Raw genomic sequence first — 55,959 nt, forward strand, 5'->3', positions numbered from 1 at the left:
GAGTCGGAGAACCGCCGCCTGGTCGCCGAGGGTGGGGAGCCGGCCGCCGGCCGTCCCCAGCTCATGGGCATCACGAAGGCGTCGCTGGCCACGGACTCGTGGCTGTCGGCGGCCTCCTTCCAGGAGACGACCCGCGTCCTCACCGACGCGGCGATCAACTCGCGTAGCGACTCGCTCGTGGGCCTGAAGGAGAACGTGATCATCGGTAAGCTCATCCCGGCCGGTACCGGTATCTCCAAGTACCGCGCGGTCCGGGTCGAGCCGACCGAGGAGGCGAAGGCCAAGGTCTACTCGATGACCGGGTACCCCGAGACCGACTACGGCTTCGGACCGGCCAGCGGGCAGGCAGTGCCGCTCGACGACTTCGACTTCGGGTCGTACCGCTGAGCTGCTGATCTAGTCAGTTGAACCACCGCCGGAGGCGGGGACGCGTGATGCGTCCCCGCCTCCGGTGCTTTGTGTGGAGATCACGAGGGATGATGGACCCATGAGCTTTCCTCAGCAGCTGCCCGGCGGGCCGCTGATGGTCGGGCCCGGGCGGCATCCGCTCGACCCGGAGCCGGTGCGCTCCACCAAGGCGCCTACGGTGTTCGCGCTCGGGCTGATCGCGCTCTTCACCGGCCCGCTGGTCGGCGGCCTGGTGCCGGGCGTGATCGCGCTGCTGCTGGCCCGGGAGGCCGAGCGGGAGGCCTACGCGTCCGGCGGCTACCTGACCGGCGGCGTGTGGATCCGCCGCGGCGTGGCACTCGCCTGGCTCGGCATCACGTTTGCGATCTGCGCGCTGGTGGCGACCCTGGTCGTGGCGATCTTCAACTATGCGAACGCACCGCTGCAGGACTTCGGGCCGGGCATCGACTGACACGAGCGCGGCTCGCTGTGCCATGCTCGGCGGGCGCCCTCGATGCACGGGTGGCCCCGCGGCGACCGCGGGGACAGTGGGAGGAGAACAGAGGCGTGACCGAACAGCCGCAGGGCGGGGGCTACGACTCCGTGTGGCAGCGGCCCGGCTCCGAGCCGCAGGCGGACGGCTCCGCTCCGGCACCGGATGTGACGCCGCCTTCGGCGGGCTCGGAGCAGCAGTCGCCATCCGCGGGCGCGGCCCAGCAGCCGCCTTCGGCGGGCTCGGAGCAGCAGTCGCCATCCGCGGGCTCGGAGCAGCAGCCGCCATCGGCGGGCGTGGCCCAGCAGCCGCCATTCGCGGCCCAGGCGCAGCGGCCGCCATCCCCCGCAGCGGGAGAGCAGGCGCCGTTCGCCGCCTCGGGATGGCAGCCGCCGTCCGTGTCCCCCGTGGAGCAGCCGCCGTCCGTGTCCCCGGTGGAGCAGCCGCCGGCTACAGGGCAGGCGCAGCAGTATCAGGCCGGAGGCCGGCCGGCGGTTTACCCGCCCGCACCGGGGCCGGGGCAGCAGTACCCTGGCTATCCGCCCTATCCGGGATCTCCGCATCCCGGGTACGGCCAGTCGGCGTACCCCGGGTATCCGGTTCAGCAGGGGTACCCGGGACAGCCCGCGGCGTATCAGGGGTATCCGGGGCAGCACCCGGCCTACCCGGGTCAGCAGCCCTACCCGGGTCAGCAGCCGTATCCGGGTCAGCAGCCTTACTCGACTCAGCCGCCGCACTACCCGGGTGCGCCTCACTACTCGGGTCAGCAGGCTTACCCGGGTCAGCAGCCCTACCCCGGTCAGCAGCCCTACCCGAGTCAGTACCCCGGGTATGCCGGTCCTCCCGGGGCGTACCCCGGATATCAGGGTTTTCAGGGTGCGACGCCGCCGTATCCGGTTTATCAGGGCGCGCCGCCGCAGGGGTATCCGCCCGCTGCGGCCCCACCTCCGGCCTATGGCTATGCGGGGGCCGTGGCTGCGCCTGTGCCGGCCGGGCCGCCGCTCTCGCCGTACCCCCAGATGGGTGTGAATGGGTTTGGGGGTCCGCCGCCGCCGAAGGAGGGCTGGGGGCGTGCGGAGCGGGTGGAGCCGGTGGCGGAGACGCCGTTCGCGGTGGTGCATCTGGAGGTGCCGTCTGTGGTGTCCGGGCTGGCGATCGGTTCGCTGATCACCGGCATCGTGGCGCTGCTGGTGTCGTTCGCGGTGGTGTGTTTCGGGCTGCTGGGCGCGGAGAGTGGCTGGGGTGCGCTTGTCGCCGGCGCGTTCGCGTTGCTGTCGGTGATTGCGGGCGCGGGGTCGCTTGTGCAGGGCTTCGGCGCGCTGCGGCAGATCCGCCGGCCGGCCGAGGCGTCGTCGATCCGGTTCAGCGGGCGCGGGCTGGCGATCGCGGGTCTGTCCTGCGGTGGCGGTGGGGCTGCGGTGGCGCTGCTGGCCCTGCTGATCGTCGTGATCCTGGGCCTGTCGTAGGTACTTGCCCGGCAGGCCGCGGGCATGTAGGGAGTCAGTGAATGGCGTCCCTGGGGACCGGGTATGCTTGTCGTTGCAGAGTGGTTCGTCGCTGATGGTGCCAGCTTCAGGGTCTTGAGAGGTTTCAGAGATTCCTGCGGCAAGGTCCAAAGCCGGAGATTCGTTGGGAGTCAATGCAGTGGGGAGATAGTTCTCCTTGCCATCCGGTTTTGACCGACGCCCTCACGGTGGGTACTCTTTCCCTTCGTGCCCGGGTTCGCCCGGGCAACTTGTGCGTGCGCCGTTCCGACGATGCGCTCCACGACAACGGCAGACCAGCGCGAGTCTTCTCCGCGCGACCGTAACGCCGGGCGACACGCCCGACCGCGGGGGTCGGGAGGCCTACCTCAAGCAGGCTCCCCGACCGTAGGAACTGGCAAGACCGGCGCAGCCGGGCAGGTAAGACAGATGGTTCGGTCGCCACAGGGGCGGCCGCCACGGAACTTTTACGGGCCGAGAAATCAGGTCCGGATAGGACAGGGAGCGGAGTACCCGGTGCCCACGATCCAGCAGCTGGTCCGCAAGGGCCGCCAGGCGAAGACGAGTAAGACCAAGACGCCGGCGCTGAAGGGGAGTCCCCAGCGTCGCGGAGTCTGCACGCGCGTCTACACCACCACCCCGAAGAAGCCCAACTCGGCGCTGCGCAAGGTCGCTCGTGTGAAGCTCAGCAGCCAGATCGAGGTGACCGCGTACATCCCCGGTGTGGGTCACAACCTGCAGGAGCACTCGATCGTGCTCGTGCGTGGCGGTCGCGTGAAGGACCTGCCGGGCGTTCGCTACAAGATCATCCGCGGTTCGCTCGACACCCAGGGTGTGCGTAACCGCAAGCAGGCCCGCAGCCGTTACGGCGCGAAGAAGGAGAAGAGCTGACATGCCGCGTAAGGGCCCCGCTCCCCGTCGGCCGCTGACGCCGGACCCGGTTTACAACTCGCCGCTCGTCACGCAGCTTGTGAACAAGATCCTGGCGGATGGCAAGCGCGCGCTTGCCGAGCGCATCGTGTACGGCGCCCTTGAGGGCTGCCGTGAGAAGACCGGTACCGACCCGGTCGTCACGCTGAAGCGCGCCATGGACAACGTCAAGCCGACCCTCGAGGTCCGCAGCCGCCGTGTCGGTGGCGCGACCTACCAGGTGCCGGTGGAGGTCCGCCCGACCCGCGCCCTCACGCTGGGTCTGCGCTGGCTGACCACGTACTCCAAGGCCCGCCGCGAGAAGACCATGATCGAGCGGCTGCAGAACGAGCTGCTCGACGCCAGCAACGGCCTGGGTGCCGCTGTGAAGCGTCGTGAGGACACGCACAAGATGGCCGAGTCGAACAAGGCCTTCGCGCACTACCGCTGGTAACCCCAGCCGCCCGGCGCCGGTCTCGCACCGGTTGCCGGGCACACCGCTGGATCATCCGGCGCACTGTCATCCGGTGCTACCGGGTGATTCAGCAACCCGACGAGACGACGAAGTAGGGATTAAAGTGGCCGCCGCAGACGCGCTCGCCAACGTACGCAACATCGGCATCATGGCGCACATCGATGCCGGCAAGACCACGACTACTGAGCGGATCCTCTTCTACACCGGCATCACGTACAAGATCGGCGAGGTCCACGAGGGCGCCGCGGTCATGGACTGGATGGAGCAGGAGCAGGAGCGGGGCATCACCATCACCTCCGCCGCGACGAAGTGCGAGTGGAAGGGCCACACGATCCAGATCATCGACACGCCCGGCCACGTCGACTTCACGGTCGAGGTCGAGCGGTCGCTGCGGGTCCTGGACGGCGCGGTGGCGGTCTACGACGGCGTCGCCGGCGTGGAGCCGCAGACCGAGAACGTCTGGCGGCAGGCCGACAAGTACAACGTTCCGCGTATGTGCTTCGTCAACAAGCTGGACCGTACCGGCGCCGACTTCTTCCGCTGCGTGCAGATGATGAAGGACCGGCTGAACGCCACCACGCTTGTGCTGCAGATCCCGATCGGCAACGAGTCGGACTTCATCGGCGTCGTGGACCTGATCACCATGAAGGCTCTCACCTGGCGCGGTGAGACCCAGAAGGGTGATGACTACGCGATCGAGGAGATCCCGGCCGACCTGCAGGACGACGCCGAGCTCTGGCGTACGCAGCTCCTGGAGACGCTCGCCGAGAACGACGACGCCGTCATGGAGAAGTACCTGGAGGGCGAGGAGCTCTCGATCGAGGAGATCAAGGCCGGCATCCGCCGCGCCACGATTTCCGGCAAGGCGAACCCGGTGCTCACCGGTTCGGCGTTCAAGAACAAGGGCGTTCAGCCCATGCTCGACGCCGTGGTGGACTACCTCCCGTCGCCGCTGGACATCCCCGCGATCGAGGGCACCAAGACCGACGGCGAGACCCCGCTGCTGCGGAAGCCGTCCAACTCGGAGCCCTTCTCCGGCCTGGCCTTCAAGATCCAGACCGACAAGCACCTCGGCAAGCTCACGTACGTCCGGGTCTACTCCGGCACGCTCGACTCCGGTTCCCAGGTGGTCAACTCCACCAAGGACCGCAAGGAGCGGATCGGCAAGATCTACCAGATGCACGCGAACAAGCGTGAGGAGCGCCCGACGGCGCAGGCCGGCGACATCATCGCCGTCCAGGGTCTGAAGCAGACCACCACCGGTGACACCCTGTGCGACCCGGCGAACCCGGTCATCCTCGAGTCGATGACGTTCCCGGAGCCGGTCATCTCGGTGGCGATCGAGCCGAAGACCAAGTCGGACCAGGAGAAGCTGGGCACCGCGATCCAGCGTCTGGCCGAGGAGGACCCGACCTTCCGCGTCCGTAACGACGAGGAGACCGGTCAGACGGTCATCTCCGGCATGGGCGAGCTCCACCTGGACATCCTGGTGGACCGCATGCGCCGCGAGTTCAACGTCGAGGCCAACGTCGGCAAGCCGCAGGTCGCGTACCGCGAGACCGTCCGCCGCAAGGTGGAGAAGGTCGAGTACACGCACAAGAAGCAGACCGGTGGTTCGGGTCAGTACGCCCGCGTCATCGTCGCCCTTGAGCCGCTGCCGCTGACCAACGACGGCCCGACGTACGAGTTCGTCAACGCGGTCTCCGGCGGTCGCATCCCGAAGGAGTTCATCCCTTCGGTCGACGCCGGTGCGCAGGACGCCATGCAGTACGGCATCCTCGCGGGCTACCCGCTGGTCGGCGTGAAGTTCACGCTTGTCGACGGTCAGTACCACGAGGTCGACTCGTCCGAGATGGCGTTCAAGATCGCCGGCTCGATGGCGCTCAAGGAGGCGGCCCGCAAGGCCGACCCCGCGCTGCTCGAGCCGATGATGGCCGTGGAGGTCACCACTCCTGAGGAGAACATGGGTGACGTCATCGGCGACCTCAACTCCCGCCGCGGCATCATCCAGGCCATGGAGGAGCGGAGCGGCGCTCGCGTCGTCCGCGCCCAGGTGCCGCTGTCGGAGATGTTCGGCTACGTCGGCGACCTGCGGTCGAAGACCCAGGGCCGGGCGAGCTACAGCATGCAGTTCGATTCCTACGCTGAGGTTCCGAACAGCGTGGCGAAGGAAATCATCGCCAAGGCGACCGGGGAGTAGTTCCGCCCCAGGCCCGCCTCGGCGGGCTGCGTGAGACCTGGCCTGACGGCCGAAGCGGCCTCAAAGACCGCAGTGTCACGGGTCGGATGTGAATCCGGCCCGTGGCGCACAGTCGACAATGTCCGCGGCGTCCCAGCCGACATCGCGGATGACGAAACACAGTCCACAGGAGGACACCAGTGGCGAAGGCGAAGTTCGAGCGGACTAAGCCGCACGTCAACATCGGCACCATTGGTCACATTGACCACGGTAAGACGACGCTGACCGCGGCCATCACGAAGGTCCTGCACGACAAGTTCCCGGACCTGAACCCCTACACGCCGTTCGATGAGATCGACAAGGCGCCGGAGGAGAAGGCTCGTGGTATCACGATCTCCATCGCGCACGTCGAGTACCAGACCGACAAGCGGCACTACGCGCACGTCGACTGCCCCGGCCACGCGGACTACATCAAGAACATGATCACCGGTGCCGCGCAGATGGACGGCGCGATCCTGGTGGTTGCGGCGACCGACGGCCCGATGCCGCAGACCAAGGAGCACGTGCTCCTGGCCCGCCAGGTCGGCGTTCCGTACATCGTTGTGGCGCTGAACAAGAGCGACATGGTCGACGACGAGGAGCTCCTGGAGCTCGTCGAGCTCGAGGTTCGTGAGCTGCTCAGCACCTACGAGTTCCCGGGCGACGACCTTCCGGTCGTGCGCGTCTCGGCGCTCAAGGCGCTCGAGGGCGACGAGGAGTGGACCGGCAAGCTGCTGGAGCTGATGGACGCGGTCGACACCGCGATCCCGCAGCCCGAGCGCGAGACCGAGAAGCCGTTCCTCATGCCGATCGAGGACGTCTTCACGATCACCGGCCGCGGCACCGTGGTCACCGGTCGCGCGGAGCGCGGCATCCTCAAGCCGAACGAGGAGGTGGAGATCGTCGGCATCCGCGAGAAGTCGATGAAGACGATCTGCACCGGTATCGAGATGTTCCGCAAGGTGCTTGACGAGGCGCGCGCCGGCGAGAACGTCGGTCTGCTCCTCCGCGGCATCAAGCGCGAGGACGTCGAGCGCGGCATGGTCGTCATCAAGCCGGGCACCTCGACTCCGCACACGGAGTTCGAGGGCCAGGTGTACATCCTCTCGAAGGAGGAGGGTGGCCGGCACACGCCGTTCTTCCAGAACTACCGGCCGCAGTTCTACTTCCGTACCACGGACGTGACCGGCGTCGTGACCCTCCCCGAGGGCACCGAGATGGTCATGCCGGGCGACAGCACCTCCATGATGGTGAAGCTGATCCAGCCCATCGCCATGGACCAGGGTCTGAAGTTCGCGATCCGTGAGGGTGGCCGCACCGTCGGCGCCGGCACGGTCACGAAGATCGTCAACTAAGTAAACAGGTACCCCGATTAGCGTTGCCGTTGGGTAATACGGCATACTAGTCAGGTTGCGTCCGCGCGGGGCGGCTGGATGCGCTGTGTCTATACGGCACTGTGTCCAGCCGCCCTCGCCCGGCGTTCGGGGGAAGTTTGATCTTCCGCTGAGCGCCCCGATCCCGGCGGACAAGCTCTTCTGCTGAAGAGGTGCTCCTGAAATATCGGGGGCTGCCTCGTAAAGTCGAGGGCGCAGGGCATTCGCTCCGACGTTCTGGGGCGGAGCGTGAAGTTATAGCGCGACACGCCCGACCGCGGGGGTCGGACAGCACAGGGCCGAGGGTCCTGTGCCCCGGGTCAAATCCGGCCGAGTGAAGAACTTGGCCGAGTCTGATCCGGGGGCATGCCGAGGAGTTCAACTCGGCAGGTAGCGGCATCGAGAGAAGGAAACAGAAGCCACCATGGCGGGACAGAAGATCCGCATCCGGCTCAAGGCCTACGACCACGAGGTGGTCGATTCCTCGGCGCGGAAGATCGTCGAGACGGTGACGCGCACCGGGGCGCAGGTCGCGGGCCCGGTGCCGCTGCCCACGGAGATCAACCGTTTCTGCGTGATCCGTTCGCCGCACAAGTACAAGGACTCGCGCGAGCACTTCGAGATGCGTACGCACAAGCGTCTGATCGACATCATCGACCCGACCCCGAAGACGGTCGACTCGCTTATGCGCCTCGACCTGCCGGCCGGCGTCGACATCGAGATCAAGCTGTAGGGACTGCGAACTCATGGACAGGCAAGTGAAGGGCATCCTGGGCGCCAAGCTCGGCATGACCCAGGTCTGGGACAACAACAAGGTTGTCCCGGTGACCGTGGTGCAGGCCGGCCCGTGCGTCGTGACCCAGGTCCGCACCGCTGACACGGACGGCTACTCCGCGGTCCAGCTGGCGTTCGGTGCGATCGACCCCCGCAAGGCCAACAAGCCGCGGGCCGGTCACTTCGCCAAGGCCGACGTCGCTCCGCGCCGTCACATCGTCGAGCTGCGAACCTCCGACGCCGGCGAGTACTCGCTCGGTCAGGAAGTCACCGTGGACTCGTTCCCGGTTGGTTCCCCGGTCGACGTGACCGGCCGGACCAAGGGCAAGGGCTTTGCCGGTGTCATGAAGCGGCACGGCTTCCACGGTCTCCGCGCGAGCCACGGTGTCGAGCGTAAGCACCGCTCCCCGGGCTCGATCGGCGCCTGCGCGACCCCTGGTCGTGTCTTCAAGGGCGTCCGCATGGCGGGCCGGATGGGCAGCGAGCGATACACCGTGCAGAACCTGACCATTCAGGCGGTCGACGCGGAGAACAACCTGCTGCTCGTCCGTGGTGCCATTCCCGGCCCCAAGGGTGCGCTGATCCTGGTGCGTTCCGCCGCGAAGGCCCCGGTGAAGAAGGGTGCGGTCAAGTGAGCTCCGTTGACGTGCTGAACACCGAGGGCACCAAGGCCGGCTCCGTCGACCTGCCCGCGGACATCTTCGACGTGCAGGCCAACATCCCGCTGATGCACCAGGTCGTGGTGGCTCAGCTGGCGGCCGCCCGCCAGGGCACGCACAAGGTGAAGACCCGCGGTGAGGTCTCCGGCGGTGGCCGTAAGCCTTACAAGCAGAAGGGCACCGGCCGCGCCCGTCAGGGCTCGACCCGTGCGCCGCAGTTCGCCGGCGGTGGCGTCGTGCACGGCCCCGTGCCGCGCGACTACTCGCAGCGGACCCCCAAGAAGATGAAGGCCGCCGCGCTCCGTGGCGCCCTCTCGGACCGGGCCCGCGACGGTGCGCTGCACGTGGTCGAGGCGTTCGTCTCCGGCGAGGCGCCGTCGACGAAGGCCGCGCTGGCCACGCTGCGCAAGGTGACCGAGGAGACCAAGGTTCTGGTCGTGCTCACCAGCGAGGACGAGCTCAACTGGCTCTCGCTGCGCAACGAGCCGACCGTGCACCTTCTCGAGGTCGGGCAGCTCAACACGTACGACGTGCTGAACGCGCTCGCGGTGGTCTTCACCAAGGACGCCCTGGACGAGTTCACGGGCGGCCGCTCCAAGAGCGAGGAGGGTGACAAGTGACCACGATCTCGGATCCGCGCGACATCATCGTCGCGCCGGTGGTCTCTGAGAAGAGCTACAGCGTCCTCGACCAGAACTGGTACACGTTCCTGGTCCACCCGGACGCGAACAAGACCGCCATCAAGATCGCTATCCAGCAGATCTTCAACGTGCGCGTTCTGACCGTGAACACGTCTAACCGCGAGGGCAAGCGGAAGCGGACCAAGACCGGTTTCGGCCAGCGCAAGGCTACGAAGCGCGCCCTGGTGAAGCTGGCTGACGGGGACCGCATCGAGGCCTTCGGCGGCCCGGTCAGCTGAGGGGTGTAGGACATGCCTATTCGTAAGTACAAGCCGACGACGCCGGGCCGCCGTGGTGGCTCCGTCGCGGACTTCGCCGAGATCACGCGCTCCACCCCGGAGAAGTCGCTGCTCGTGCCGCTGCCCAAGAAGGGCGGCCGCAACGCGCACGGCCGGATCACCACCCGGCACCAGGGCGGTGGCCACAAGCGCCAGTACCGCCTGATCGACTTCAAGCGGGCGGACAAGGACGGCGTGCCGGCCAAGGTCGCGCACATCGAGTACGACCCGAACCGCACCGCGCGGATCGCGCTCCTGCACTACCTCGACGGCGAGAAGCGGTACATCCTCGCGCCGAAGGACCTGAAGCAGGGCGACAGGATCGAGGCTGGTGTCGGCGCCGACATCAAGCCGGGCAACAACCTCCCGCTGCGCAACATCCCGGTCGGCACCCAGGTGCACGCCGTGGAGCTGCGCCCGGGTGGCGGGGCCAAGCTGGCCCGCTCGGCCGGCGTGGGCATCCAGCTGCTGGGCCGTGAGGACCAGTACGCGACGCTGCGTATGCCGTCCGGTGAAATCCGGCGTGTCGACGTGCGCTGCCGCGCCACGGTCGGCGAGATCGGCAACGCCGACCAGTCGAACATCAACTGGGGCAAGGCCGGCCGTATGCGGTGGAAGGGCAAGCGCCCGACCGTCCGCGGTGTCGCCATGAACCCGGTTGACCACCCGCACGGTGGTGGTGAGGGCAAGACCTCCGGTGGTCGCCACCCGGTCAACCCGGCTGGTAAGCCCGAGGGCCGTACCCGTCGCAAGGGCCAGGCGAGCGACAAGCTGATCGTCCGCCGCCGCTACGCAACCCGCAAGCGCGGCTGATAGAGACAGCTGGACTGGAGAACTTACATGCCTCGCAGCCTGAAGAAGGGCCCGTTCGTCGACGACCACCTCCTCAAGAAGGTGGAAGTCCAGAACGACAAGGGCTCGAAGAACGTCATCAAGACCTGGTCGCGTCGCTCGACGATCATCCCCGAGATGCTCGGGCACACGATCGCCGTGCACGACGGGCGCAAGCACGTCCCGGTGTTTATCTCCGAGGCCATGGTCGGTCACAAGCTCGGTGAGTTCGCTCTGACCCGCACGTTCAAGGGTCACGAGAAGGACGATCGCAAGAGCCGCCGGCGCTGAGCAGAAGTCACGGATTAGAGGATCAAGGGGTTACAGCGATGCCAGGAAAAGGCGACGCTCCGGTGCTGCCGGGCGCGCGGGCGGTGGCGCGGCACGTCCGCGTCTCGCCGATGAAGGCGCGTCGGGTGGTCGACCTCGTTCGTGGTCTGCCCGCGAAGGAGGCACTCACCGTGCTGCAGTTCGCACCGCAGTCGGCGAGCGAGCCGGTCTACAAGGTGCTGGCCAGCGCGATCGCGAACGCTGAGAACAACGAGCGGCTGGATCCTGACGCGCTGCTGGTCAGCGAGGCGTTTGTGGACGAGGGCCCGACGCTCAAGCGGTTCCGGCCGCGCGCTCAGGGTCGGGCTTACCGCATCCGCAAGCGCACCTGCCACATCACGATTCACGTCGAGGCAGTGGCGCCGAAGGCGCGGCCCGCCAAGAAGGCCGCTGCCAAGAAGGCCGCTCCCGCGGCTGAGCAGCCCAAGAACGAGACGGAGGCGGCCGCGTAATGGGTCAGAAGGTTCACCCGCACGGGTTCCGACTCGGCATCTCGACCGACTGGAAGTCCCGCTGGTTCGCGGACAAGCTCTACAAGGACTACATCGGCGAGGATGTCAAGATCCGCCGCATGATGGCCAAGGGCCTTGAGCGTGCCGGCATCTCCAAGGTGGACATCGAGCGCACCCGTGACCGGGTTCGCGTCGACATCCACACCGCCCGCCCGGGCATCGTCATCGGCCGTAAGGGCGCGGAGGCGGACCGGATCCGTGGCGAGCTGGAGAAGCTCACCGGCAAGCAGGTGCAGCTGAACATCCTCGAGGTCAAGAACCCCGAGTCGGACGCGCAGCTGGTTGCCCAGGGCGTTGCCGAGCAGCTCTCGTCGCGTGTCAGCTTCCGCCGCGCCATGCGCAAGGCGATGCAGTCCGCGATGAAGAACCCGGTCTGCAAGGGCATCCGGGTGCAGGTCTCGGGTCGCCTCGGCGGCGCCGAGATGAGCCGCACGGAGTTCTACCGTGAGGGTCGCGTTCCGCTGCACACGCTGCGGGCCAACATCGAGTACGGCTTCTTCGAGGCCCGTACCACCTTCGGCCGTATCGGCGTGAAGGTCTGGATCTACAAGGGTGACGCCGTGCCGGGCCGCGAGGCCCCGCAGGACACGGCTCCGTCCCGTCCGCGCCGTGAGCGTGGCGACCGGCCCGAGCGGCCGCGTCGTGGTCGGTCCGGTTCGTCCGGCACCACCGCGGGTGGCACCGAGGCCGGTCGCGCGGCTGCCGCCGCGCAGGCCACCGAGTCTTCGTCGGCTCCGGCCGCGGAGACCGCCGCGCCGGCCGCTGAGAAGCAGGAGGGCTGACAGATGCTGATCCCGCGCAAGCCCCCGAAGGGCTTCCGCAAGCCGCACCACCCGGACCGTCACGGTTCGAGCAAGGGCGGCAACCGGGTGGTGTTCGGTGAGTTCGGCATCCAGGCTCTGGAGCCGGCCTACGTCACCAACCGTCAGATCGAGTCGGCTCGTATCGCGATGACCCGTCACATCAAGCGTGGCGGCAAGGTCTGGATCACGGTCTTCCCGGACCAGGCCCTGACCAAGAAGCCGGCTGAGACCCGCATGGGTTCCGGTAAGGGCTCGCCCGAGTGGTGGGTCGCGAACATCAAGCCGGGCCGCGTTCTGTTCGAGATGTCATTCCCGAACGAGGTGACCGCGCGCGAGGCGATGCGCCGCGCGATTCACAAGCTGCCGATGAAGTGCCGCATCGTGAAGCGCGAAGTGGGTGAGGCGTGATGGCAGCCGGTACCAAGGCCACCGAGTTCCGTGAGCTCTCCGAGGACGAGCTGATCGCGAAGCTCAAGGAGGCCAAGGCGGAGCTGTTCAACCTCCGCGTGCAGGGCGCCACGGGGCAGCTCGACAACAACCGGCGGCTGCCTGTCGTCCGCCGGGAGATCGCCCGGATTTACACGATTCTGCGTGAGCGGGAGCTCGGTCTCTCGTCCGCGCCGTCTGAGGTGACTGCCTGATGAGTGAGAACACCCCCGAGACCGCTGAGGTCCGTGGCCGCCGTAAGGTCCGTGAGGGCCTGGTCGTCAGCGACAAGATGGACAAGACCGTCGTTGTCGAGGTCGAGGACCGTGTGAAGCACGCGCTGTACGGCAAGGTCATCCGCCGTACCCGCAAGCTCAAGGTTCACGACGAGCAGAACGCCGCCGGCATCGGCGACCGCGTCTCCCTGATGGAGACCCGGCCGCTGTCCGCCACCAAGCGTTGGCGCATCGTCGAGATCCTCGAAAAGGCGAAGTAGCCCGACAGGTACCGGGGCTTCGGCCCCGGCACGTGTCGGTGCGGGAAATCAGCCCGCGCCTAGCGCGGATCAGGTTCCGCCAAGCTCCGCCCCGGGTGGGCGGAGAACTGGCAGACATAGGAGATAGACGTGATCCAGCAGGAGTCGCGACTTCGTGTCGCCGACAACACTGGTGCCAGGGAGATCCTGTGCATCCGGGTGCTCGGCGGCTCGGGTCGGCGCTACGCGAGCATCGGCGACGTCATCGTGGCCACGGTCAAGGACGCGATCCCGGGCGCCGGTGTCAAGAAGGGCGACGTCGTCAAGGCGGTCGTCGTCCGCACTGCCAAGGAGCGGCGCCGGCCCGACGGGTCGTACATCCGCTTCGACGAGAACGCCGCCGTGATCATCAAGGACGGCGGTGACCCCCGCGGTACCCGTATCTTCGGCCCGGTGGGTCGTGAACTGCGGGACAAGCGGTTCATGAAGATCATTTCGCTCGCCCCGGAGGTGTTGTAGACCGTGAAGGTCAAAAAGGGCGACACGGTCGAGGTCATCGCCGGGAAGGACAAGGGCGTTCGGGGCAAGGTCATTGCGGCCTACCCGCGCCTGGACAAGGTCCTGGTCGAAGGCGTGAACCGCGTCAAGAAGCACGAGCGCATCCAGACCACCCAGCGTGGTGCGAAGACCGGTGGCATCGTCACGCAGGAAGCCCCGGTTCACGTGTCCAACGTGATGGTGGTCGACTCCGACGGCAACCGGACCCGCGTGGGCTACCGGATCGACGAGAACGGTTCCAAGATCCGTATCTCGCGTCGTAACGGCAAGGAACTGTGATGACGGCAGCTACCGAAACCAAGACCCTGCCGCGTCTCAAGGCGCGGTACCGGAACGAGATCATCGCGCAGCTGCGCGAGCAGCACGAGTACGCGAACGCCATGCAGGTCCCCGGTCTGGTGAAGATCGTGGTCAACATGGGTGTCGGCGAGGCTGCCCGCGACGCGAAGCTGATCGACGGCGCCGTCCGCGACCTGGCCACCATCACCGGTCAGAAGCCGCTGATCCGCCGCTCCCGCAAGTCCATCGCGCAGTTCAAGCTGCGTGAGGGCATGCCGATCGGCGCGAAGGTCACCCTTCGCGGCGACCGGATGTGGGAGTTCCTGGACCGGCTGCTGTCGATCGCGCTCCCGCGTATCCGCGACTTCCGCGGACTCGACGGGCGCAAGCTCGACGGCAACGGCAACTACACGTTCGGTCTGACCGAGCAGTCGGTGTTCCACGAGATCGACCAGGACCGGATCGACCGTACCCGGGGCATGGACATCACGGTGGTGACCTCGGCGAAGACCGACGATGAGGGCCGGGCGCTGCTGAAGCTCCTTGGTTTCCCGTTCAAGGAGCAGTGAGCGAGTCATGGCCAAGAAGGCGCTGATCATCAAGGCGGCCGCGAAGCCCAAGTTCGCGGTGCGTGCGTACACCCGTTGCCAGCGTTGTGGCCGGCCGAAGGCCGTCTACCGCAAGTTCGGTCTGTGCCGCGTCTGCATCCGGGAGATGGCCCACCGTGGCGAGCTGCCCGGTGTGTCGAAGGCTTCCTGGTAACCATCCGCCACGCTGCGAATTCACAGAAGACAGTGGCACCTCTTCGCCGTAGGCCCCGGCACATCGCCTGGGAACCCCGGCGAGAAAGGCTGACAAACCAATGACCATGACTGACCCCATCGCAGACATGCTGACGCGTCTGCGTAACGCCAACCAGGCGTATCACGACCGGGTTGCGATGCCCTACTCGAAGATCAAGGCGAACATCGCCGAGGTCCTCCAGGCCGAGGGTTACATCGCCAGCTGGACGGTTGAGAACCCGGATGACGACATCGTCGGCAAGAAGCTGGTGGTCGAGCTGAAGTTTGGCGCGAGCCGCGAGCGCAGCCTTGCCGGCATCCGCCGGGTCTCCAAGCCCGGTCTGCGGGTGTACGCCAAGTCTCCGGAGCTGCCGCGCGTGCTCGGTGGCCTCGGCGTGGCGATCATCTCGACGTCCCAGGGGCTGCTCACCGACCGGCAGGCCCGCAAGCGAGGGGTGGGCGGGGAAGTCCTCGCCTACGTCTGGTGAGGAAGAGCTCTAATGTCGCGAATCGGACGTAAGTCGATCACCGTGCCGGCCAACGTCGATGTCAAGATCGACGGCGCTGTGGTGACGGTGAAGGGCCCGAAGGGTGAGCTGTCGCACACCCTGGCGGAGCCGATCACCGCCCAGCGTGCCGACGACGGCACCATCGAGGTCAGCCGGCCCAATGACGAGCGCAAGGCGAAGGAGCTGCACGGCCTCAGCCGGACGCTCGTCGCCAACATGATCGTCGGCGTGACCGAGGGATACCGGAAGTCGCTGGAGATCAACGGCACCGGTTACCGGGTCACCGCCAAGGGCAGCGACCTCGAGTTCGCCCTCGGTTTCTCGCACCCGGTGGTAGTGCAGCCCCCAGCGGGCATCAGCTTCACCGTCGAGCGCCCCACGCTGTTCCACGTGGCCGGCATCGACAAGCAGCTGGTGGGTGAGGTCTCCGCGAACATTCGCAAGATCCGCCCGCCGGAGCCCTACAAGGGCAAGGGTGTGAAGTACCAGGGCGAGGTCATCCGCCGCAAGGCTGGAAAGGCAGGCAAGAAGTGAGCGCCACGCTGCTCAAGCGCCGCAACGGCGGCGGTGTCGCCGCGAAGCGGGCCGTCGGCCGCGCGCGTCGTCACTTCCGGCTCCGCACCATCGTGCGTGGCACGGAGGCGCGTCCTCGCCTGGTCGTCACCCGTTCGCTGCGGCACATCACGGCTCAGGTCGTGGACGACGACAAGGGCCACACTCTCGCGTCGGCCTCGACGCTGGACGCCACCATCCGCGGCGGGGAGGGCGACAAGAGCGCCCTGGCCGGCAAGGTCGGTTCGCTCCTCGCCGAGCGGGCCAAGGCCGCGGGTGTCAGCAAGGTCGTCTTCGACCGCGGCGGCAACAAGTACGCCGGGCGCATCGCCGCTCTGGCGTCGGCCGCCCGCGAAGCCGGACTCGAGTTCTAGGAAGGAAGACCAATGCCAGGTCAACAGCGCCGAGGCGGCGGGTCCGGTGGCTCTGAAGGTGGCGGCGGCCGTCGCGATGGCCGCGGCCGGGACGGCGGCCGGGGTAACGCTCCGGCCGAGAAGACCCCGCACCTCGAGCGGGTCGTCGCGATCAACCGTGTTGCGAAGGTCGTCAAGGGCGGTCGTCGTTTCAGCTTCACCGCGCTCGTGATCGTGGGCGACGGCGACGGAACCGTCGGTGTCGGCTACGGCAAGGCCAAGGAGGTGCCCGCGGCTATCGCCAAGGGTGTCGAGGAGGCCAAGAAGCACTTCTTCAAGGTGCCGCGCATCGCCGCGTCCATCCCGCACCCGGTGCAGGGTGAGGACGCCGCCGGTGTCGTGCTCCTGAAGCCGGCCTCCGCCGGTACCGGCGTCATCGCCGGTGGCCCGGTGCGTGCCGTGCTGGAGTGCGCGGGCATCCACGACGTGCTCTCGAAGTCGCTGGGCTCGTCGAACCCGATCAACATCGTGCACGCGACCGTGGCGGCTCTGAAGATGCTCGAGTCGCCCGAGGCTGTCGCCGCGCGTCGTGGGCTGCCGGTTGAGGACGTCGCTCCGGCCGCCATGCTCGCTACGCGGGCCGGGGCGGGGGCCTGACATGGCACGCCTCAAGGTGACGCAGCTCCGGTCCACAATCGGTTGCAAGCACAACCAGCGCGAGTCGCTGCGGTCGCTTGGACTGAAGCGGATCAACGATGTGGTGGTCAAGGAGGATCGGCCGGAAATTCGCGGCATGATCTTCGCCGTGAACCACCTCGTGAAGGTCGAGGAGGTGGAGTAGATGGCCATCAGGATTCATGACCTCCAGCCGGCGCCGGGAGCCAAGAAGGCCAAGACCCGCGTGGGTCGTGGTGAGGGCTCCAAGGGCAAGACCGCCGGTCGGGGTACCAAGGGTTCCAAGGCCCGGAAGAACATCTCGGCTGCGTTCGAGGGTGGGCAGATGCCCCTCCACATGCGCCTGCCGAAGCTGAAGGGCTTCAAGAACAAGAACAAGGTCGTGTTCCAGGTGGTGAACCTGGACCGTCTCGCCGAGCTGTTCCCCAAGGGCGGCGAGATCGGCCCGGACGAGCTGGCTGCGGCTGGTGCGGTTCGCCGCGGCCACCCGGTCAAGGTGCTCGGCACGGGTGACCTGAACGGTGTCGCGCTCCAGGTCAAGGCGGACGCGTTCAGCGCGTCGGCCAAGGAGCGGATCGCGGCTGCCGGCGGGTCTGCGACCGAGCTGTAAGTCGGACATGCGTACGAGGGTGCTGAATTCGCCTGCCAGTGGTGGGCGGATCAGCACCCTCGTCGTAGTGTCTGGTGAGGCATCGCTCCGTTAAAAGGGGTGGTGCGGTGTCGATCCGACTACGCCGTGCCGTTAATATCGGGGCCGGTGTATGTGCCCGGCCACGCTGACCGGATACGTCGCCGACTGTTAGAGTCCGTTTCCAGCCCATGGATACGCGGGTGTCGCAACCGGGACCCGCTCCGACCGCCACCGTGGCGGCTACCTCGCGCAGGAGGAAGAAGTTGCTCTCCGCCTTTCTCAGTGCGTTCCGCACGCCTGACCTGCGCAAAAAGCTGCTGTTTACAGTCGCCATCATCGCGGTCTACCGGCTCGGAGCCACACTCCCCAGCCCTGGCGTCTCGTTCAGCAACGTGCAGAAGTGCATCGACATCATGGAGAGCGGGGCTACCAGCGGCGTCTTCTCGCTGCTGAACCTGTTCTCGGGTGGCGCGCTCCTATCGCTCTCGGTCTTCGCGCTGGGCATCATGCCCTACATCACCGCGTCGATCATCCTGCAGCTCCTGACGGTGGTGATCCCCCGTCTGGAGCAGCTCCGCAAGGAGGGGCAGTCCGGGCAGGCGAAGATCACCCAGTACACGCGCTACCTGACGCTCGGCCTGGCGGTCCTGCAGTCCTCGGCCTTCGTTGCCCTGGCGCGGTCCGGTCAGCTGTTCAGCAACCAGTGCGACCAGTTCCCGATCGTGCCGACGACCGAGCTGCCGATGTGGATCACGCTGGTGGCGCTTGTCATCACGATGACCGCCGGCACGGGTGTGGTGATGTGGCTCGGTGAGCTGATCACCGACCGCGGCGTCGGCAACGGCATGTCCGTGCTGATCTTCACCTCGATCGCGGCGCGCCTCCCCAGCGAGGGCTGGGCGATCAAGGAGTCCCGCGGCTGGCCGTGGTTCATCGCGGTCCTCGCGCTGGTGCTGCTGGTCATCACGCTTGTCGTCTTCATCGAGCAGGCACAGCGCCGCATCCCGGTGCAGTACGCCAAGCGCATGATCGGCCGCAAGATGTACGGCGGTACCTCGACGTACATCCCGTTGAAGGTCAACCAGGCCGGTGTCATCCCGGTGATCTTCGCGTCCTCGCTGCTGTACCTGCCCCAGCTGATCCTGCAGTTCTTCGATCAGAACGATCCGGGTCCGGTGCAGTCCTGGGTGCAGAACAACATCGTCGATCCGGCGTCGTGGATCCACATCGTGGTCTACTTCCTGCTGATCATCTTCTTCACGTACTTCTACGTCTCCATCACGTTCAACCCCACCGAGGTTGCGGAGAACATGAAGAAGTACGGCGGGTTTGTTCCCGGCATCCGCCCGGGCAAGCCGACGGCGGACTATCTTGACTTCATCCTTAGTCGGATCACGCTGCCCGGTTCGCTGTACCTTGGTGTGATCTCCATCCTGCCCAACTTCTTCTTCATCTGGCTCGACAACAACCAGTTCCAGAACTTCCCGTTCGGTGGCACCGCGGTGCTCATCATGGTTGGTGTGGGCTTGGAGACGGTGAAGCAGATCGAGAGCCAGCTCATGCAGCGGAACTACGAAGGGTTCCTGCGCTAGTGGGCGGGCGAAACGAGCGAGCGAGCCAGGGGGGCGCATAGGTGAGACTCGTACTGGTTGGTCCCCCGGGGGCGGGCAAAGGGACCCAGGCCGAGTTCATCGCCGCCCACCTGGCCGTGCCGAAGATCTCGACCGGTGACATCTTCCGGGCGAACGTGGCTCAGGGCACGCCGCTCGGGGTCGAGGCCAAGCGCTACATGGACGCCGGCCAGCTGGTCCCGGACGAGGTCACCATCAACATGGTCCGGGAGCGGCTCGCCGAACCCGACTCGGTCGAGGGCTTCCTGCTGGACGGCTTCCCGCGCACCACGCCCCAGGCGAACGCGTTGGACAAGCTGCTTGCCGACCTCGGCACCGCGCTTGACATCGTGCTCGAGCTCGTGGTCGACGACGACGAGGTGATCCGCCGGCTTTCGGGCCGGCGGACCTGCCGTGGTTGCGGAAAGATCTGGCACGTCGAGTTCGACGCGACGTCGCGGGAGGACATCTGCGACAGGTGCGGCGGCGAGCTGTTCCAGCGCGACGACGACAAGGCCGAGACGATTGCGGAGCGGCTGCGGGTGTACGCCCGTGACACCGCGCCGCTCGTCGACTACTTCGGGGCCCAGGGCAAGCTGGTCGGCATCGACGCGACCGGCCCGGTGGAGGACGTCACGGTCCGCGCGATCGACGCGCTGCGGTCCTACGGCGGTTGAGTTCCGCTCCTCCGGGATCGGCGCTTCTCTCGGCGACGACAGACGGCCTTCGGACGATGTATGTGTCCGAAGGCCGCCCGCCGTCTCCGGCCGCCTGTGCCTCACCTGGGTGAACAGGGGTCTGCGCCACTCCCGGCGACGACGGACGGCCATCAGACGATGGATGTTCGGTGGTCGCCCGCGCCTCGACGTGGCATGGTCGGGTGGGGACCGGCGGCCGGGCCGCCAGGGTGCTGCTGAGCGGCGCCGACATACGCACGAGAGTCAGAGGGTACGCATGCGCCGCCAGCAGCTGAAGATTCAGCTGAAGACCACGGACCAGATAGTCAAGATGCGGGCCGCAGGGCTCGTGGTGGCTGAGGCCCTGGAGCAGATGCGGCAAGCGGTCGCGCCCGGCGTCTCCACGGCTGACCTGGACGCCATCGCGGAGAAGGTCATCCGGGACGCCGGTGCGACGCCCTCGTTCAAGGGCTACCACGGTTACCCGGCCTCGATCTGCTCCTCGGTCAACGAGCAGATCGTGCACGCGATCCCGTCCGAGAAGCAGGTGCTCCAGGAGGGCGACCTGATCTCCATCGACTGCGGCGCGGTGCTCGACGGCTGGCACGGCGACTCGGCCATCACGGTCGGCGTCGGCGAGGTGCGGCCGGAGCTGACGAAGATGGCGGCGGTCGCGGAGGACGCGATGTGGGCCGGGCTGGCGGCTGCGGCCCAGGGCGCCGCGTCCGGGCGGGGCAAGCTCTCCGACATCTCCTACGCGGTCGAGCGCGCGGTACGCGCCGGCGGGCGTTACGGGATCGTCGAGGGGTACGGCGGGCACGGCATCGGCACCGAGATGCACCAGGACCCGCATGTGCTCAACTACGGCCGGCCGGGGCGGGGCATCTCGCTCACCAACGGCCTGTGCCTGGCGATCGAGCCGATGATCACGCTGGGCTCGCCCAAGTCGGTGGAGCTCTCTGACGGCTGGACCGTGATCACCCGGGACCGGTCCGCGGCCGCGCACGTCGAGCACTCGATGGCGCTGCTTGAGGACGGCATCTGGGTGCTGACCGCGGTCGACGGCGGCCGGGAACGCCTCGGTGATCTGGTGACCTCCCGCCAGTCCTGACCCGCTCTCACCCGGCGGCGCGCGGCGGCACGTGCAGATCGCGGCGGCCGCCGCCGGCGCTCCTTCGCGCACGCCCGCCGGGTTCCCGGCAGCGGCGGGAGGACGGCGCCGGCCGTACCCACAGATGATCTTGATTTGGTTTGCCAGGCGGTGCCATGCTGGTACGCATGGGGCGCGAGGAGATGCGGGCGGCCGACGCTGATCGCGAGGCGGTGGCGGATCGGCTGCGGATCGCGCTCAACGAGGGCCGGATCGATCTGGCGGAGTTCGACGAGCGGCTGGGGCGCGCCTACGGGGCGAAGACCTACGGCGAGCTGGACGGGCTGCTGACCGACCTGCCGGGTGTGACGCCCGCGGAGCGGCAGGGGCTCGCGGTCGCCCCGGGGTCCGGAGTGCCGGTCCAGGGTGGTCTGCGTTACCCCGGGGCGACGCAGCGCTGGCTTGTGGAGAACTGGACGCCCTATCTGAGCGTGGTCGGCCTGACGGTTTTCATCTGGGGTGTGCCGCCGCTGATCGGTGGTGGCGACCTGTCCTACTTCTGGCCGTTCTGGGTGGCGGGCCCGTGGGGTGTCATCCTGCTGATCAGCACGCTGACCGGGCTGGCGAACGGTGAGCCCCAGCGGTGGGCCGCGAAGCAGGAGCGGAAGCGGCGCAAGAAGGCCGCCAAGGACGACTCCGACGAGTGATTTGTCCCGATACATCCGGTTATCGGAGGTGCGCGACACACCCGACCGCGGGATGCGCGACCTCGGTTTGGTGTCGATGTTACGTGCGGCGTACACTCGTTGATTGGCGCGCAGCGTCCACTCCGTCGTGTCTATCAGCGCTTCGATGACCGAGGGAGCCGCGGCTGGCGTAGGGCCTTTTGGCCCTGCGAAACGGCGTTGCGTGCAAGTCCCATAACCGAACGTCAGGTAGCGGAGGATATGCCGAAGAAAGACGGAGCCATCGAGATCGAAGGCCGAGTGATCGAGCCACTGCCGAACGCAATGTTCCGGGTGGAGCTCGCCAACGGTCACAAGGTGCTGGCTCACATCAGCGGCAAGATGCGGCAGCACTACATCCGCATTCTGCCCGAGGACCGGGTCGTGGTGGAACTCTCTCCATACGATCTCACTCGTGGGCGCATCGTCTATCGGTACAAGTAGGCCCACCGCTGACTGATCGACGGGTCCGGGAAATTCCTGTGTCCGTCACCCGTGCCTCGCCGGACGGCCGCTTTCGCTGTGCCGGGGAACACGGATGAACAGTAAGGCGCACCGTGAAGGTCAAGCCGAGCGTCAAGAAGATCTGCCAGAAGTGCCGCGTCATCCGTCGGCACGGCCGGGTCATGGTTATTTGCGAGGACCCGCGCCACAAGCAGCGCCAGGGCTGATTCTGGCAACGGGGCTAGACGCGGCCCCAGGCATCACCTGATTGAGATCGTTCCCGCCGCGATTCGTCGCGGTGCACCCCCGGTCGGAGGCCGGGGCCCCGCACGGGCAATGCGGGCTGTCGACGACAGCACGCGAGAGCGGGGAAGGGAACGGCGCAGACCTCCGCGAATAGAACACGAGGAGTACGCCCGCACATGGCACGTCTAGTCGGCGTCGACCTCCCCCGCGAAAAGCGGATGGAGATCGCGCTCACCTACATCTTCGGGGTCGGACGGACCCGCGCCGTCGAGGCGCTCGCCGCCACCGGCATCGACCCGAACAAGCGCGCCAAGGACCTCACCGATGAGGAAGTCGTGCAGCTGCGCGACTACATCGAGGGGAACTTCAAGGTAGAGGGCGACCTGCGCCGCGAGGTCGCCGCGGATATTCGCCGCAAGGTCGAGATCGGCTGCTACGCCGGCATCCGGCACCGTCGGGGTCTTCCGGTCCGTGGACAGCGGACCCGGACGAACGCTCGTACCCGCAAGGGCCCGAAGCGCACCGTCGCCGGCAAGAAGAAGCCCGGCAAGAAGTAGTAAGTCCAGATCTCACCCATATAGGAGCGCAGAGAACTTATGCCACCCAAGGCACGCGCTGGGGCCGCAGTCAAGAAGGTCCGGCGCAAGGAACGAAAGAACGTCGCCCACGGGCAGGCGCACATCAAGAGCACCTTCAACAACACCATCGTCTCCATCACGGACCCGACCGGTGCTGTCATCTCCTGGGCCTCGGCCGGCCAGGTGGGCTTCAAGGGCTCTCGCAAGTCGACTCCGTTCGCCGCGCAGATGGCCGCCGAGGCCGCCGCGCGTCGCGCGATGGAGCACGGCATGCGCAAGGTCGACGTGTTCGTCAAGGGCCCCGGCTCCGGCCGTGAGACCGCCATCCGTTCGCTGCAGGCCGTCGGCCTTGAGGTCGGGCAGATTTCCGACGTCACGCCGCAGCCGCACAACGGATGCCGTCCGCCCAAGCGTCGCCGGGTCTGAGAGGTAGAGGAAGAAGATGGCTCGTTACACGGGTGCCGACTGCCGCCGCTGCCGGCGGGAGAAGATGAAGCTGTTCCTCAAGGGCAGCAAGTGCGACGGACCGAAGTGCCCCTTCGAGTCCCGTCCGTTCCCGCCCGGCCAGCACGGCCGTGGTCGGACCAAGGAGTCGGAGTACCTGCTCCAGCACCGTGAGAAGCAGAAAGCCCGCCGTGTGTACGGCGTGCTGGAGAAGCAGTTCCGCGGTTACTACGACGAGGCTGTCTCCAAGAAGGGCAAGACCGGTGAGGTCCTGCTCCAGATCCTGGAGACCCGTCTCGACAACGCCGTTTACCGTGCCGGGTGGGCTTCCTCCCGCGACATGGCGCGGCAGCTGGTCAAGCACGGTCACTTCCTGGTGAACGGCAAGAAGGTCGACATCCCGTCGTACCGGATCAAGGAGCACGACATCATCGAGGTCCGCGAGAAGTCTCGCGAGATGACCCCGTTCGTTGTCGCATCGGCGCAGGCCGGCTCCCGGACGGTCCCGGCATGGCTGGAGTCGATCCCAAGCCAGTTCAAGGTTCTGGTTCACGCTCTCCCGAGCCGGCAGGTCATTGACACGCAGGTCCAGGAGCAGCTGATCGTCGAGCTTTACTCGAAGTAAGGCTGTTGTCCGGCGGCGCCTCTCGGGGCGCCGCCGGTCGTCAAATTCGGGCAGCAAATAGCGGCTGCCCCGAACGAAAGAAGAAGTTCTGTGCTTATCACCCAGCGGCCGGCTCTCTCCGAGGAGCCGATCAGCGAGACCCGCTCGAAGTTCATCATCGAGCCGCTCGAGCCCGGCTTCGGCTACACGCTCGGCAACTCGCTCCGGCGTACCCTGCTCTCCTCGATCCCGGGTGCGGCCGTCACCAGCATCAAGGTCGACGGCGTGCTGCACGAGTTCACCACGATCCCGGGCGTCAAGGAGGACGTGGTCGAGCTCGTCATGAACGTCAAGGAGCTGTGCGTCAGCTCCGAGCACGACGAGCCCGTCAGCATGTACCTGCGCAAGCAGGGTCCGGGCGACGTCACCGCGGGCGACATCCAGCCCCCGGCCGGCGTCTCGGTGCACAACCCCGACCTGAAGCTGGCCACGCTGAACGGCAAGGGCCGGCTCGACATGGAGCTGACCGTCGAGCGGGGCCGTGGTTACGTCACCGCCGCGCAGAACAAGCAGTCCGGCGCCGAGATCGGGCGGATCCCCGTCGACTCGATCTACACGCCGGTGATGAAGGTGACCTACCGCGTCGAGGCCACCCGTGTCGAGCAGCGCACGGACTTCGACCGTCTGATCATCGACGTCGAGACCAAGGCGTCCATCTCTCCCCGTACCGCGCTGGCGTCCGCCGGTTCGACCCTTGTCGAGCTGTTCGGTCTCTGCCGCGAGCTGGACGAGACCGCCGAGGGCATCGACATCGGCCCGTCGCCGCAGGACGCGCAGCTCGCTGCCGACCTGGCGCTCCCGATCGAGGAACTGGACCTCACGGTCCGCTCCTACAACTGCCTCAAGCGCGAGGGAATCAACACCGTCGGCGAACTCATCGGTCGCACGGAAGCTGATCTCTTGGATATAAGGAATTTCGGGCAGAAGAGCATCGACGAGGTCAAGATGAAGCTGGCCGGCATGGGCCTGGGCCTGAAGGACTCCGCGCCTTCCTTCGACCCGACCAACGTCGTGGACTCGTTCGGCGAGGTCGACTACGACAGCGACGACTACCGCGAGACCGAGCAGCTGTAACTTTCCCCGCCGGCTCTGACGATCGCCGGCTTGAATCTGTAGCGAATCCGGGAGCACCGAAATGCCCACGCCTACCAAGGGAGCCCGCCTCGGCGGCGGCCCCGCGCACGAGAAGCACATCCTGGCCAACCTGGCCACGGAGCTTTTCCGGCACGGGAAGATCAAGACGACCGAAGCCAAGGCCCGGCGGCTGCGTCCGCTGGCCGAGCAGCTCATCACCAAGGCCAAGCGCGGTGACCTCCACTCGCGTCGGCGGGTGCTGACCGTCGTCACCGACAAGGACGTGGTCTTCGAGCTGTTCGACAAGATCGCCCCGCGGTTCGAGAACCGTCCCGGTGGCTACACCCGGATCGTGAAGACCGGGCCGCGCCGCGGCGACGCCGCTCCGATGGCGATCATCGAGCTGGTCGAGGCGCTCGAGGTCGCGGCCGTCACCGGCCCGTCCAAGGCCGCCAAGAAGGCCGCGAAGCAGCAGGACAAGGTCGAGGCCCTGACCCGCGAGGAGGAGCCGCCGGCGACGACCTCCACCGCCGCGGCGTCGACCGCCGACGCGGACTCGGACACCGACCAGGACGCTGACGCTCCGGTCTCCGCGTCCGGTGACAAGGACGCCGACGGCCCCGGCACGCAGGCCGAGGGCGACGACAAGTAAGACTGTTTTTCCGGGCCCGGTCGCTTCGGCGACCGGGCCCGCTCTCTTTGAGGAGCATTCAATGCCGCGGGTACGTCTGGACGTCGCCTACGACGGGACCGACTTCTCCGGGTGGGCCGTGCAGCCCGCGCGGCGGACGGTCGCGGGCGAACTGCTGGCCGCGCTCGGACGGCTCTTCGGAGACGTTCCCTTCGGGATGGTCGTCGCCGGCCGGACCGACGCGGGCGTACACGCAACCGGCCAGGTCTGCCACGTCGACCTGCCCGCCTCCTGGTCCGACGTGCAGTCCACGCTGCTCCGGCGCCTCGCGGGCGTGCTCCCCGGCGACGTGCGCGTGCACGCGGCCACCGAGGTGCCGGACTCGTTCGACGCGCGGTTCTCCGCCACGTTCCGCCGCTACCACTACCGGGTCACGGACGCGGTGCACGGCGCGGAGCCGCTGCGCCGCCACGACACGCTCGCCTGGCCCCGCCCGCTCGACCCGGCGCTGCTCAACGCGGCCGCGGCCGGGCTGCTCGGCGAGCACGACTTCGCCGCGTTCTGCCGCCGCAAGGAGCACGCCACCACGGTGCGGGCGATCAACCGTCTGGAGTGGGGCCGCGACCTCGACGGCGTGCTGTTCGCGACAGTGCAGGCCGACGCGTTCTGCCAGGCCATGGTGCGCAGCCTGGTCGGCGCCATGCTTCACGTCGGTGACGGCCGCCGCCCCGCGGAGTGGCCGGCCTCGCTGCTCCGGCTGACCGCGCGGTCCAGCGAGGTCACTGTCGCGCCCGCGCACGGGCTGACGCTTGTCGCGGTCGGCTACCCGTCCGCGTCCGAGTTCGCGGCGCGTGCGGACGCGACCCGGCGCCTCCGCACGCTCACGACCTGACCCGCTACTTCGGGAGCGGCTGGGTGGCCCGCTTCTCAAGCACGTTGTTGCGCAGGTGCAGCTCAACCATGTCGTAGAGGATCCGGCGCGCGTCCGGGTCACCGTCGATGATCTTCTCGCCGTCCGCGCGCGCGATCACGCAGTACGCCAGGTAGTGCCCGCGGATGTTCCACCCCACCTGCGCGGACGACAGCTCCACCGCCTCGGTGCCCGCGCCCGCGTTCAAGCCGGAGAAACGGCCCTTCTGGCCGTCGACCATCGCCTTGATCTGCTCGTGCGCCCACTTCGCGCCGGTCTCGTCCTCCAAATTGAACACGCCCGCCGTCACCAGATAGCCGTTGTCGGGCGAGCGCATGGTGCCGCGTACCACCTGGTTGCAGCCGAGATCGATGAGCAGCTGCGGGATGTCGCCGGCCGCGGCCTTGCCGCAGTCGTCAAGCTGTTCCGTCTTCAGCACCTGGTAGGGCGGCTCCTGCGGGGTGATCGCGATCGTGTCCGCCGGGAACACCTCGTTCGTCGTCAGCGGCTCGCCGTCCACACCCCGCGACGTGATGTCCCGTGGCTGCGAGGTCGCCTGCGGATTCGCGTTCGACGCCTGCGCGTCCCGCCCGTTGTTCCGCTCATCCGCCAGGATGAAGAACGAACTCAGCCCGCACACGCTGACCAGCACCAACGCCGCGAGCACGCCCACCAGCATCTGCCACGGCTTCCGCGGCTCCGCCGCCGGCGCGGCCTCCCCTTCGGTCCCGCCCGCCGGCCGCTGCGGCCCGATCGGCGCCAGGCTTTCAGGCTTTCCAGGCTGCGAGGGTACGACCGAGGGCTGCTTGAGCCGGGCGACGCTGCTCGGCGTGCGGCTCGCCAGGTCGGTACCCGGGGCATGGTCGCCGGCGTCGAGAGGCGGGGCGGTGGCAGGTGTGGCAGGCCGGTGGCCGCCGGAGGCCTCCGGCCGCTGACCGGGCCGGTAGACGCCGGAGGCAGCCGGGACCTGACCGAAGGCGGCGCCGGTGCGGTGACCACCGGAGGCGTCGGGCTGCGGTCCGGCACCGTAGGCGCCGGAGGCATCGGGGCCGTTGGTGGTGCCGGGCGCGCCGGACCGGTAGGCGGCGGGGGCGACCGAGGCTTGGGCGCTGCCGGGGCGGATGCCGCCCGAGGCGTCCGGGCGCTGACGGTCGGGGCGGTACAGGGCGTTCGGGCCGTCAAGCGGTGGGTTGGCCGTGCCGGTCGGTGGGTGTGCCGTGCCGGTCGGATGGGCCGGGGCGGAGCCTGGGATGCGGGCGACAGCCGGTCCGGAGCCTGGGATGCGCGCGGCGGCCGGTCCTGAGCCTGGGCCGGGGACGGCGGCGGATGCCGATCCTGAGCCGGGGGCGGCGGCCGATGCGCGTCCGGGTGGCTGGGTGCGTCCGGGCACGGAGGCGCCGCCCCGCGCGGACGGCACCGGCGCGCCGCCGGAGATCGGGGCGTCCGCGGAGATCGGGGTGTTTCCGGCGAGTGGGATGCGTCCGGAGACAGAGGCGCTAGCGGCGATCGGGGGCGTGCCGGGGCCGGTGAGGGCTGGATTGCCGCTGGACGGTCCGGCACCTGGTGGCACTCGACCGGCCATGCCCTGTGGCGGCCGCGCCGAGCCCTGTGCGGGGCCGCCGCCGGCGACCGGGGGTGTGCCGGAGCTGGAGAGGGCTGGATTGCCGCTGGACGGTCCGGCGCTCGACGGCACCCGACCGGCCATGCCCTGCGGTGGCCGCGCCGAGCCCTGTGCGGGGGCGCCACCGGCGACCGGGGGCGTGCCGGGGCCGGAGAGGGCTGGATTGCCGCTGGACGGCTCGGCGCCCGACGGCACCCGACCGGCCATGCCCTGTGGCGGCCGCGCCGAGCCTTGTGCGGGGCGACCGGCGGGTTGCCCGGTGTGTTCCGTGGCACGGGGAATCTGAGCGCCTGGTCCGCCCTGAGCGCCTGGTCCGCCCTGAGCGCCCGGTCCGCCTCGAGCGCCGCGAGGGCCGTGCGGTCCGCCGGGCGGGGGAGTCGCTGAGGCGCGGGCGCTTGAACGGCCGGTGATCTCGTGCGGGACCTGCGCGGGGATCGCACCCCGTCCGGGCCTGTTGTTCTCCCCCGTACGGTGGTCGTCCTGCGGCCCGGCCGGCGTGGTGCGACCATCTCGCGGCCGCACCGGTCCTGCCGCGCTCCGCCCACCGGGCGCTTCGGGTCCGCCGCCGCGCCGCTCGGCGGGAGGGCTGTTCCACGGTCCCGGCCCGCGATCGGCCGCGTCACCGTTTGTCGCGATCCGTGCGCGTTCCCCTGTGGACGAGAACCTGCCTCGCGGATCGTGCCCATGCTGCCCCGCGCCCCGTCCCGGCGGCGTCGACCAGGCGGGTGGCATGTCATCGGCACCAGCCGGTCGGCCGCTGACGTCGCCCCCGCGTCGAACTGCGGATTCGCCTGGGCGGCCGGCGGATTCACGGTTCGGTCGGCGATCGGCCGATTCGTTGCTCGTCCGGCGTCCAGCCGGTTCGCCGACTGCACGTCGACCGGCGGGCTCGTCGACCTCGCGCCGCCCGGCAGGCTGATCCACCCGGCGCTGTCCGGCGGGCTGATCAACCGAACGCCGTCCGGCGGGCTGGTCCACCGAGGGCTGTCCGGCGGGCTGATCGATCGAGGGCTGTCCGGCGGGCTGGTCGATCGGGCGCTGTCCGGCTGGCGTCTCCGGCGCGGCCCGGCGGCCGGAGAAGGCCTCGGGAAGCGTGTGCGAACCGCTGGAACCCGCGCTCTGCGCAGTGCGTTGCCCGGGTGCCGCTCCGGAACGCGTATGCGAGCCCGTCGGACCCTCCGGCGCCGCGCGGCGACCGGCCGGGGCCTGGGAAGGGGCGGTGCGGTGGCCGGGCATGGGTTCGGGCAGCGCGTGGGAGCCGCTCGCCTCGGCCGCTTGTGCCGGGCGACGGCCAGCTGCGGCGTCGGGCAGTGCGTGGGAGCCGCTGACCTCGGGCGGTCGTGCGGCGCGGCGCCCGGTCGCGGCATCAGGTGGCGTGCGGAAATCGGAGACGCCGGACTCCGGCGCGGCGCGGCGCCCAGACGGGTCCGCGGGCAGCGCATGCGACCCGCTGGCACCAGGCTCACGCGCGGCCCGCCGCCCTCCGGACTCGTCCGGAGCGGTGCGCCGTCCTGTGGGCTGGCCCTGCGCGGCTCGCCGGCCTGCCGGCTCGTCGGGCGTGGTGCGTCGTTGTGGGGGATCGTCTGGTGCGGCGGCTCGTCGGCCGCTCGGCTCATCTGACGCGGTGCGTCGTTCTGCCGGCTCCTCCGGTGCGGCTCGCCGGCCTGTGGGCGCGTCCGGCGTGGTGCGTCGTCCTGTGGGCTCGTCCTGCGCGGCGCGTCGGCCGTTCGACCCCTCCAACGGGGTGCGTCGTGCTGAGGCGTCTTCCGGTGCAGCTCGTCGGCCTGCGGGCTCGTCTGGTGTGGCTCGTCGGCCTGCCGGTTCGTCCGGTGTGACTCGTCGGCCTGCGGGCACGACTGGTGCGGCCCGCCGGACCGCCGGCTCGTCCTGTGCGGCTCGCCGGCCACCAGCCACCCGATTCCCACCGGAACCGCTCGGCGGCACCTGCCACGAACCGGATACGGCTTCACCCCCGTCGGGCGCCGCGCGCCTGGCGGTGCGGGACTCGTCCGGTGCCGCTCGTCGCCCACCCTGACCCGGAGCACTTCCGGCGGCTCCCGGCGCCCCCTGCCTTCCACCACCGACCGCCGGTCGTGGATCGGCGGTCGGAGGCTCCTGCGGTGCCGCTCGCCGGCCTCTTGCCGCTGCTTCGCCATCGGTGTCGGGGGCGGCACGCCGCCCGCCCGGAGGAGAGGACCACGCGCTGTCCGGCGTGGCCCGGCGTGCGGCAGCCGCATCCTCAGGCGCGGCCCGGCGTCCGGCGGTCGCACTCTCAGGCGCGGCCCGGCGTCCGGCGGGTGCATCTTCCGGCGCGGCTCGCCGACCGGCATCAGGCGGCTCGTCCGCGCTGCGCCGCCCCGGCTGCGCCGCCCCGCTCACGCGTGCCCGCTGTTCTGCCGGCCCGGGGTTGTCGGGTGCCGCGCGCCGGCCGGTCGGCTCGCTTCCGGCGGCCTGGCGGATTAGGGCCGCGGCATCGTCACGGGTCGTCTGATGGTCGCTGGACGCGCCGGCTGCTGCGACGGATGCGGCATCGCCCTGGCCTGTCCTCTGCCCGGCCGATCCGGAACCGGTGGAGGCCCTGCCCGCCGACTCGGGTGCGGCGCGCCGGCCGGTCCGGGTCTCGGGAACGCCCCGTCCACCGGCGGCCTCGCCGGCGCTCGGGAGGACTGCTTCCAGGCCGCCCGGGCTTCGCCGAGCATGCTCTCCGACTCCTGGCCCCGACGACATGGGGCCGATGCCTCGCCGGCCCGTGATCTGCCCGGATGCAGCGTCGCTGCCAGCGGAGATGGCAGGAGCGGAGGTGACAGAAGAGGGAAGGACGGGAGCGGTGCGGCGGCCCGTGGCCCGCTCCGTCAGCGCCGCCGAATCGGCGGCGATCCCGTCCGCCAGGCCCTCTACGCCCGATCCCAGAGCGATCATGCCGTCACCCGGTCGTCCGGCGGCGATAGGTTCCCCCGGTTTCGCCCGGCGGCGGCCTCCGGTCGCCTCTGGCGCACGCCGCCGCCCGCCCAGCCCGGAGCCGGAAGCCAGCCCGGAGCCGGAAGCCAACCCGGAGCCGGAAGCCAGCCCAGAGCCCGAACCCGGCCCGGCGGCTGCAGGATCGTCGTAGGACGGCACATAGTCCGAGGTCGCGGGGTTGGCGCGGCGTGGGGAAACTCCGCGGTCGGTGTCCCAGAGCGTGACGTCGGGCCCGGGGATGTTGAGGGCGGACCAGTCGCCGGCGGCACGGCGTGAGCGGGGCTCGTGTTCCGCGGGTGGGCGACCGTCCTCCGCCTCGCCGTGCTGCCCGTACGCCATGTCGCACAGGGTAATGGACATTCCGGTCTGTGCGCCTCTATCCACATAGCGCGCGAGTCGACATATTGGACAAATTACTCTATCCGGGCGGTGGAGGGTGGATTCCGTCGCTCGTGAGCGGGAGGGAAGAATGCGGGGCGTGACCGCCGAGCATTACTTCAGCGCTGAGCCCGCCGCCCCCGCGGCGCGGCACGAGGTGTCGTTCACCGTCCACGAGCGGGACTATGCGCTCGTCGCGGCGCGTGGCGTATTCTCGGCGGCCCGGCTGGACCCCGGAACGGCCGTTCTGCTTAAAAAGGCAATTCTCCCCGAACCGGGCGCATCTGGCGTGTTCCTCGATCTCGGGTGCGGCTTCGGCCCGATCACGGCCGTGCTGGCAACCGAGGTGCCGTCCGCGACCGTCTACGCGGTGGATGTCAACGCGCGTGCCCGCGAGCTCACGGCGGAGAACGCGGCACGCCTCGGCGCCACGAGCCGGGTCCGGGTGGGCGCCCCTGACGACGTACCAGCTGATGTGGTCTTCGATCAGATCTGGAGCAACCCGCCGATCCGCGTCGGCAAGGCGGAGATGCACGACATGCTCGCCCGCTGGCTGCCCCGGCTGGCGCCGGACGGGGTGGCGTGGCTGGTCATCGCGCGGCACCTGGGCGGCGACTCGCTGCACCAGTGGCTGGTGGACCTCGGCTGGGAGGTCGAGCGGCACGCGAGCCAGAAGGGCTTCCGGGTGCTGCGCGTCAGTCGCGCCTGACCGACGTCGAGGCACGAAAAAGTCGAGGCACCGAAAAATCCGCTGGTCGACGCCGTACCGAATCGGAGATCATCCGCCCGTGGGATATGTGGACGTGGCCGGGGTCGGACACACGCTTGCCGATGGGCGGGTGCTGTTCGCGGACGTCTCGTTCCGCGTCGGCGAAGGCGCCAAGATCGCGCTCGTGGGGCCGAACGGAGCCGGCAAGACGACGCTGCTGCGCATGATCGCCGGAGACCTGCCCGCGCAGGAGGGCGCGATCGCGCGGGTCGGCGGGCTCGGCGTGATGCGGCAGTTCATCGGCATGATCGCGGACGAGACGACGCTCGGGGGCCTTGCGCTGTCGCTCTCCCCGCCCGCGCTGCGCGAGGCCGGTGCGCGGCTGGCGGCGGCGGAGGCAGCGATGCACCGCGCGGAGAGCGGCCAGAACACCAACATCGAGAAGACCCAGATGGGGTACGCGACGGCGCTCGCCGCCTGGGGAGAGGCCGGCGGATACGACGCGGAAGTCACGTTCGACACCGCAAGCGTCGCCGCGCTCAAACTCCCGTGGGACTCCGTCCGGGACCGCCCGGTCGCCACGCTCTCCGGCGGGCAGCAGAAACGGTTCGCGCTTGAGCTGCTGCTCCGTGGCACGGACGAGGTGCTGCTTCTCGACGAGCCGGACAACTTCCTCGACGTGCCCGGAAAGCGCTGGCTGGAGGCGCGGCTGCGCGAGTCCGGCAAATCGGTCCTCTACGTCTCGCACGATCGGGAGCTGCTGGCCCAGACCGCGGACCGGGTGGTGGCGGTCGAGGGCGGCGGCGCGTGGACGCATCCGGGCGGGTTCGCCAGCTGGCATGCCGCGCGCGGCGCCCGGCACGAGCGGATGGAGGAGGCGCGCCGGCGCTGGGACGAGGAGCACGCCAAGCTGCGCGAACTCGTGCTGACGCTGCGGAACAAGGCCGCGTTCAACGACGGGCTGGCGTCGCGCTACCAGGCGGCGCAGACCCGGTTGCGCAAGTTTGAAGAGGCTGGAGCCCCGCCGCTGCCGCCGAAGGACCAGGACATCGCGATGCGGCTCGGCGGCGGGCGTACCGGCAAGCGGGCCGTCGTCTGCGAGCAGCTGGAGATGGACGGGCTCACGTTCCCGTTCGACCTGGAGATCTGGTACGGCGATCGGGTCGCGGTGCTCGGCGCGAACGGCACCGGCAAGTCCCACTTCCTGCGGCTGCTCGCGCGCGGCGGCACCGACCCGGAGCCGGGCAGTGAGCCGATCTCCGGCGCGGTCCTGGAACCGGTCCTGCACGGCGGCGTGGCCCGGCTCGGCGCCCGCGTGCGCCCCGGGCACTTCTCGCAGACGCACGACCGTCCCGAGCTGCGCGAACGTACCCTCGTCGAGATCCTCTGGCGCGGCGACGAACATCGCTCCGGCATGGACCGGCACGGCGCGATGCGGGTCCTCAATCATTACGAGCTGGCCGAGCAGGGCGATCAGCGCTTCGGCACGCTCTCCGGCGGTCAGCAGGCCCGCTTCCTTGTCCTGCTGCTGGAGTTGTCCGGCGCGACGCTGCTGCTCCTCGACGAGCCGACCGACAACCTCGACCTAGCTTCGGCGGAGGCACTGGAAGAAGGACTCAAAGCCTTCGACGGTACGGTTCTGGCCGTTACCCACGACCGCTGGTTCACGCGTTCGTTCGACCGTTTCGTGCTGTTCCAGGGCGACGGTGAGGTTGTCGAAACACCGGAACCGGTCTGGGACGTGGGCTGAACGTTTCCCCTGGTGAAAACCGGTCGGTGTTCCTTGTGGAATACGGGCTCCGGCAATTCTTGATCGGCCGGAGTCACCGTTTCTCTCGGCGTGTGTAAAGGAATTGGTAAAACACTTTCTCGCGCGCCTCGCGTCTGTGCGGGTGTGGGCACGCGCGGGGGCGCGTCCGAGCGCGTGATCTTGGCCCAGCCCGGCCGCCGTACGCAACATTTTGAGCGCTGTGTCACGGCACTTTACGTCTCCGTAATCGTCGGCGTATGGTCGGCGGCGGAACACAACAACCCCACGGGAGTCCGGTGCACCGGGCTGAGAGGGGGGCTGCAGCCCCCGACCGTCGAACCTGATCCGGGTCATGCCGGCGCAGGGAGGATGTGGACGATGTGGACTCGACCCTAGGACGACTCCATCTGATCACCGACACGCGTCCCGGCCGGGATCCGATCGGCGTCGTGCGTGCCGCGCTCGCGGCGTACGCGGCCGCCGGGGATCCGGTCCGGTCCGTCACCGGGCCGCTCGTCGTGCAGGTGCGTGTCGAGGACGACGCGACCGATCTCGACGCCTACCAGCTTGCGGTCACGATCCGCGATCTGTGCGCGGCCGCCGGTGCGACCTGCCTGATCAACGACCGGTTGCACGTGGCGCTCGCGGTGGGCGCGGCCGGCGGCCATGTGGGCGCGCTGGACCTGCCGGTCGCGGCGGCCCGGCGGGTGCTCGGCCCGCACGCGATCCTCGGCGCCACCGCGCGTGCCGCCGACACCGGGCTGGCCGCGATCGCGGACGGCGCGTCCTATCTGGGCGTCGGCCCCTGCTACGCCACCACGACGAAGGCCGGGCTGCCGGAGCCGCTCGGTGCCGCCGGGCTCGCATCGGTCACGGCCGCGGTGCCGGCGCCGGTGATCGCGATCGCGGGCGTCTCCCGGTCGCGGGTGGGCGTGCTGCTCGCCGCGGGCGCCTACGGCGTGGCTGTGGTGGGCGCGGTGAGCGGCGCGGCCGATCCGGGGCTGGCGGTGACAGAGCTGCTCGATGAGCTGGCACGATGCGGCTCCAGCCCGGCGGAATCCGCATTGGACGGCGGCGCCGCAACCGAGTCGGGAATCCTCCGGGGAGGCGCACGATGAGCAGCGCACGACGGGCCGGACGGGTGGACCTCGGCATAGTCGGCGGCGGCCCGATCGGCTTGTCGATCGCGTGGCGCTGTGCCCAGCGCGGCCTCGACGTCGCCGTCTATGACGACGCCACGCCTGAGGTTCTGGGGCAACCGGCGCCCGGCAGAGGTGCGACCGCGATCAGCGGACACGCGGAGGCGGCCGCCACCGGCGCACCGGCGGACACCGCGACAGCGCAGCCCGGCGCACACGGATCGACTCCGGCCGGCCGGGCCGTGCACGACGGGGCACCGGCTTCCCGCCCGGCGATCGGCCAGGCGGACGGGGCCTGGGAGGTCGCCGCGGGGATGCTCGCGCCGGTCGGCGAGGCGTATTTCGGGGAGACGGAGCTGACCGCGCTGCTCGTCGACTCCGCCGCGCGCTGGCCCGGCTTCGCGGCCGAGCTGGAGCAGGCCGCCGGGGCCGAGGTCGGGTACCGAGCAGAGGGCACGCTTGTGGTGGCGCTCACCGCGGATGACCTGGCGGCGGCGGTGCGGCTCACGTCGTACCAGCGCGATCTGGGTCTGGATGTTGATCGTCTGACGCCGTCGGCGTTGCGCGGGCTGGAACCGGTGCTGAGTCCGAGGGTGCGGGGCGGTGCGCTTGCGGCCGGCGATCACCAGGTCGATCCGCGGCGGATGACTGCTGCGCTCCGGGTCGCGGCGGCGCGGGCGGGCGTGCGGTTCGTGCGCAGGCGGGTCGCGGACGTGTGCGAGGTCTACGCGGACCGGGTGGTGGTCGCGGCGGGATGCGGCGCGGCACGGCTGACCGGGCTTCCGGTGCGGCCGGTGCGGGGAGAGGTGCTGCGGCTGCGCGCGCCGGGTGGCGAGCCGGGCTTCCGCCACGTGATCCGGGGGTACGCGGACGGCCGCGAGATCTACCTGGTGCCGAGGCGGGACGGCGAGGTGGTGCTCGGCGCGACCTCGCACGAGCGGGCGGACGGTGCCGTGACCGCGGGCGGGGTGCTGGAACTGCTGCGCCTGGCCGCCGAGCTGATCCCGGAGATCTCCGAGTACGCGCTCGTGGAGGCGCAGTCGGGTGCGCGTCCGGGCACGCCGGACAACCGGCCGATCCTCGGCGGGTGGCGGGCGGGTGCGCGCGAGGTCGTGGTGGCGACCGGCCACTACCGGCACGGGATCCTGCTGACCCCGGTCACCGCGCACCTGATCACCGCGCTGCTGATCGACGGCACAGCGATTTCGACGGCTTTCGAGGCGGCCAGATTCACGGAGCGGAGGGTGGCATGCGGGTGACTGTGAACGGCGACGACCGGGAGCTGGACGGGCGGGTGACTGTCGCGGATGCGGTGGCAGAGCTGACCGGCGTGCATCGGGGCGTGGCGGTCGCGTTGAACGGCGAGGTGGTGCCGCGCGGGCGGTGGGCGGAGACGCCGCTATCCGAGGGGGACCGCGTCGAGGTGCTGACCGCGGCGCAGGGCGGCTGACGTGGACGACTTCGAGGTGGGCGGCGTGCGGTTCGGGTCGCGGCTGATCCTGGGGACAGGTGGCGCGTCGCACCTGGACGCGCTGGAACGGGCGATCAAGGCGTCCGGCACGGAGATGGTCACTGTCGCCCTACGCCGGATAAATACCCAAAAATCGTCGGACGGGCTGCTGGACGTGGTGGCGCGCACCGGCGTGCGGCTGCTGCCGAACACGGCCGGCTGCCGGACCGCGACCGAGGCGGTGAAGCTTGCGCACCTGGCCCGCGAGGCCTTCGGCACGCCGTGGATCAAGCTTGAGGTGATCGGCGACGAGCGCACGCTGCTGCCCGACGGCGTGGAGCTGGTGCCGGCCGCGGAACGCCTGGTCGCGGATGGTTTCACGGTGCTGCCGTACACGAACGACGACCCGATTCTGGCCCGCCGGCTCGCGGACGCCGGGTGTGCCGCGGTGATGCCGGCCGGCTCGCCGATCGGCTCCGGCCTGGGCATCGGCAACCCGCACCACCTCCGGTTGCTGCGCCAGGCCGTCGACGTGCCGGTGATCCTCGACGCCGGGCTGGGAACGGCCTCGGACGCGGCGCTGGCGATGGAGCTCGGCTGCGACGCGGTGCTGCTGGCCAGCGCCGTGACCAGGGCGGAGGACCCGGAACGGATGGCGACGGCGATGCGTCTGGCGGTGGAGGCCGGTTACCTGGCCGCGCGTGCCGGGCGGATCCCGCGGCGCTTCCACGCGCTCGCCTCCACACCGGACGAGGGGCGGCCGGACCTGTGAACGGATTGATTGTCGTGACCGATCGCACCCAGGCTCGGGACGATCTGGTCTCGGTCGTGGAAAGGTCGGTGGCGGGCGGCGCGCGGTGCGTGCTGCTGCGGGAGAAGGACCTGCCGGCGACGACGCGACGGAGGTTGGCAGATGAGTTGAGGGCGATCCTGACGCCTGCGGGCGGCCGCCTGATCGTTGCCGGGCCGGACCCGCTCGGCGGCGACGCGGTGCACCTGAGCGCGGCCGGGCCGTTCCCGCCACCGGCGTTCTCCCTGGTCGGGCGCTCATGCCATGACGAGGTGGAGCTGTCGCGGCTGACCACCGAGGACTATGTCACCGTCTCGCCGGTCTTCACAAGCAGATCCAAGCCGGGGTACGGCCCGGAGCTGGGCATGTCCGGGCTGAGGCGGCTGTCGGGGCGTACCCCCGCGGCGGTTTTCGCTCTCGGGGGTGTCGAGACGGCCGCGCAGGTGCGGGCGTGCGCCGAGGCGGGTGCGGACGGTGTGGCGGTGATGGGCGCCGTGATGCGGGCGGCCGATCCCGCCGCGCTTGTCGCCGAGTTGGTCGCGGCGTGAGCACGCCACCTGTCGCGCTCACGATCGCCGGGTCCGACTCGGGCGGCGGTGCCGGGATCCAGGCGGACCTGAAGACGTTCGCGGCGCTGCGGGTCTTCGGCACGTCGGCGATCACCGCGGTCACGGCGCAGAACACGCGCGGCGTCCTGGACGTGCACTCGCTGCCCGGCGCGGTGGTCGGCGCCCAGATCGACGCGGTGCGCGACGACATGCCGGTCGCGGCCGTGAAGATCGGGATGCTTGGCGACCTCGCCGTGGCGGACGAGGTTGCCGCGCGTGCCCGCGACGGTCTGCTGCCGAATCTGGTGCTCGACCCGGTGCTCTACGCGACAAGTGGCCACCGGCTCGGCGCGCTTGCGGTGGTGGAGCGCGTGCTGCCGTTCGCGCTGCTTGTCACGCCGAACCGGGACGAGGCGTCCGCGCTTGTGGGCGCACCAGTGCACAGCCCGGCGGAGATGGTGTCGGCCGCGCGGGAGATCGCCTCCACCGGCGCGCGGCACGTGGTGGTGACCGGCGGCGAGGAGGACGGCGCCGCGGTGGACGTGCTGTGGACCGGCGGCGAGGTCCGGTTCCTGCGCTCGCCCTGGGTGCGGACCGAGAACGACCACGGCACGGGCTGCACGTTCTCGGCCGCGGTCGCGGCCCTGCTCGCGCACGGTGACGACCTGGCGGCGGCGCTTACCGTCGCGAAGAGGTACGTGGCCACCGGGCTGCGTGGCGCGCGCGACTGGAAGGTCGGCGCGGGGCGCGGCCCGATCGATCACTTCGGCTGGTCCGTTTAATTCCTTTCTGCAGGAGGTTCTCCATGACTGCTGTACGACGTAAGTCCTATGTGGACGGTCGGCTGCCCGGCGTCCGGGTGCCGTTCGCCTGCGTCGACCTGACCGACGGCACCGAGCCGGTGCGGCTCTACGACACGTCCGGGCCGGGCAGCGACCCGGACACCGGACTGCCGCCCCTGCGCGGCCCGTGGATCGCCGGCCGCGGCGACGTGGCCCCGGTCCGTGGCCCCGGCACGCCGCTCGCCGGGCAGCGGCCCACCCAGCTCGCCTATGCGCGAGCGGGCACGATCACGCCGGAGATGGAGTTCGTGGCGATCCGCGAGGGCGTCGCGCCGGAGCTGGTCCGGGACGAGATAGCGGCCGGCCGCGCCGTGCTGCCCGCCAACATCAACCACCCGGAGATCGAGCCGATGATCATCGGTAAGGCGTTCCTGGTGAAGGTGAACGCGAACATCGGCACGTCCGCGGTCAGCTCCTCCATCGCCGAGGAGGTGGAGAAGATGAGCTGGGCGACCCGCTGGGGCGCGGACACGGTCATGGACCTCTCCACAGGCAAACGCATCCACGAGACGCGCGAGGCGATCGTCCGCAACTCGCCGGTGCCGATCGGCACGGTGCCGCTCTACCAGGCGCTGGAGAAGGTCGGCGGTGACCCGGTGCTGCTGAGCTGGGAGGTCTTCCGGGACACCGTGATCGAGCAGGCCGAGCAGGGCGTCGACTACATGACCGTGCACGCGGGGGTGCGGCTCGCCTACGTACCGCTGGCCGTCAACCGGGTGACCGGGATCGTCTCGCGCGGTGGGTCGATCATGGCGGCCTGGTGCCTCGCCCACCATGAGGAGAACTTCCTCTACACCCACTTCGCGGAGCTGTGCGAGATCTTGTCGCGCTATGACGTGGCATTCTCGCTCGGGGACGGGCTGCGGCCCGGATCCATCGCGGACGCGAACGACGAGGCCCAGTTCGCGGAGCTGCGCACGCTCGGCGAACTCACCACGATCGCCTGGGAACACGACGTCCAGGTGATGATCGAGGGCCCGGGGCACGTGCCGATGCACAAGATCAAGGAGAACGTGGACCTGCAGCAGGAGCTGTGCCACGAGGCGCCGTTCTACACGCTCGGCCCGCTGACCACCGACATCGCGCCCGCCTACGACCACATCACGTCCGCGATCGGCGCCGCCATGATCGGCATGTTCGGCACGGCGATGCTCTGCTACGTCACGCCCAAGGAGCACCTCGGACTCCCGGACCGCGACGACGTCAAAGCCGGCGTGATCGCCTACAAGATCGCGGCGCACGCGGCGGACCTCGCCAAGGGCCACCCGGGCGCGCAGGCCTGGGACGACGCGCTGTCCAAGGCCCGGTTCGAGTTCCGCTGGGAGGACCAGTTCAACCTCTCCCTCGACCCGGAGACGGCCCGGTCATACCACGACGCGACGCTCCCCGCCGCGCCCGCCAAGACCGCGCACTTCTGCTCGATGTGCGGCCCCAAGTTCTGCAGCATGAAGATCAGTCAAGAGCTTCGTGGGTACGCGGAGCGCGGCATGCACGAGAAGTCCGAGGAATTCCTGGCCTCGGGCGGGCGGGTGTACCTGCCGCTGACGACGCCCTGATGCGGGTGGGCCCGGTGGTCGATCACCACCGGGCCCTCACGCGTCCGTGCGGTCGTACGCTGTGCGCGGTCGTCGTCCCACGCGTCCGAGCGGGGCGACGCTGTGTGCGGCCGTCGCTCTGCTCAGTCGTCGCTCTGCTCAGACGTCGCTCCGCTCAGTCGTCGGCGGAGCGGTCGCCGAGGCCGCTTACCCAGTCGACGTACTCCTCGTCGCGAAGCGGGACCGGCTCGGCCGGGGTGGCCTGCGGCGGCTGGTTGCGACGGCGGAAGAGGCCGCGCCGGCGCTTCTCCGGCTTCTGGTCGTCCTCGGCCGCATCCACAGCCTCTGCGGCTCTGGCTTCCGCCTTCGCGCCTGCCTCCGGCGACTGCGACCCGCGAGTGCCCCATCCGTCGTCATTCGCGCCGGGCATGGACCGCGCATCGTCCCGGGCCGGGCGCCCTGCGGAGCGCGGACTCGCCGGCGTCCAGTCGTCCATCGCCGACCAGGCGTCGTCAGCGCCCCACGAATCCGGCGCCGACCGGCTGCCCCGCTCAGGCCGCGCCTCCTCCGGCGGAAGCAGCACCCCCTCGTGGACGGTTTCGCCACCCGGGCCGTTCGTGCCGGCCGGCGCGGTTCCGCTGCTGGTCCGGGCGCCAGGTGCGGCGTCGGTCCACGGGAAGCCGGTCTCCTCCGGCTCCCCGAACAGCGACCCGGCCGGGTTCCGCTGCTGCCAGGGCTTGTCGGTGGCGTCCGGCGCGTTGGCCGGCCTGTCCTGCTGCCAGGACTCTCCGCTGCCCGGAGCCGTCGTGGCAGACCTGTCCGGCTGCCACGACGCCGTGCTGGCCGGGGCCGAGGTGCCCGGGGCTGTGGTGGCCGGGATGTCCTGTCGCCACGACGTGCCGGTGTCCGGAGGCGGGGTGGCCGATGTGTCCTGTCGCCATGGTGTGTCAGTGGTCGGCGGCGCGGTGGTGGTGAACGCGTCCTGCGCCCAGGGGGCGCCGGCCGTGAACGGTGAGGTGCCGCCGTCCGGCCACGAGCCGGCCCCGGTCGCTGCCGACCCGCTCTCGATCGTCCCCGGCTGTGGGTTGCCGCCGGTCACCGTGGGGCCGCCCCCGAGAGGTGCGCCACCGAAGTCCCGCTGCGGCCAGGAGGTGTCGGTCGTCGGCGGCTCGGCGGGGAACGCGGGCTCGTTCCACTGCCGCCAGGGTGCGTCAGCGGTCGATCCGCCGGACCCGAGCGGATCCTGCTGCCATGTCTCGTTCGGCGCGCCAGCGGTTGTGAACGGAGCCGAAGAGGCGTCCGGCCGTGAATCGGCGCCGGGCACCCTGCCGGACGGCGACGCGACGGCATTCTCCGCCGTGGGCGCGTCCACCGGCCCGGACGCGAACGAGAACGGGTTCGCGCCGGGTCGTGCAGCGAGGTCGCCAGGGGCGGTGGCGAGCGGTGGCGTGCCCTCACCCGGCCACCGGCCGTCGCTGTCTGACGCGAGATCCGCCTCGGCACCCGACGACGTACCCGCACCCGGCTGCGACACTCCCGTGCCGTTCGCGGTCTCGAACGGCAGCGCGGCGGCGTCTCCCGCCGCACGACCGCCGGGCGCCGGGGAGGGGTGGCTCAGGCCTGGCGCCGGCGGGATATCGGCTCCGGGCAGGCCGGGGGCGAACCGGGCTGCGGCGGCATCGGGTTGCGACGTGGATCCGTCCACGGAAGAGCCGGTGACGAACGGCGGCCGGAGAACGTCCGATCCGGGGTCCGCGCCGGGCGCTGCCGGGCGAGCCAGTGGAGAGAACGCGCCGGTGTCCTGCTGTGCGCCGCTGTCGACCGCCGGGCCGGTAGGGCGGCCCGGCAGCGGGAAGGCGCCCACGTCCGGTCGCGAATCCTCGCCGGTCGCGGAGGGCGAGGCGGGCGCGTGCGGCTGCGAGGAAGCACCGTCGGTAAGGCGCATATTGACGAGACCCGGCGGCGGTGGGGCCGCCGCGCTCGACGGGAACGGCGCTTGCGTATTCGCCGCACCGCCCTCCGGCCTGCTGACCGCGAATCGCGGCAGAATGGACCGCTCCGGAGCCTCCGACGGATCGTTCTCCACAGACGGACGAAGCGAATCGGCCCGCTGATCTGCGCCCGCGCCGGAGCCGAGAGCAGTGTCACGCCACTGCTCAGCCTGACCACCCAGTTGACCGGACACGGCCGGAGCGCCGGAGTGCGCCTCGGCAGAGTCGGCCCCGGGCCACGGCGCAGCCGAGTCGTAACGCCGGTCGGCCGTCTGCGGCGTGCTCAGATCGTGCTGCTGCCAGCCCGCGGCCGACCGCTCCGCCGATTCCTGCCGCTGCCAGTCAGCTGGTTGCGGGTCCGCCTGCTCGTGTTGCTGCCAGCCGGTGGGATGCGGTGTTGTGGACTCGTGGTGCTGCCAGTCACCGGCGTGCGGAGCCGTTTGCTCGTACTGCCGGCCGGCGGCCTGTGGTGCCGTTTGCTCGTGCTGCTGCCACCCGGCAGCCGTCTGCTCGTGCTGCTGCCACCCGGCAGCCGTCTGCTCGTGCCGCTGCCGACCGGCAGCCGTCTGCTCGTGCCGCTGCCAGTCGGGCTGCGCCGCCATCGGCCCGTCCTGCTGTCCGCCGGTGACCTGCTGCGCGGCCTGGTCGGGCTGCCGGCGATCGGTGGGCTGTGGTGCTGTCTGACCGGGCTGCTGAGAGGGGCTGGGAGACCACTGCGGTGCCGCGGTGCCTGTGTGCGACGCGGGGGCGTCCGCCGGAGGGACCGACAGGCGCTCGGCCGCGGCAGGAACGTCGCGTTGATCGGCCGGCGGCGGGCTGAGCCGGTGCTCCACCGGCTCGAAAAGGGACGGCGCCGGGGTCGCGGGCCTCCTCGACTCGAACAGCCCCGGCATCTCCGCAGGCGGTTCGAGCGGTTCGAAGATCCGCGGGAAGACTCGCGCCGGATAGGCGGCGGCACTGCCGGCTTCGCGGGTACGGCTCGCTTCTGCGCGGTCCGCTTCTGCGCGGTCCGCTTCTGCGCGGCCCGCTTCTGCGCGGTCCGCTTCTGCGCGGCCCGCTTCTGCGCGGTCCGACTCGGCGCCGCCCGGCGTCCGGGACTCCTGGCGACTCTCGTCCCGGGCGGTTTCCTGAGCCGACGCCCCGGCATCGCCCTGGTCCGTCCCAACGAGCCGCAGGTGGTCTTCACGCGCGTTCGGGTCCGGCAGGTCCCACGAGCCCGCCTGGTAGGCGTTGCCCTGGCCGCTCTGCCCGGCGTTACCCAGGTGCTCCGGCCGACCGGACGGGCCGGTGCGGTCCGCCTGGCCGGTGTAGGCCGGATGGCCCTCCTGGCCGGACTGACCCGCATAGCTCTGCCGGCCGGAGTCGAAGGAGCCGGAGTCAGCCTGACCCACCTGACCTGGGTAGCTCTCGTGGCCGGTGTCAGCCGCCTGGCTTGAGTAGGCGGAGCCCGTCTGGCCGGACGAGGCCGAGTAGCTCTCCTGACCGGAGTAGGCGGAGCCCGCCTCGCCGAGTTGGCCCGGATTACTCTCCTGGCCGACGCGGGTGTAGTCCGCCTGGCCGGAGTGACCCCAGCTCCCTTGGCCCGACTCGGCCGAGTAGTTTCCCTGGCCGGAGTCGCCGGGGTCCGCATCGGCCGAAGGGTGTGGCGTGAAGAAACCTGTTGTCTCCACGGCCCGCGCTGCGATCAGGCGTTCGCCGAGGGTGAGACCGGAGACCGGCTGCCCGGTCAGGGGGCTCACGATCACCGTAGGGACGGTGGGGGAGTCGTCGGCCGGCGGCTCCGGCGGAATCATCCGGAACTCTGGCTCGATCTTCGGCGGCCCCGGCCGCCTCGCCTCCGCCGCGAACGGAGCAACCGCACCACCGCTGTCCATAGCGCTCGTGCTCGGCTCGGCGTCCGCTGCCGGTGAGGTCGCGGTTGAGCCGGCCGCCACGACCGGGTGAGCCGCAGTCGGCCCGGACCCGGCATCGGCCGTCCCGTCCTGCTCCACCCATCCGGAACCCGTCCCACCCGCAGCCGGAACCCCCGACGTGGGTACGCCGGTGATCGGCACCCACGGTGCGTCAGGCATCGGCACACCGGAGACGGGTACCCCGGACACCGGGCCGCCCGAGGCCGATGCATCGGAGATCGGCACCTCATAGAAGGCCGCACCCGCCACAGCCGCACCCGACACGGGCAGGCCCGAAACAGGTACATGTGAGCTGGGAGCGCCGGAAACCGGCCCGCCTGAGACGGGCACGCCTGAGACCGGCACGCCCGAGATTGGCACGCTTGAGGCGGGCATGCTTGAGGCGGGCATGCCTGAGGCGGGCATGCCTGAGGCGGGCACGCCTGAGACCGGCATGCCTGAGACGGGCACGCCTGAGACCGGCATGCCCGAAACGGGCACGCCCGAGACCGGCACGCCTGAGACGGGCACGCCTGAAACGGGCATGTTGGAGCCCGGGACACTCGGGACTGGGACGCCGGAGACCGGCACACCCGTCACTGGCGTGCTGTCGATCAAAGCTCCGGAAACCGGTGCGGCGGAGTCAAAAGCTCCGGAGACCGGTGCGGCGGAGTCAAAACCGCCGGACATGGGTGTGGCGGCGGCCGGCTCGCTGGACGACGCCGGGGCGAGCGCAGAGCCGCTGAAGTCCGTCGTGATGTGAGCGAGCTCGCTCGTGGCCGATGTGGTTGATATCGGCTGGCCCGAGGCCGGTCCGCCCGAGGCCGGTCCGCCCGAGGCCGGTCCGCCCGAGGCCGGTCCGCCCGAGGCCGGTCCGCCCGAGGCCGGTCCGCCCGAGGCCGGTCCGGCTGCGGGCGATCCGCCGGAGGTCGCAGGGATCGGGGGCGGCGGGCCGGGAGCGGGCGGTGGTGGGATGGCCGGCACGACAGGCGTCTCGGCGGTCTGCTGCGAACCTGCCCGGACGCCGGCCTCGAACTCCGCGCGAAGGCCGGTCGGGCCGATTCTTGGGGTCAGCCCGGTGGTGCGCGACGTCTCGGCCTCAGCTGGCGCCGGGGCCTGCGGCGTTGCGTTCGGCGCGAAGTCCAGCGTGATAGTGCGATCGGTGTCGCCGACAGGGTCGCGGTCGCCATTCGGCCCGCCGTCGCGGGGCATCGGCTCGCCCTGCGCGCCGTCGCGGGAAACCGCCTGGTCCTGCCCGCTGTCGCGGGACACGGGCTGGTACTGCCCGCCGTCGCGGGAAACCGGCTGGTCCTGCGCGCCGTCGCGGGAAGTCGGCTGGTCCTGCGTGCTGTCGCGGGACACGGGCTGGTCCTGCGCGCTGTCGCGGGAAACCGCCTGGTCCTGCGTGCTGTCGCGGGACACGGGCTGGTCCTGCGCACCGTCGCGGGAAACCGGCTGGTGCTGTGCGATCCCGTCTGCGCCGCGGCCGCTGGAGATGGGCATTACGTGTCCGTCGGAGCTTGCTCGTCCGGAAAGCGACCATTCGTCGGTTTGCCCGGTAAAAGAATATTCCACCGCAGGCGGGGAAGCGCTGGAGCTGTCGAGAGCCGGCTCCGCTGGAGGTGCGCCGGGCATTAGATCGACGTCAGGTCCGGCATTGGCCGCGTCCGGGGTGCCGCTGGGGAGGTCCATGGTGGGCGCATCGAGAGCGCCGTCGGGACCAGCGTCCGAGCCGTTGGTGTAGCGCTCGGCACCCGCGCCGGCGGCCAGTGCGCGGTCGGTGTCCGGGCCCGCGCCGGCGACCAATGCGCGGTCGATTTCCGGACCCGTGCCTGCGGCCAAGGCGCGGTCGGCGTCGGCTCGGCGGGCGCGGTCGGCCAGTTCGAAGGGGGTGGGCTCGCGCTCGTCGCCGCCGAGTTCCCACGGCTGGTTGGCGCCGAAGGCGGCGGACCAGTTGGCCTGGCGGAAGGCGCCGGTGGGAGCCCGGAGCGCGTCGATGGCGGCGCTGGGAGGCGGATCGGTGAGGCCGCTGCGGCCGGCCGGTCGGGCATCGGGCCGGGCGGGCTGGGCCGACTGGTCGGGCTGGGCTGGCTGGGCCGGCCAAACCGTGTCGTCCGGGCGGGCGTCGGACTTGGGTGCCGGGTCCGCGTCGTCCCAGAGGGACGGGTGCCCCTGGCGGTCCTGCTCGCCGCCGTTCGTTTCGGGGGTGAACATGCCGCTCCCGCCCTCTTCCTGCGTTTCGCGTTCCTTGGGAGACAACACGTCGTCCAGTGTCGGAGAGATCAAAGCGTGCGGCTCGAAGTCGCGGGCCGCGCGAGGCCTAGAAGATCATTGTGCTTCGTTCCGGGCTGTCCGGCTTCCTGTGGTGGCCGTTTTTTCTGTGCTGACCGGATTGTCCGTGCCGGTCGAGCCGATGGAGCTTATCGGAGGACGGAGATCAGGCCGATCCGCCGAGGTCCGGGCCGTGTCGTGGGACCCCGGGTTCAGTATCGGACGGTTCGTGCCTCGCCGGGTCGAGATTGGCGTCCGGCGTCGGCGCCTTGGTGGTCCTGGGCGGTCGGCCGGTCGCGGGACGTGTTCGCCCGGCTGTGGGACGTGTTCGCCCGGCTGCGGGGGGATCGGCATCGACGGTATCGGAGACCTCGGCGGCGCCGGAACGTGACGGTACCGGCCGGGAGGGCCTGCTGCCGGTGGCGGGGACGGGGGCGGGGCGTTCCGCGCGGACGGGCCCGGCCGGGGGATCGGCGCGCTCACCTCGTACCCCCGGCGGCTCTTGATCTGGATCTGGGGGGTTGGGGGAGCGGGGGATGATCGTGGCGAGCATCGAGCCCAGCGCGCCGGCCGCGACCGCGACGAGCGAACCCCAGAAGGGCGCGGCCTGGTACGCGTCGGAGGGCGCGCCGGGGCCGGCGATCAGATATGCGGCCGTGAGTGGCGCGGGGCCGAGCAGGCCGGACGTGGCGACGATCACCGGGTGGTGCTGGAGGCGGCCGGCGATCGTGCCTACCGCGGCGCCGGCGATCAGCGCGAGCGAGGGCATCACGACGACCGCGAGCCGCTGCACGAGGCCGGTGCTCAGCGCGGCCGGGTCGAGCACGCCGAGGCGGACCGGGCCGAACGCGGGTACGGCCGAGCCGATCGCGAGCAGCCAGGTCGCGGCCGTGACGGAGATCAGCGCCCAGGCGTAGGCGCGCTGCCAGAGGACGAGCGCGGCGAGCGGGAGGCCTGCGGCGGCGCCGAGCAGCGCGGCGAAACCGACGGCGGTGACCGGGTCGGCGCCGTCGGCGAGCTGGGCGGTGCGGGCGGCCGGCATGGTGATCAGCGCCACGGTGGCGGCGCCGGCGGCGGAGACGATCACGATCCCGGCGCGCATCGGGAGGCCGCCGTCGTGGCCGAGCCGGTGGGCGGCGCGCTCGGCGGCCAGCGCGCCGGTGACGGCAGCGGCGATCGCGCACCAGGTGACCCAGGTGAGCTGCGCGCTCCACTGGCTTTCGAGGCCGTTCGTGAACGTGCGGCCGAAGCGGACCAGGCCGAAGCCGTACGCGATGCCGAGCTGCCCCGCGCCGACCAGGAGGCTCACGCCGAGTGACGTCAGCAGCACCCTGCCCCAGGTCCGAATGGCCATGTGGGGCACGGTACGGAAGTGGGAAACGTTACGGAAGGTGCGGGATGACCTCGGAGGCCAGAAGGTCCAGGTGGTCGAGGTCGGACAGGTCGCGCAGCCGCACGTGCAGGCGGGTGGCGCCGGCCTTGGCGAACTGGGTGAGTTCCTCGATCACCTTGTCCGGCGAGCCGAAGATCGCGTCCTCCGGCGGGAGCGAGGACACCTGCTTCATGAGGGCGTAGCGCTTCTCGACCTCGGCGTCGGTCCGTCCACACGCGACCGCGACGGTGGCGCTGAACGTCACAGGCGCCTTGGTCCGGCCGTACGTCTCGCTCGCGGCGCGGACCAGCTCGTACTGCTCGGCGCACTTCTCGACCGGTGACGGCGGCACGTTGTACTCGTCGGCGTAGAGCGCGGCCAGCCGGGGCGTGCTCTTCGGGCCGCGGCCGCCGACGATCACCGGCGGGCCGGGCGTCTGCGTCGGCTTGGGGAGCGCGAGCGCGTCCTGCAGCGTGAAGTGCTTGCCGGTAAAGGAATAGCGCTCGCCGAGCGGGGTGGCCCACAACCCGGTGATGATCTGAAGCTGTTCGTCGAGACGTTCGAATCGTTCACGCGGCGTGTAGAAAGGAATACCGAGCGCAGTGTGCTCCGCGCCGAACCAGCCGGCGCCGAGACCGAAGTCGATGCGTCCGTTGCTCATCTGGTCGACCTGCGCCACGGTTATCGCGGTAATCGCGGGGTGACGGAAAGTCGCGGAGCTGAGTAGCGTGCCGAGCCGGATCGTGCGTGTCTCACGGGCGATCGCGCCAAGCGTCACCCAGGCGTCAGTTGGGCCCGGGAAGCCGTCCGACCTGTGCATCGGCATGAAGTGGTCAGCGCGGAAGAAACCGTCGTACCCGGCCGCCTCGGCGTGCTGCGCGGCCCGCAGCATCTCATCGAAAGTGGCGCCACGGTGTGGCTCGGTGAACACGCTGACTCGCATGGCCGCAGAGGTTAGCCCCCATCTCGGTGTTCTCGCACCTTAGAAGTGGTTAAAACAACACTGTCCAATTCGTTGCCATCTCGCAATGCGATGCCCGGGTGACCGGTAACGGGTGGTCTCGTACTCTGTTGCCCGCTACGCCGGGGGTTGCGGCAGGGGGATCGTCATAGATGCCACAGCTGCCCGGAACGCTCACACCTGACCTAGATGGCCTAGCCAGGGTGGCTGGAGGAAGGGCAAGAAACCCATGAGAGCTTTCCGCGGGCTCGCGGCGGCTGTTGCTGCCATGGCAGTGGTGGCAGTGGCCGGATGCAGCAACTCGGAGGAGTCTGACGGCGGCAACGCGTCGGGCGAGCTGACGAAGGTGACGTACCTCACCGCATTCAACACGTTCGGCCGTGAGGCCTACGCGTACGTGGCGAAGGAGAAGGGCTTCTTCGCCGAGGAGGGCCTGGACGTCGACATCCAGGTCGGCAAGGGTTCCGGCGAGAACATGTCCGCGATCGAGTCCGGCGCCGCCGACTTCGCGCCGGTCGACTCCACCGGCTACATGCTGGTCAAGGGCTCGGGCAAGGTGAAGGGCGTCACCGCGATCGCCGCGATCCAGCAGCGGTCCATGGTCGGCATCATGACTCTCGACGACACCGGCATCACCACGCCGAAGGACCTCGAGGGCAAGAAGATGGGCGACCAGCAGGGCGCCACCACCACGATCCTGTTCCCGCTGTACGCCAGCGCGGCCGGTATCGACGCCAGCAAGGTCACGATCGTTCCGACCGAGGCCGGTGTCCTCGCGGGTGCGCTCGCCCAGAAGAAGGTCGACGCGATCGGCCAGTTCGTCGTGGGCAAGCCGCTGATCGAGGGTGCGGCGAAGGACGGCCGCAAGGCCGTTTCGCTGCCGTTCTCGGACGTGCTGACCGACCTCTACGGTCACTTCCTGCTGACCTCGGACAAGATGGCGGCCGAGAAGCCCGAGGTCGCGCAGAAGTTCACCCGCGCGCTGCTCAAGGGCCTCGAGTTCTCCAACAGCAACCCCAAGGAGTCGGCCGACATCCTGCTCAAGGCGGTGCCGACCGGTAATGCCACCATCGCGGCCGCCGAGATGGAGATCATGAAGGTCTACACCCTCGGTGACGCGCCGAAGCTCGGCGTCGTCGACGAGGCCCGGGTCGCCAAGGTCGTCGCGCTGCTCGAGAGCGCCAACCAGATTCCGGCCGGCAAGACCCCGGCGGACTTCGTGAAGATCGATCTGGCTCCCAAGGCCTGATCGAGCAATGCCGCACAAGCATTCGGCCGTGTCCCTCGCGGGGCACGGCCGAATGTCTGTCCACTTAGGTGGTCAGGCCGCGACCGGCTCGTCCTTGTGCATCAGCAGCTCGTGCAGGCGGGCCTGGTGGCGCGCGAGCGTCTCCAGATGCACGCTCGGCCCGAGCGACCGGGGACGCGGCACGTCGATCTCGACGATCTCCTTGATCCGGCCCGGCCGCGGGCTCAGCACGACGACGCGGTCGGCAAGCAGCACCGCCTCGTCGATCGAGTGGGTGACGAAGACCGTGGTGGTCCGCTCCTCCATGTGGATGCGCTGCAGCTCGACGCTCATCTCCTCGCGGGTGAGCGCGTCGAGCGCGGAGAACGGCTCGTCCATCAGCATGACCTTGGGCGACTGGATCAACGACCGGCACAGCGAGACTCGCTGCTGCATGCCGCCGGAGAGCTCGTGCGGCATGCGGTCCTCGAAGCCCTCCAGACCCACGGTCGCGAGCAGCTGGCGGGCGCGGTCGATGTGCTGGCGCCGCTTCCAGCCGAAGATCTCGACTGGGAACAGCACGTTGCCCAGCACGGTCCGCCACGGCAGCAGCGCCGGACGCTGGAACTGCATGGCGGTCTCGCGCCGGGCCTTGGTGACGGCCGTGCCGCCGAGCACGATGTTGCCGTCGGACACCGGAAGCAGGCCGGCGATCAGGCGCAGCAGCGTGGATTTACCACAGCCGGAGCGGCCCACGATCGCGACGAACTCACCCTCACGGATGTGCAGGTCAATGCCCCGCAGCGCCTCCACGGTGCCGCGGCGTCCGTGGAACGTCCGGGAGACGTTGTTGAGCTGGATCATCTGCCCTCTCCTGTGTGGTCGTCGAGCACTCTGAGCGCACAGGCTAGTCCCTGCATACTTCACCCGTACATAGCGCCATATTTTGTGATTTGACTTGATCGCGCGTTCATCGCCCCCGTGCTCCACAGAGGAGTTTCCATGACCACGCAGGCCGCGCCGCGTTTCAAACGGCCGCAGATCAGTGGCATTGTGCTGCCGTTGATCGCTTTCGCGATTCTGATAACCGGCTGGTACGCCTCGGTGCGGATCTGGGACGTGCCGGAGTCGGTGGTCCCGTCGCCCGAGACGGCCGTGAAGCAGATGACCGGCACGCTTGCCGACTACCTGATCGACCAGTCGCTCTTCACGCTCATGGAGGTCTGGCTGGGCTTCGGCATCGCCATCGTGGTCGGCGTCGTGCTGGCGCTCGCGCTGACCAGCTCGGGCACGCTCGACAAGGCGATCTCGCCGATTCTGGTCGGCTTCAACGCCGTACCGAAGATCGCCATCGGCCCGATGCTGGTGATGTGGTTCGGCTTCGGCTACGAGTCGAAGGTGCTGGTCGTCGTGCTGCTCTCGTTCTTCCCGGTGGTGCTCTCCACAATGGCCGGCCTGAAGTCGGTGCCGGCCGAGCTGATCGAGATGACCCAGTCGATGGACGCGTCCCGGATCAAGACGTTCCTCAAGGTCCGGGTGCCGTGGGCGCTGCCGCAGTTCTTCACCGGGCTCAAGCTGGGCATCTCGCTGGCGTTCGTCGGCGCGGTGGTCGGTGAGTTCATCGGTGGCGGCGCGGAGGGCATCGGCTACGTGATCATCTCGGCGCGCAGCCAGCTGGCGACGGATCTGGCGTTCGCCGGGATTTTCATGCTCGCGTTGATGAGCGTGGTGTCGTACTACGTGATCGCCTGGGCGGAGCGGCTGCTGCTGCCGTGGGCCCGGGAGACCTCGGCGTAGGACGCACGTGAAAGGGGCCCGCCGGACGGCGGGCCCCTTTGCGCTGCCTGCGAGGTCAGGCCTTGAGCTGCCAGCGGCCGCCGTTCGCGACCAGCACCACGAGCGCCTGCGGCATCAGGCCCGAGTGGTTCGTCGGCGTCAGGCGGATCGGGCCGGTCAGGCCGTCCAGCTGGGCCGTCTCGATCGCGCCGCGCAGCGCGTCACCGTTCGTGCCGCCGGCCCGGGTCACCGAGTTCGAGATGATCTGCATCGCGTCCGCGGCGAACGAGGACGGGCCGTAGTAGGTGCCGTACCGCGACGTGTACTCGGCAGCCCAGGCCTTGCGCAGCGCCTTGACCGGCGTGTTCGCGATGACGCCGTCGATGCTGAGGGTCTGCGAGAAGATCAGCGTCGCGTTGTTCGTCGCGGCCGCGTTCTCCGTGGACAGGAACAGGTCGCCGGCCGCGGCCGCGTCCAGGTAGATCTGACCCTTGAAGCCGGAGGCGCGCGCGCTGGCCACGACCTCCTGCGCCCGGTCCGGCAGCGCCGCGACGACCAGTGCCTTCGGGTTGTTCACCGCAAGCGCCTGGCTGACGGCGGTGTCCACCTTCGCATCGCCGGGCGCGATCGGCCGGTTGGCCACCGCCCGCACGTTGCCGGCGTCGCCCGCCTCGCCGAGGATCGCGTCTTTCGCATTCTTGCCGTACGCGTCCTCGGTGTAGACGAGCGCGAAACGATCAATCTGCGCCGCCTCCATTTCGGACACCAGTGCGGACGCGTTGTCGAGCGGATTCGATGCGAGCTTGAACACGAATTGACGCGTCTCGTCGAGCGGGGTCACCACATCCGACGACGGCGACAGGGAGATCGTCGGAAGCTTGCGGTCCGTGATCGTCTGCAACGAGGTCTGGACGCACTCTCCGCACACGCCTGTGATGAGCGCCGCAACATTCGAGTTGTTGGCAAATCCCGTGATGTTCTGCGCCGACAGCTTGCTGTCGGAACGGTTGTCTTTAATGTCCAGTTCGATCCTGGGACCGTTCGGACCCGCCTCCGCGTTGAGCTGATCTCTCTTCAGCTCCAGAGCCTGCTTGTAGGCGTTGCCGACCGCGGCCGACGAACCGGTCAGCTCCAGATCAGCGGCGATGAGAATTGTCGTTGCGGCGGTGTCCTCAGTGGTCGCTGAATCGCATCCGGCGGCCGATGCCAGCAGTGCGGCCGAGGTGACCACCGCGAGCGTGGCGCGGGTTGGCCTCAAGGATCAGTCCTCCTCTTCGCGGCGCAGCGACGGCTGCGCGCGCTCACGTGCGCCCCGCGAACGGGGCGGCAAACGCGAGAACTGTGCCAACCATCCGGTCCGCTGGTCAAGCCGGAGTAGACGCTCGTTCGTGGACACCTTGTCCCACGATGCGGGCAGGTGTGGGGTGCATTAGGCATAACTTTGCGGTGATAAATAGCACGCAACGAGTCATTCGTGCAGTTCAACGCGGTGAGACCGACTCCACACAGCCTGACTGTTAGCGGTTGATCGGTCCTCCACGACCGATTCCTGTCTTCCTGAGGCTTCCCATTCGCTGGCACTTCTGGTGAAATCGCGGATCGTGCCGCGTGTGACAACCCCACCCCCCATGCCGTCATGAAGGCGGGTTGCGCGTGGACGAGAACGACGGAGGTCTCGTGAGCACGCACCCCAAAGCGAATTTGGGCAACCTCGCGCGTCCCGCGCGTCGATCCGGACTGCCGCGACTTCGCGACGCCCGGATCCGTACAAAGCTCGCCATGATCCTCGTGGTCCCGGTGGCAGCCATCCTTGTGCTCGCAAGCATGCGGCTCTGGGACAGCACCAGCCGGGCCGCGGACGCGGGACTGGTGCGGTCTCTGACCGCGCTCAGCACCGACGTGTCGGCGCTCTCCCATGATCTGCACAGCGAGCGGATGGCAGCCGCTCGCCTGCTCGCAGCAGGGAGCAACGCCGAGGCGTCCAACGCGTTCACGGCCGCCACCGCGGCGACGGATCGGCGGATCGAGACGTACAAGGCCAGCCGGGCGGATCTCAATCTGCCCGATACCGCCTCGAACGTCGAGACCCGGCTGAGCGCCATCGACGACAACCTCGCCCGGCTGGAAACCACCCGCCAGGACGTGCTGTCGCAGGCGAAGACCACCCCCCAGGCGGCCGTGCTGCGCTACGGCGTGGCCCTGGACGACCTGCTGGCCTACCTGGAGGTGATCAGCCAGACCGCCGGCGAGGGTGAACTCGCCGACTCCCTGCGGACGTCATTCGCGTTCTCGAGCGCGAAGAACGCCACCGCAGAGGAGCAGGCGGTCGCGTACGTCGCGCTGCTCGGCGGCCGGAACCTCGGCAAGGAGCAACTCGCGTCGTTCCTCGCCACCATGGCCGAGCAGCAGGAGGCGCAGGACGCGATCACGACCGCGGAGAACGTGGACCTGCGCACCGTCGTCAACACCACGATTACCGGTGATGCCGTCACCTTCGCCGACCGCGTGGCGAACACGATCATCACCACGGCCGGCTCGACGGCCCCGCCGGAGATCACCGCGGACGCCGCGTCGGCAGCGATCGGCGCGGTCGCGAACCTGATGCGGCACGCCGAGATCCGGATCGAGGCCCAGCTGATCAGGGACGCGGAGACCGAGCAGCGCACGGTCGTCCGTCAGGTGGTCATCGAGATCACCGCAGTCCTCATCGCGCTGGCGATCGCCATCGCGCTCGCCTTCCTGCTCGCCCGCTCGCTCAACGCGTCGCTCCGGCGACTGCGTGAGGGCGCCATGACGGTGGCCAACCACGACCTGCCCGACGCGGTCGCCCGGCTCCGTGATGTGCGCAGCCTCGGTGAGGGCGGCGCGGACGAGATCGTCAAGGAACTGCGCGACCCGATCCGCCTCAACACCCGTGACGAGGTCGGTGAGGTCGCCCAGGCCTTCAACGTGGTCCACCGCGAAGCGGTCCGGATCGCGGCCGAGCAGGCCGCACTCCGTACCAGCGTCTCCGCGATGTTCCTCAACCTGGCCCGCCGCTCGCAGGCGCTGGTCGACCGCATGATCGGTGAACTCGACAAGATCGAGCGAGGTGAGGAGGACCCCAAGCGCCTCGCCCAGCTCTTCCAGCTCGACCACCTCGCCACCCGAATGCGCCGTAACGACGAGAACCTTCTGGTCCTCGCCGGTGCGGACTCCGCGCCGCCACGGCGCGAGGACGCGCTCCTCATCGACGTGCTGCGGGCCTCGCAGTCCGAGGTGGAGCTCTACAACCGCATCGAGTTCGGCACTGTCGACTCCGACATCTCGGTGTCGGCGCACGCGGTCAACGACGTCGTCCGGCTCGTCGCCGAGCTGCTCGACAACGCGACCCGGTTCTCGCCGCCGAACACGGTGGTGGTCGCGGATGCCCGACGCGTCCGGGACTACGTACTCATCCAGGTGGAAGACCGCGGTCTCGGCATGACCGAGGAGCAGATGGAGTCGCTGAACCAGCGGCTCGAAAGCCCGCCGACTGTGGACGTCGGTGCGTTCCGCCTCATGGGTCTGGCCGTCGTCGGCCGTCTGGCCTCCCGCTACGGGGTCCGAGTCGAGCTCCGGCCCAATGTGGAGGGTGGTACTGTCGCGCAAGTGACACTTCCGCACGGCGTGGTGGTGCTTCCTCGCACCCGTGGGCGCGAGCCTGCCCTGCCGCGTCCGCGCAGCCCGCTCGCGGTCGAGCAGGGTCCGTCGGCGCCGGTCAGCTCCCCGCCCGCGTGGGGCGAGTCGTTCACCCCGTCGCGTACGGCGACGCTCACCCCGCCTCGTGACCCGGCCCCGGCCCCGCAGCAGTCGCGTGACTTCCAGGTAAACGCCGGTGGCGCCACCCAGGCGCTCCCGGTCGCCGGCCAGAACCCGCTGCGTCCGCAGCACGGCGCCACGCAACAGCTGCCGACCATCGGCGGATCCGCCTTCCCGAGCCAGCGGCAGACCCCGCCCGCGGCGATCGCACCGGCCTCGGCCCCCGCGATCGCTCCGCCGGCCACGCCGCGCGCTCCGCTCCAGGCGCCAATCGTGCCGCCGGTCGCCTCGGCGCCCGAGGCGCAGACCATCTCTGCCACCGTCCACCCGATGTCCGCATCGGCGGGCGGGGTCAGCACGGCCCCGTTCGAGCGCGGTGGAGTCCCCGGCGAGCAGGCCGAGGCGCCGATCTTCCGGCAGATGGAGGCG

At 69.7% G+C, this 55,959-nt stretch carries 59 protein-coding genes, 3 pseudogenes and 1 riboswitch (2 of these 63 only partly in view); of the genes and pseudogenes, 53 read left to right on the forward strand and 9 right to left on the reverse strand.

Annotated elements, in window-relative coordinates:
* The 40 genes from ACIA8K_RS08970 to truA form a co-directional block, all read left to right on the forward strand.
* Positions 1-387 carry the end of a DNA-directed RNA polymerase subunit beta' gene (locus ACIA8K_RS08970; protein ID WP_396056575.1) on the forward strand. It extends 3,504 nt beyond the left edge of the window, so only the last 387 of its 3,891 coding nucleotides appear in the window; its start codon lies off the left edge, out of view; the stop codon is at positions 385-387.
* A gap of 100 nt (positions 388-487) precedes the next feature.
* Complete coding sequence (locus ACIA8K_RS08975) at positions 488-859, forward strand: hypothetical protein (protein WP_396056577.1); 372 nt, start codon at positions 488-490, stop codon at positions 857-859.
* 992 nt (positions 860-1,851) lie between these two features.
* On the forward strand, positions 1,852-2,346 hold the full coding sequence (locus tag ACIA8K_RS08980) for a hypothetical protein (protein ID WP_396056579.1): 495 nt from the start codon (positions 1,852-1,854) through the stop codon (positions 2,344-2,346).
* A 534-nt stretch (positions 2,347-2,880) separates the two neighbouring features.
* Positions 2,881-3,255 (forward strand): 30S ribosomal protein S12, encoded by a 375-nt coding sequence (gene rpsL, locus ACIA8K_RS08985; RefSeq protein WP_033342866.1) that lies wholly within the window; start codon positions 2,881-2,883, stop codon positions 3,253-3,255.
* Position 3,256: 1 nt separating this feature from the next.
* Positions 3,257-3,727 (forward strand): 30S ribosomal protein S7, encoded by a 471-nt coding sequence (rpsG, locus tag ACIA8K_RS08990; RefSeq protein ID WP_396056581.1) that lies wholly within the window; start codon positions 3,257-3,259, stop codon positions 3,725-3,727.
* 124 nt (positions 3,728-3,851) lie between these two features.
* On the forward strand, positions 3,852-5,948 hold the full coding sequence (gene fusA, locus ACIA8K_RS08995; protein ID WP_396056583.1) for an elongation factor G: 2,097 nt from the start codon (positions 3,852-3,854) through the stop codon (positions 5,946-5,948).
* A 179-nt stretch (positions 5,949-6,127) separates the two neighbouring features.
* Positions 6,128-7,321 (forward strand): elongation factor Tu, encoded by a 1,194-nt coding sequence (gene tuf / locus ACIA8K_RS09000; RefSeq protein ID WP_396056585.1) that lies wholly within the window; start codon positions 6,128-6,130, stop codon positions 7,319-7,321.
* 442 nt (positions 7,322-7,763) lie between these two features.
* Positions 7,764-8,072: a 30S ribosomal protein S10 gene (gene rpsJ / locus ACIA8K_RS09005; protein WP_007073037.1), complete on the forward strand. Its 309-nt coding sequence runs from the start codon at positions 7,764-7,766 to the stop codon at positions 8,070-8,072.
* Between the two features lie 13 nt (positions 8,073-8,085).
* Positions 8,086-8,748: a 50S ribosomal protein L3 gene (rplC, locus tag ACIA8K_RS09010; RefSeq protein ID WP_396056588.1), complete on the forward strand. Its 663-nt coding sequence runs from the start codon at positions 8,086-8,088 to the stop codon at positions 8,746-8,748.
* Positions 8,745-9,392 (forward strand): 50S ribosomal protein L4, encoded by a 648-nt coding sequence (rplD, locus tag ACIA8K_RS09015; protein ID WP_396056590.1) that lies wholly within the window; start codon positions 8,745-8,747, stop codon positions 9,390-9,392. Before rplC ends, rplD begins: the two co-directional genes overlap by 4 nt.
* Positions 9,389-9,691, forward strand: coding sequence for a 50S ribosomal protein L23 (gene rplW, locus ACIA8K_RS09020; protein ID WP_033342860.1), 303 nt, complete (start codon positions 9,389-9,391; stop codon positions 9,689-9,691). The genes rplD and rplW overlap by 4 nt, the downstream gene beginning before the upstream one ends.
* 12 nt (positions 9,692-9,703) lie before the next feature.
* Complete coding sequence (rplB, locus tag ACIA8K_RS09025; RefSeq protein ID WP_396056593.1) at positions 9,704-10,543, forward strand: 50S ribosomal protein L2; 840 nt, start codon at positions 9,704-9,706, stop codon at positions 10,541-10,543.
* A 27-nt stretch (positions 10,544-10,570) separates the two neighbouring features.
* On the forward strand, positions 10,571-10,852 hold the full coding sequence (rpsS, locus tag ACIA8K_RS09030; protein WP_396056595.1) for a 30S ribosomal protein S19: 282 nt from the start codon (positions 10,571-10,573) through the stop codon (positions 10,850-10,852).
* Positions 10,853-10,890: 38 nt separating this feature from the next.
* Complete coding sequence (gene rplV, locus ACIA8K_RS09035; RefSeq protein WP_396056597.1) at positions 10,891-11,343, forward strand: 50S ribosomal protein L22; 453 nt, start codon at positions 10,891-10,893, stop codon at positions 11,341-11,343.
* Positions 11,343-12,185 (forward strand): 30S ribosomal protein S3, encoded by an 843-nt coding sequence (gene rpsC, locus ACIA8K_RS09040; protein WP_396056599.1) that lies wholly within the window; start codon positions 11,343-11,345, stop codon positions 12,183-12,185. The genes rplV and rpsC overlap by 1 nt, the downstream gene beginning before the upstream one ends.
* 3 nt (positions 12,186-12,188) lie before the next feature.
* Positions 12,189-12,614: a 50S ribosomal protein L16 gene (gene rplP, locus ACIA8K_RS09045; RefSeq protein ID WP_396056601.1), complete on the forward strand. Its 426-nt coding sequence runs from the start codon at positions 12,189-12,191 to the stop codon at positions 12,612-12,614.
* Positions 12,614-12,847 (forward strand): 50S ribosomal protein L29, encoded by a 234-nt coding sequence (rpmC, locus tag ACIA8K_RS09050; RefSeq protein WP_396056603.1) that lies wholly within the window; start codon positions 12,614-12,616, stop codon positions 12,845-12,847. The genes rplP and rpmC overlap by 1 nt, the downstream gene beginning before the upstream one ends.
* The gene (gene rpsQ / locus ACIA8K_RS09055; protein WP_396056605.1) at positions 12,847-13,128 is read left to right on the forward strand and encodes a 30S ribosomal protein S17; all 282 of its coding nucleotides are present in this window, start codon (positions 12,847-12,849) and stop codon (positions 13,126-13,128) included. Before rpmC ends, rpsQ begins: the two co-directional genes overlap by 1 nt.
* A gap of 129 nt (positions 13,129-13,257) precedes the next feature.
* Positions 13,258-13,626: a 50S ribosomal protein L14 gene (rplN, locus tag ACIA8K_RS09060; RefSeq protein ID WP_007465279.1), complete on the forward strand. Its 369-nt coding sequence runs from the start codon at positions 13,258-13,260 to the stop codon at positions 13,624-13,626.
* Between the two features lie 3 nt (positions 13,627-13,629).
* The gene (gene rplX / locus ACIA8K_RS09065) at positions 13,630-13,944 is read left to right on the forward strand and encodes a 50S ribosomal protein L24 (protein ID WP_396056608.1); all 315 of its coding nucleotides are present in this window, start codon (positions 13,630-13,632) and stop codon (positions 13,942-13,944) included.
* Positions 13,944-14,513, forward strand: coding sequence for a 50S ribosomal protein L5 (rplE, locus tag ACIA8K_RS09070; protein ID WP_396056610.1), 570 nt, complete (start codon positions 13,944-13,946; stop codon positions 14,511-14,513). The genes rplX and rplE overlap by 1 nt, the downstream gene beginning before the upstream one ends.
* Positions 14,514-14,520: 7 nt before the next feature.
* The gene (locus ACIA8K_RS09075; protein WP_090787931.1) at positions 14,521-14,706 is read left to right on the forward strand and encodes a type Z 30S ribosomal protein S14; all 186 of its coding nucleotides are present in this window, start codon (positions 14,521-14,523) and stop codon (positions 14,704-14,706) included.
* Between the two features lie 100 nt (positions 14,707-14,806).
* Entirely contained in the window at positions 14,807-15,214 is a 408-nt protein-coding gene (gene rpsH, locus ACIA8K_RS09080; RefSeq protein ID WP_396056613.1) for a 30S ribosomal protein S8, read from the forward strand.
* Between the two features lie 12 nt (positions 15,215-15,226).
* Positions 15,227-15,769, forward strand: a complete 543-nt coding sequence (gene rplF, locus ACIA8K_RS09085; RefSeq protein WP_396056615.1) for a 50S ribosomal protein L6 — start codon at positions 15,227-15,229, stop codon at positions 15,767-15,769.
* A gap of 8 nt (positions 15,770-15,777) precedes the next feature.
* Positions 15,778-16,161 (forward strand): 50S ribosomal protein L18, encoded by a 384-nt coding sequence (gene rplR / locus ACIA8K_RS09090; RefSeq protein ID WP_396056738.1) that lies wholly within the window; start codon positions 15,778-15,780, stop codon positions 16,159-16,161.
* A gap of 12 nt (positions 16,162-16,173) precedes the next feature.
* A complete protein-coding gene (gene rpsE / locus ACIA8K_RS09095) occupies positions 16,174-16,797 on the forward strand; it encodes a 30S ribosomal protein S5 (protein ID WP_396056617.1) in 624 nt (207 codons plus the stop codon).
* 1 nt (position 16,798) lies between these two features.
* Positions 16,799-16,981 carry a 50S ribosomal protein L30 gene (gene rpmD / locus ACIA8K_RS09100; protein ID WP_033342849.1) on the forward strand — a complete coding sequence of 61 codons (183 nt, stop codon included), beginning with the start codon at positions 16,799-16,801 and terminating at the stop codon, positions 16,979-16,981.
* Positions 16,982-17,425: a 50S ribosomal protein L15 gene (rplO, locus tag ACIA8K_RS09105; protein ID WP_396056620.1), complete on the forward strand. Its 444-nt coding sequence runs from the start codon at positions 16,982-16,984 to the stop codon at positions 17,423-17,425.
* A 284-nt stretch (positions 17,426-17,709) separates the two neighbouring features.
* A complete protein-coding gene (gene secY / locus ACIA8K_RS09110; RefSeq protein ID WP_396056622.1) occupies positions 17,710-19,038 on the forward strand; it encodes a preprotein translocase subunit SecY in 1,329 nt (442 codons plus the stop codon).
* A 41-nt stretch (positions 19,039-19,079) separates the two neighbouring features.
* Positions 19,080-19,733: an adenylate kinase gene (locus ACIA8K_RS09115; protein ID WP_396056624.1), complete on the forward strand. Its 654-nt coding sequence runs from the start codon at positions 19,080-19,082 to the stop codon at positions 19,731-19,733.
* A gap of 277 nt (positions 19,734-20,010) precedes the next feature.
* On the forward strand, positions 20,011-20,844 hold the full coding sequence (gene map, locus ACIA8K_RS09120) for a type I methionyl aminopeptidase (protein WP_396056626.1): 834 nt from the start codon (positions 20,011-20,013) through the stop codon (positions 20,842-20,844).
* A gap of 167 nt (positions 20,845-21,011) precedes the next feature.
* The gene (locus ACIA8K_RS09125) at positions 21,012-21,530 is read left to right on the forward strand and encodes a DUF1707 domain-containing protein (protein ID WP_396056628.1); all 519 of its coding nucleotides are present in this window, start codon (positions 21,012-21,014) and stop codon (positions 21,528-21,530) included.
* Between the two features lie 240 nt (positions 21,531-21,770).
* Positions 21,771-21,992, forward strand: a complete 222-nt coding sequence (infA, locus tag ACIA8K_RS09130; protein ID WP_007073013.1) for a translation initiation factor IF-1 — start codon at positions 21,771-21,773, stop codon at positions 21,990-21,992.
* 113 nt (positions 21,993-22,105) lie between these two features.
* Positions 22,106-22,219: a 50S ribosomal protein L36 gene (gene rpmJ / locus ACIA8K_RS09135; RefSeq protein ID WP_396056631.1), complete on the forward strand. Its 114-nt coding sequence runs from the start codon at positions 22,106-22,108 to the stop codon at positions 22,217-22,219.
* Between the two features lie 195 nt (positions 22,220-22,414).
* A complete protein-coding gene (gene rpsM, locus ACIA8K_RS09140) occupies positions 22,415-22,795 on the forward strand; it encodes a 30S ribosomal protein S13 (RefSeq protein WP_306837834.1) in 381 nt (126 codons plus the stop codon).
* 39 nt (positions 22,796-22,834) lie between these two features.
* Positions 22,835-23,242 carry a 30S ribosomal protein S11 gene (gene rpsK, locus ACIA8K_RS09145; protein WP_033342844.1) on the forward strand — a complete coding sequence of 136 codons (408 nt, stop codon included), beginning with the start codon at positions 22,835-22,837 and terminating at the stop codon, positions 23,240-23,242.
* Between the two features lie 16 nt (positions 23,243-23,258).
* Entirely contained in the window at positions 23,259-23,885 is a 627-nt protein-coding gene (rpsD, locus tag ACIA8K_RS09150; protein WP_396056636.1) for a 30S ribosomal protein S4, read from the forward strand.
* A 90-nt stretch (positions 23,886-23,975) separates the two neighbouring features.
* Positions 23,976-24,998, forward strand: a complete 1,023-nt coding sequence (locus ACIA8K_RS09155) for a DNA-directed RNA polymerase subunit alpha (RefSeq protein ID WP_396056638.1) — start codon at positions 23,976-23,978, stop codon at positions 24,996-24,998.
* A 61-nt stretch (positions 24,999-25,059) separates the two neighbouring features.
* Entirely contained in the window at positions 25,060-25,650 is a 591-nt protein-coding gene (gene rplQ, locus ACIA8K_RS09160) for a 50S ribosomal protein L17 (protein WP_396056640.1), read from the forward strand.
* Between the two features lie 61 nt (positions 25,651-25,711).
* The gene (gene truA, locus ACIA8K_RS09165) at positions 25,712-26,521 is read left to right on the forward strand and encodes a tRNA pseudouridine(38-40) synthase TruA (protein ID WP_396056643.1); all 810 of its coding nucleotides are present in this window, start codon (positions 25,712-25,714) and stop codon (positions 26,519-26,521) included.
* Between the two features lie 4 nt (positions 26,522-26,525).
* Here the strand turns inward: truA and ACIA8K_RS09170 are convergent, their stop codons facing one another.
* Positions 26,526-28,367, reverse strand: coding sequence for a hypothetical protein (locus ACIA8K_RS09170; RefSeq protein WP_396056645.1), 1,842 nt, complete (start codon positions 28,365-28,367; stop codon positions 26,526-26,528).
* A gap of 3,229 nt (positions 28,368-31,596) precedes the next feature.
* Here ACIA8K_RS09170 and ACIA8K_RS09175 point away from each other — a divergent pair.
* The 9 genes from ACIA8K_RS09175 to thiC all read left to right on the forward strand — a co-directional run bounded on the left by ACIA8K_RS09175 (position 31,597) and on the right by thiC (position 40,280).
* Positions 31,597-32,205 carry a class I SAM-dependent methyltransferase gene (locus ACIA8K_RS09175; RefSeq protein WP_396056647.1) on the forward strand — a complete coding sequence of 203 codons (609 nt, stop codon included), beginning with the start codon at positions 31,597-31,599 and terminating at the stop codon, positions 32,203-32,205.
* A 79-nt stretch (positions 32,206-32,284) separates the two neighbouring features.
* On the forward strand, positions 32,285-33,955 hold the full coding sequence (locus tag ACIA8K_RS09180; RefSeq protein ID WP_396056649.1) for an ABC-F family ATP-binding cassette domain-containing protein: 1,671 nt from the start codon (positions 32,285-32,287) through the stop codon (positions 33,953-33,955).
* 275 nt (positions 33,956-34,230) lie between these two features.
* Positions 34,231-34,339: riboswitch (TPP riboswitch) on the forward strand.
* Positions 34,336-35,073, forward strand: a complete 738-nt coding sequence (locus tag ACIA8K_RS09185; protein ID WP_396056651.1) for a thiamine phosphate synthase — start codon at positions 34,336-34,338, stop codon at positions 35,071-35,073. It overlaps the preceding riboswitch by 4 nt.
* Positions 35,070-36,353: a glycine oxidase ThiO gene (gene thiO / locus ACIA8K_RS09190; protein ID WP_396056653.1), complete on the forward strand. Its 1,284-nt coding sequence runs from the start codon at positions 35,070-35,072 to the stop codon at positions 36,351-36,353. Before ACIA8K_RS09185 ends, thiO begins: the two co-directional genes overlap by 4 nt.
* The gene (thiS, locus tag ACIA8K_RS09195) at positions 36,344-36,544 is read left to right on the forward strand and encodes a sulfur carrier protein ThiS (RefSeq protein ID WP_396056655.1); all 201 of its coding nucleotides are present in this window, start codon (positions 36,344-36,346) and stop codon (positions 36,542-36,544) included. Before thiO ends, thiS begins: the two co-directional genes overlap by 10 nt.
* A gap of 1 nt (position 36,545) precedes the next feature.
* A complete protein-coding gene (locus ACIA8K_RS09200) occupies positions 36,546-37,316 on the forward strand; it encodes a thiazole synthase (RefSeq protein WP_396056657.1) in 771 nt (256 codons plus the stop codon).
* 14 nt (positions 37,317-37,330) lie between these two features.
* A complete protein-coding gene (locus ACIA8K_RS09205; RefSeq protein ID WP_396056659.1) occupies positions 37,331-37,882 on the forward strand; it encodes a thiamine phosphate synthase in 552 nt (183 codons plus the stop codon).
* Positions 37,879-38,664, forward strand: a complete 786-nt coding sequence (gene thiD / locus ACIA8K_RS09210) for a bifunctional hydroxymethylpyrimidine kinase/phosphomethylpyrimidine kinase (RefSeq protein WP_396056661.1) — start codon at positions 37,879-37,881, stop codon at positions 38,662-38,664. Before ACIA8K_RS09205 ends, thiD begins: the two co-directional genes overlap by 4 nt.
* Before the next feature lie 23 nt (positions 38,665-38,687).
* Positions 38,688-40,280 (forward strand): phosphomethylpyrimidine synthase ThiC, encoded by a 1,593-nt coding sequence (gene thiC, locus ACIA8K_RS09215; RefSeq protein ID WP_396056663.1) that lies wholly within the window; start codon positions 38,688-38,690, stop codon positions 40,278-40,280.
* Positions 40,281-40,434: 154 nt separating this feature from the next.
* On the opposite strand, the gene ACIA8K_RS09220 is transcribed toward thiC, so the two are convergent.
* On the reverse strand, positions 40,435-43,995 hold the full coding sequence (locus ACIA8K_RS09220) for a hypothetical protein (RefSeq protein WP_396056665.1): 3,561 nt from the start codon (positions 43,993-43,995) through the stop codon (positions 40,435-40,437).
* A gap of 10 nt (positions 43,996-44,005) precedes the next feature.
* Here ACIA8K_RS09220 and ACIA8K_RS09225 point away from each other — a divergent pair, with 10 nt between their 5' ends.
* Complete coding sequence (locus ACIA8K_RS09225) at positions 44,006-44,194, forward strand: hypothetical protein (protein ID WP_396056667.1); 189 nt, start codon at positions 44,006-44,008, stop codon at positions 44,192-44,194.
* Positions 44,195-44,389: 195 nt separating this feature from the next.
* Here the strand turns inward: ACIA8K_RS09225 and ACIA8K_RS09230 are convergent.
* The 5 genes and pseudogenes from ACIA8K_RS09230 to ACIA8K_RS09250 form a co-directional block, all read right to left on the reverse strand.
* Positions 44,390-44,524 (reverse strand): annotated as a pseudogene (locus ACIA8K_RS09230) (hypothetical protein); the annotation flags it as partial.
* A 12-nt stretch (positions 44,525-44,536) separates the two neighbouring features.
* A pseudogene (locus tag ACIA8K_RS09235) lies at positions 44,537-44,620 on the reverse strand (pentapeptide repeat-containing protein); the annotation flags it as partial.
* Positions 44,610-44,735, reverse strand: a pseudogene (locus ACIA8K_RS09240) (hypothetical protein); the annotation flags it as partial. The pseudogenes ACIA8K_RS09240 and ACIA8K_RS09235, both read right to left, overlap by 11 nt.
* Before the next feature lie 1,844 nt (positions 44,736-46,579).
* Positions 46,580-47,767 (reverse strand): hypothetical protein, encoded by a 1,188-nt coding sequence (locus ACIA8K_RS09245; protein WP_396056669.1) that lies wholly within the window; start codon positions 47,765-47,767, stop codon positions 46,580-46,582.
* Positions 47,768-47,795: 28 nt separating this feature from the next.
* Positions 47,796-48,728 (reverse strand): LLM class F420-dependent oxidoreductase, encoded by a 933-nt coding sequence (locus ACIA8K_RS09250; RefSeq protein WP_396056671.1) that lies wholly within the window; start codon positions 48,726-48,728, stop codon positions 47,796-47,798.
* Between the two features lie 286 nt (positions 48,729-49,014).
* On the opposite strand from ACIA8K_RS09250, the gene ACIA8K_RS09255 reads away from it, so the two are divergent.
* A complete protein-coding gene (locus tag ACIA8K_RS09255) occupies positions 49,015-49,995 on the forward strand; it encodes an ABC transporter substrate-binding protein (RefSeq protein ID WP_396056673.1) in 981 nt (326 codons plus the stop codon).
* 72 nt (positions 49,996-50,067) lie between these two features.
* On the opposite strand, the gene ACIA8K_RS09260 is transcribed toward ACIA8K_RS09255, so the two are convergent.
* Positions 50,068-50,838, reverse strand: coding sequence for an ABC transporter ATP-binding protein (locus tag ACIA8K_RS09260; protein ID WP_396056675.1), 771 nt, complete (start codon positions 50,836-50,838; stop codon positions 50,068-50,070).
* A gap of 138 nt (positions 50,839-50,976) precedes the next feature.
* On the opposite strand from ACIA8K_RS09260, the gene ACIA8K_RS09265 reads away from it, so the two are divergent.
* Positions 50,977-51,771 (forward strand): ABC transporter permease, encoded by a 795-nt coding sequence (locus ACIA8K_RS09265; RefSeq protein ID WP_396056677.1) that lies wholly within the window; start codon positions 50,977-50,979, stop codon positions 51,769-51,771.
* 55 nt (positions 51,772-51,826) lie between these two features.
* Here the strand turns inward: ACIA8K_RS09265 and ACIA8K_RS09270 are convergent, their stop codons facing one another.
* Positions 51,827-53,008 carry an ABC transporter substrate-binding protein gene (locus ACIA8K_RS09270; protein WP_396056679.1) on the reverse strand — a complete coding sequence of 394 codons (1,182 nt, stop codon included), beginning with the start codon at positions 53,006-53,008 and terminating at the stop codon, positions 51,827-51,829.
* Positions 53,009-53,529: 521 nt separating this feature from the next.
* Between ACIA8K_RS09270 and ACIA8K_RS09275 the strand changes: the two genes are divergently transcribed.
* Positions 53,530-55,959 carry the 5' portion of a nitrate- and nitrite sensing domain-containing protein gene (locus tag ACIA8K_RS09275; RefSeq protein WP_396056681.1) on the forward strand. Its footprint extends 645 nt past the window's final position, so only the first 2,430 of its 3,075 coding nucleotides appear in the window; the start codon lies at positions 53,530-53,532; the stop codon falls past the right edge of the window.

Source organism: Catenuloplanes sp. NPDC051500 (assembly GCF_044454585.1).
Lineage (GTDB): Bacteria > Actinomycetota > Actinomycetes > Mycobacteriales > Micromonosporaceae > Catenuloplanes.

Coding starts and splice junctions, on each gene's coding strand:
- ACIA8K_RS08975 (WP_396056577.1), top strand. CDS start 488: ATGAGCTTTCCTCAGCAGCTGCCCGGCGGGCCGCTGATGGTCGGGCCC.
- rpsG (WP_396056581.1), top strand. CDS start 3,257: ATGCCGCGTAAGGGCCCCGCTCCCCGTCGGCCGCTGACGCCGGACCCG.
- rpsJ (WP_007073037.1), top strand. CDS start 7,764: ATGGCGGGACAGAAGATCCGCATCCGGCTCAAGGCCTACGACCACGAG.
- rplC (WP_396056588.1), top strand. CDS start 8,086: ATGGACAGGCAAGTGAAGGGCATCCTGGGCGCCAAGCTCGGCATGACC.
- rplB (WP_396056593.1), top strand. CDS start 9,704: ATGCCTATTCGTAAGTACAAGCCGACGACGCCGGGCCGCCGTGGTGGC.
- rpsS (WP_396056595.1), top strand. CDS start 10,571: ATGCCTCGCAGCCTGAAGAAGGGCCCGTTCGTCGACGACCACCTCCTC.
- rplV (WP_396056597.1), top strand. CDS start 10,891: ATGCCAGGAAAAGGCGACGCTCCGGTGCTGCCGGGCGCGCGGGCGGTG.
- rpsC (WP_396056599.1), top strand. CDS start 11,343: ATGGGTCAGAAGGTTCACCCGCACGGGTTCCGACTCGGCATCTCGACC.
- rplP (WP_396056601.1), top strand. CDS start 12,189: ATGCTGATCCCGCGCAAGCCCCCGAAGGGCTTCCGCAAGCCGCACCAC.
- rpmC (WP_396056603.1), top strand. CDS start 12,614: ATGGCAGCCGGTACCAAGGCCACCGAGTTCCGTGAGCTCTCCGAGGAC.
- rpsQ (WP_396056605.1), top strand. CDS start 12,847: ATGAGTGAGAACACCCCCGAGACCGCTGAGGTCCGTGGCCGCCGTAAG.
- rplE (WP_396056610.1), top strand. CDS start 13,944: ATGACGGCAGCTACCGAAACCAAGACCCTGCCGCGTCTCAAGGCGCGG.
- ACIA8K_RS09075 (WP_090787931.1), top strand. CDS start 14,521: ATGGCCAAGAAGGCGCTGATCATCAAGGCGGCCGCGAAGCCCAAGTTC.
- rpsH (WP_396056613.1), top strand. CDS start 14,807: ATGACCATGACTGACCCCATCGCAGACATGCTGACGCGTCTGCGTAAC.
- rplF (WP_396056615.1), top strand. CDS start 15,227: ATGTCGCGAATCGGACGTAAGTCGATCACCGTGCCGGCCAACGTCGAT.
- rpsE (WP_396056617.1), top strand. CDS start 16,174: ATGCCAGGTCAACAGCGCCGAGGCGGCGGGTCCGGTGGCTCTGAAGGT.
- rpmD (WP_033342849.1), top strand. CDS start 16,799: ATGGCACGCCTCAAGGTGACGCAGCTCCGGTCCACAATCGGTTGCAAG.
- rplO (WP_396056620.1), top strand. CDS start 16,982: ATGGCCATCAGGATTCATGACCTCCAGCCGGCGCCGGGAGCCAAGAAG.
- map (WP_396056626.1), top strand. CDS start 20,011: ATGCGCCGCCAGCAGCTGAAGATTCAGCTGAAGACCACGGACCAGATA.
- ACIA8K_RS09125 (WP_396056628.1), top strand. CDS start 21,012: ATGGGGCGCGAGGAGATGCGGGCGGCCGACGCTGATCGCGAGGCGGTG.
- infA (WP_007073013.1), top strand. CDS start 21,771: ATGCCGAAGAAAGACGGAGCCATCGAGATCGAAGGCCGAGTGATCGAG.
- rpsM (WP_306837834.1), top strand. CDS start 22,415: ATGGCACGTCTAGTCGGCGTCGACCTCCCCCGCGAAAAGCGGATGGAG.
- rpsK (WP_033342844.1), top strand. CDS start 22,835: ATGCCACCCAAGGCACGCGCTGGGGCCGCAGTCAAGAAGGTCCGGCGC.
- rpsD (WP_396056636.1), top strand. CDS start 23,259: ATGGCTCGTTACACGGGTGCCGACTGCCGCCGCTGCCGGCGGGAGAAG.
- rplQ (WP_396056640.1), top strand. CDS start 25,060: ATGCCCACGCCTACCAAGGGAGCCCGCCTCGGCGGCGGCCCCGCGCAC.
- truA (WP_396056643.1), top strand. CDS start 25,712: ATGCCGCGGGTACGTCTGGACGTCGCCTACGACGGGACCGACTTCTCC.
- ACIA8K_RS09170 (WP_396056645.1), bottom strand. CDS start 28,367: ATGGCCGGTCGGGTGCCGTCGGGCGCCGAGCCGTCCAGCGGCAATCCA.
- thiO (WP_396056653.1), top strand. CDS start 35,070: ATGAGCAGCGCACGACGGGCCGGACGGGTGGACCTCGGCATAGTCGGC.
- thiS (WP_396056655.1), top strand. CDS start 36,344: ATGCGGGTGACTGTGAACGGCGACGACCGGGAGCTGGACGGGCGGGTG.
- thiC (WP_396056663.1), top strand. CDS start 38,688: ATGACTGCTGTACGACGTAAGTCCTATGTGGACGGTCGGCTGCCCGGC.
- ACIA8K_RS09245 (WP_396056669.1), bottom strand. CDS start 47,767: ATGGCCATTCGGACCTGGGGCAGGGTGCTGCTGACGTCACTCGGCGTG.
- ACIA8K_RS09250 (WP_396056671.1), bottom strand. CDS start 48,728: ATGCGAGTCAGCGTGTTCACCGAGCCACACCGTGGCGCCACTTTCGAT.
- ACIA8K_RS09255 (WP_396056673.1), top strand. CDS start 49,015: ATGGCAGTGGTGGCAGTGGCCGGATGCAGCAACTCGGAGGAGTCTGAC.
- ACIA8K_RS09260 (WP_396056675.1), bottom strand. CDS start 50,838: ATGATCCAGCTCAACAACGTCTCCCGGACGTTCCACGGACGCCGCGGC.
- ACIA8K_RS09265 (WP_396056677.1), top strand. CDS start 50,977: ATGACCACGCAGGCCGCGCCGCGTTTCAAACGGCCGCAGATCAGTGGC.